The 55,036-nt window shown below is 68.1% G+C and carries 60 protein-coding genes (2 of these 60 running past the window's edge); 40 read left to right on the forward strand and 20 right to left on the reverse strand.

The window, feature by feature from the left end; all coding sequences use genetic code 11:
* The 3 genes in view from atpD to GGR47_RS01065 are tightly spaced (at most 1 nt apart) and all read left to right on the forward strand, a layout consistent with a single transcriptional unit that may run on beyond the window.
* On the forward strand, positions 1-366 hold the 3' portion of the coding sequence (atpD, locus tag GGR47_RS01055; protein WP_063687416.1) for a F0F1 ATP synthase subunit beta. 1,116 nt of this gene lie to the left of the window's left edge; the window shows 366 of its 1,482 coding nt (coding positions 1,117-1,482); its start codon lies off the left edge, out of view; it ends in the stop codon at positions 364-366.
* A complete protein-coding gene (locus GGR47_RS01060) occupies positions 366-548 on the forward strand; it encodes an eL24 family ribosomal protein (RefSeq protein ID WP_147037146.1) in 183 nt (60 codons plus the stop codon). The genes atpD and GGR47_RS01060 overlap by 1 nt, the downstream gene beginning before the upstream one ends.
* Before the next feature lies 1 nt (position 549).
* Positions 550-801 carry an ATP synthase F1 subunit epsilon gene (locus tag GGR47_RS01065; RefSeq protein WP_017977459.1) on the forward strand — a complete coding sequence of 84 codons (252 nt, stop codon included), beginning with the start codon at positions 550-552 and terminating at the stop codon, positions 799-801.
* Positions 802-1,170: 369 nt separating this feature from the next.
* Here GGR47_RS01065 and GGR47_RS01070 read toward each other — a convergent pair whose 3' ends face one another.
* Genes GGR47_RS01070 through GGR47_RS01080 form a run of 3 tightly spaced genes read right to left on the reverse strand, consistent with a single transcriptional unit; the run spans position 1,171 to position 5,336 of the window.
* Positions 1,171-2,160, reverse strand: coding sequence for a glycosylasparaginase (locus GGR47_RS01070; RefSeq protein ID WP_147037395.1), 990 nt, complete (start codon positions 2,158-2,160; stop codon positions 1,171-1,173).
* 29 nt (positions 2,161-2,189) lie between these two features.
* Positions 2,190-4,361: a primosomal protein N' gene (locus GGR47_RS01075; RefSeq protein WP_147037394.1), complete on the reverse strand. Its 2,172-nt coding sequence runs from the start codon at positions 4,359-4,361 to the stop codon at positions 2,190-2,192.
* Between the two features lie 60 nt (positions 4,362-4,421).
* Positions 4,422-5,336, reverse strand: coding sequence for a DMT family transporter (locus GGR47_RS01080; RefSeq protein ID WP_147037393.1), 915 nt, complete (start codon positions 5,334-5,336; stop codon positions 4,422-4,424).
* A 215-nt stretch (positions 5,337-5,551) separates the two neighbouring features.
* On the opposite strand from GGR47_RS01080, the gene proS reads away from it, so the two are divergent.
* The gene (proS, locus tag GGR47_RS01085) at positions 5,552-7,081 is read left to right on the forward strand and encodes a proline--tRNA ligase (RefSeq protein ID WP_147035851.1); all 1,530 of its coding nucleotides are present in this window, start codon (positions 5,552-5,554) and stop codon (positions 7,079-7,081) included.
* Between the two features lie 133 nt (positions 7,082-7,214).
* Here proS and GGR47_RS01090 read toward each other — a convergent pair whose 3' ends face one another.
* On the reverse strand, positions 7,215-8,810 hold the full coding sequence (locus GGR47_RS01090; RefSeq protein ID WP_147035850.1) for a cisplatin damage response ATP-dependent DNA ligase: 1,596 nt from the start codon (positions 8,808-8,810) through the stop codon (positions 7,215-7,217).
* A 51-nt stretch (positions 8,811-8,861) separates the two neighbouring features.
* On the opposite strand from GGR47_RS01090, the gene GGR47_RS01095 reads away from it, so the two are divergent.
* The gene (locus GGR47_RS01095; RefSeq protein ID WP_147035849.1) at positions 8,862-9,695 is read left to right on the forward strand and encodes a metallophosphoesterase; all 834 of its coding nucleotides are present in this window, start codon (positions 8,862-8,864) and stop codon (positions 9,693-9,695) included.
* Between the two features lie 62 nt (positions 9,696-9,757).
* Here GGR47_RS01095 and GGR47_RS01100 read toward each other — a convergent pair whose 3' ends face one another.
* The 3 genes from GGR47_RS01100 to GGR47_RS01110 all read right to left on the reverse strand — a co-directional run bounded on the left by GGR47_RS01100 (position 9,758) and on the right by GGR47_RS01110 (position 11,287).
* Complete coding sequence (locus GGR47_RS01100; RefSeq protein ID WP_147035848.1) at positions 9,758-10,249, reverse strand: Dps family protein; 492 nt, start codon at positions 10,247-10,249, stop codon at positions 9,758-9,760.
* A gap of 111 nt (positions 10,250-10,360) precedes the next feature.
* The gene (locus tag GGR47_RS01105) at positions 10,361-10,927 is read right to left on the reverse strand and encodes a TMEM165/GDT1 family protein (protein ID WP_147035847.1); all 567 of its coding nucleotides are present in this window, start codon (positions 10,925-10,927) and stop codon (positions 10,361-10,363) included.
* Positions 10,928-10,951: 24 nt separating this feature from the next.
* The gene (locus tag GGR47_RS01110) at positions 10,952-11,287 is read right to left on the reverse strand and encodes a hypothetical protein (protein WP_043060516.1); all 336 of its coding nucleotides are present in this window, start codon (positions 11,285-11,287) and stop codon (positions 10,952-10,954) included.
* Positions 11,288-11,462: 175 nt separating this feature from the next.
* Here GGR47_RS01110 and rpmG point away from each other — a divergent pair, with 175 nt between their 5' ends.
* Together rpmG and GGR47_RS01120 are read left to right on the forward strand one after the other, a co-directional pair.
* Complete coding sequence (gene rpmG, locus GGR47_RS01115) at positions 11,463-11,630, forward strand: 50S ribosomal protein L33 (RefSeq protein WP_017977469.1); 168 nt, start codon at positions 11,463-11,465, stop codon at positions 11,628-11,630.
* A gap of 328 nt (positions 11,631-11,958) precedes the next feature.
* Positions 11,959-12,702, forward strand: a complete 744-nt coding sequence (locus GGR47_RS01120; protein WP_147035846.1) for a MauE/DoxX family redox-associated membrane protein — start codon at positions 11,959-11,961, stop codon at positions 12,700-12,702.
* 151 nt (positions 12,703-12,853) lie between these two features.
* On the opposite strand, the gene GGR47_RS01125 is transcribed toward GGR47_RS01120, so the two are convergent.
* Positions 12,854-13,216, reverse strand: coding sequence for a response regulator (locus GGR47_RS01125; protein ID WP_018250532.1), 363 nt, complete (start codon positions 13,214-13,216; stop codon positions 12,854-12,856).
* Between the two features lie 39 nt (positions 13,217-13,255).
* Between GGR47_RS01125 and GGR47_RS01130 the strand changes: the two genes are divergently transcribed.
* The 3 genes from GGR47_RS01130 (at position 13,256) to GGR47_RS01140 (ending at position 14,695) form a co-directional block, all read left to right on the forward strand.
* Positions 13,256-13,531 (forward strand): DUF3572 domain-containing protein, encoded by a 276-nt coding sequence (locus GGR47_RS01130; protein WP_017977472.1) that lies wholly within the window; start codon positions 13,256-13,258, stop codon positions 13,529-13,531.
* Positions 13,531-14,166, forward strand: a complete 636-nt coding sequence (locus tag GGR47_RS01135) for a hypothetical protein (protein ID WP_017977473.1) — start codon at positions 13,531-13,533, stop codon at positions 14,164-14,166. Before GGR47_RS01130 ends, GGR47_RS01135 begins: the two co-directional genes overlap by 1 nt.
* Positions 14,167-14,230: 64 nt before the next feature.
* Entirely contained in the window at positions 14,231-14,695 is a 465-nt protein-coding gene (locus GGR47_RS01140) for a RidA family protein (RefSeq protein WP_147035845.1), read from the forward strand.
* A gap of 12 nt (positions 14,696-14,707) precedes the next feature.
* Here the strand turns inward: GGR47_RS01140 and GGR47_RS01145 are convergent, their stop codons facing one another.
* Positions 14,708-16,360 carry a thiamine pyrophosphate-binding protein gene (locus GGR47_RS01145; RefSeq protein WP_147035844.1) on the reverse strand — a complete coding sequence of 551 codons (1,653 nt, stop codon included), beginning with the start codon at positions 16,358-16,360 and terminating at the stop codon, positions 14,708-14,710.
* A 108-nt stretch (positions 16,361-16,468) separates the two neighbouring features.
* Here GGR47_RS01145 and GGR47_RS01150 point away from each other — a divergent pair, with 108 nt between their 5' ends.
* Positions 16,469-17,380, forward strand: coding sequence for an SMP-30/gluconolactonase/LRE family protein (locus GGR47_RS01150; RefSeq protein ID WP_147035843.1), 912 nt, complete (start codon positions 16,469-16,471; stop codon positions 17,378-17,380).
* Positions 17,381-17,433: 53 nt separating this feature from the next.
* Here GGR47_RS01150 and GGR47_RS01155 read toward each other — a convergent pair whose 3' ends face one another.
* Positions 17,434-17,814, reverse strand: a complete 381-nt coding sequence (locus GGR47_RS01155) for a hypothetical protein (RefSeq protein WP_147035842.1) — start codon at positions 17,812-17,814, stop codon at positions 17,434-17,436.
* Positions 17,815-17,993: 179 nt separating this feature from the next.
* Positions 17,994-18,914: an oxygen-dependent tRNA uridine(34) hydroxylase TrhO gene (trhO, locus tag GGR47_RS01160; RefSeq protein WP_147035841.1), complete on the reverse strand. Its 921-nt coding sequence runs from the start codon at positions 18,912-18,914 to the stop codon at positions 17,994-17,996.
* Positions 18,915-19,061: 147 nt separating this feature from the next.
* Here trhO and GGR47_RS01165 point away from each other — a divergent pair, with 147 nt between their 5' ends.
* The 10 genes from GGR47_RS01165 to GGR47_RS01210 all read left to right on the forward strand — a co-directional run bounded on the left by GGR47_RS01165 (position 19,062) and on the right by GGR47_RS01210 (position 29,308).
* Positions 19,062-21,284, forward strand: coding sequence for a ribonuclease R family protein (locus GGR47_RS01165; RefSeq protein ID WP_147035840.1), 2,223 nt, complete (start codon positions 19,062-19,064; stop codon positions 21,282-21,284).
* Positions 21,281-21,619 (forward strand): hypothetical protein, encoded by a 339-nt coding sequence (locus tag GGR47_RS01170; protein WP_147035839.1) that lies wholly within the window; start codon positions 21,281-21,283, stop codon positions 21,617-21,619. Before GGR47_RS01165 ends, GGR47_RS01170 begins: the two co-directional genes overlap by 4 nt.
* Positions 21,620-21,805: 186 nt before the next feature.
* A complete protein-coding gene (locus tag GGR47_RS01175) occupies positions 21,806-21,961 on the forward strand; it encodes a hypothetical protein (protein WP_017977481.1) in 156 nt (51 codons plus the stop codon).
* Entirely contained in the window at positions 21,954-23,315 is a 1,362-nt protein-coding gene (locus GGR47_RS01180) for a DUF5935 domain-containing protein (protein ID WP_017977482.1), read from the forward strand. The genes GGR47_RS01175 and GGR47_RS01180 overlap by 8 nt, the downstream gene beginning before the upstream one ends.
* Positions 23,312-24,349, forward strand: coding sequence for an acyltransferase family protein (locus GGR47_RS01185; RefSeq protein ID WP_147035838.1), 1,038 nt, complete (start codon positions 23,312-23,314; stop codon positions 24,347-24,349). The genes GGR47_RS01180 and GGR47_RS01185 overlap by 4 nt, the downstream gene beginning before the upstream one ends.
* 55 nt (positions 24,350-24,404) lie before the next feature.
* Positions 24,405-25,418: a DNA topoisomerase IB gene (locus tag GGR47_RS01190; RefSeq protein ID WP_147035837.1), complete on the forward strand. Its 1,014-nt coding sequence runs from the start codon at positions 24,405-24,407 to the stop codon at positions 25,416-25,418.
* Between the two features lie 7 nt (positions 25,419-25,425).
* Positions 25,426-26,598, forward strand: a complete 1,173-nt coding sequence (locus GGR47_RS01195; protein WP_147035836.1) for a mechanosensitive ion channel family protein — start codon at positions 25,426-25,428, stop codon at positions 26,596-26,598.
* A gap of 193 nt (positions 26,599-26,791) precedes the next feature.
* Positions 26,792-27,226 carry a MaoC family dehydratase gene (locus tag GGR47_RS01200; protein ID WP_172436207.1) on the forward strand — a complete coding sequence of 145 codons (435 nt, stop codon included), beginning with the start codon at positions 26,792-26,794 and terminating at the stop codon, positions 27,224-27,226.
* Between the two features lie 61 nt (positions 27,227-27,287).
* A complete protein-coding gene (locus GGR47_RS01205; RefSeq protein ID WP_147035835.1) occupies positions 27,288-28,466 on the forward strand; it encodes an acetyl-CoA C-acyltransferase in 1,179 nt (392 codons plus the stop codon).
* 359 nt (positions 28,467-28,825) lie between these two features.
* Positions 28,826-29,308 (forward strand): pyridoxamine 5'-phosphate oxidase family protein, encoded by a 483-nt coding sequence (locus GGR47_RS01210; protein ID WP_147035854.1) that lies wholly within the window; start codon positions 28,826-28,828, stop codon positions 29,306-29,308.
* Between the two features lie 69 nt (positions 29,309-29,377).
* Here GGR47_RS01210 and GGR47_RS01215 read toward each other — a convergent pair whose 3' ends face one another.
* Positions 29,378-30,610 (reverse strand): polyhydroxyalkanoate depolymerase, encoded by a 1,233-nt coding sequence (locus tag GGR47_RS01215; RefSeq protein ID WP_147035834.1) that lies wholly within the window; start codon positions 30,608-30,610, stop codon positions 29,378-29,380.
* 150 nt (positions 30,611-30,760) lie between these two features.
* On the opposite strand from GGR47_RS01215, the gene GGR47_RS01220 reads away from it, so the two are divergent.
* The 5 genes from GGR47_RS01220 (at position 30,761) to GGR47_RS01240 (ending at position 37,557) form a co-directional block, all read left to right on the forward strand.
* Positions 30,761-32,545: an ABC transporter transmembrane domain-containing protein gene (locus GGR47_RS01220; protein ID WP_147035833.1), complete on the forward strand. Its 1,785-nt coding sequence runs from the start codon at positions 30,761-30,763 to the stop codon at positions 32,543-32,545.
* Positions 32,546-32,794: 249 nt separating this feature from the next.
* Positions 32,795-33,943 (forward strand): saccharopine dehydrogenase family protein, encoded by a 1,149-nt coding sequence (locus GGR47_RS01225; protein WP_147035832.1) that lies wholly within the window; start codon positions 32,795-32,797, stop codon positions 33,941-33,943.
* A gap of 48 nt (positions 33,944-33,991) precedes the next feature.
* A complete protein-coding gene (locus GGR47_RS01230) occupies positions 33,992-35,227 on the forward strand; it encodes a TIGR04063 family PEP-CTERM/XrtA system glycosyltransferase (RefSeq protein WP_147035831.1) in 1,236 nt (411 codons plus the stop codon).
* On the forward strand, positions 35,200-35,883 hold the full coding sequence (locus tag GGR47_RS01235; RefSeq protein ID WP_244305011.1) for a hypothetical protein: 684 nt from the start codon (positions 35,200-35,202) through the stop codon (positions 35,881-35,883). The genes GGR47_RS01230 and GGR47_RS01235 overlap by 28 nt, the downstream gene beginning before the upstream one ends.
* A gap of 102 nt (positions 35,884-35,985) precedes the next feature.
* Positions 35,986-37,557, forward strand: coding sequence for a spinster family MFS transporter (locus GGR47_RS01240; protein WP_147035830.1), 1,572 nt, complete (start codon positions 35,986-35,988; stop codon positions 37,555-37,557).
* Positions 37,558-37,561: 4 nt separating this feature from the next.
* On the opposite strand, the gene bla is transcribed toward GGR47_RS01240, so the two are convergent.
* Entirely contained in the window at positions 37,562-38,413 is an 852-nt protein-coding gene (gene bla / locus GGR47_RS01245) for a subclass B3 metallo-beta-lactamase (protein WP_147035829.1), read from the reverse strand.
* Positions 38,414-38,512: 99 nt separating this feature from the next.
* On the opposite strand from bla, the gene GGR47_RS01250 reads away from it, so the two are divergent.
* Entirely contained in the window at positions 38,513-39,406 is an 894-nt protein-coding gene (locus GGR47_RS01250) for a LysR family transcriptional regulator (protein ID WP_147035852.1), read from the forward strand.
* Here GGR47_RS01250 and GGR47_RS01255 read toward each other — a convergent pair.
* From GGR47_RS01255 to GGR47_RS01265, 3 genes are read right to left on the reverse strand one after another with little or no spacing between them, the layout of a single operon-like run.
* Entirely contained in the window at positions 39,367-39,597 is a 231-nt protein-coding gene (locus tag GGR47_RS01255) for a helix-turn-helix domain-containing protein (RefSeq protein WP_043060294.1), read from the reverse strand. The two genes, GGR47_RS01250 and GGR47_RS01255, sit on opposite strands and share 40 nt — an antisense overlap.
* Entirely contained in the window at positions 39,597-40,229 is a 633-nt protein-coding gene (locus GGR47_RS01260; RefSeq protein ID WP_147035828.1) for a hypothetical protein, read from the reverse strand. Before GGR47_RS01260 ends, GGR47_RS01255 begins: the two co-directional genes overlap by 1 nt.
* Positions 40,229-40,858 carry a hypothetical protein gene (locus GGR47_RS01265; RefSeq protein WP_147035827.1) on the reverse strand — a complete coding sequence of 210 codons (630 nt, stop codon included), beginning with the start codon at positions 40,856-40,858 and terminating at the stop codon, positions 40,229-40,231. Before GGR47_RS01265 ends, GGR47_RS01260 begins: the two co-directional genes overlap by 1 nt.
* An 83-nt stretch (positions 40,859-40,941) precedes the next feature.
* Here GGR47_RS01265 and GGR47_RS01270 point away from each other — a divergent pair, with 83 nt between their 5' ends.
* The 8 genes from GGR47_RS01270 to GGR47_RS01305 all read left to right on the forward strand — a co-directional run bounded on the left by GGR47_RS01270 (position 40,942) and on the right by GGR47_RS01305 (position 47,489).
* Positions 40,942-41,601, forward strand: a complete 660-nt coding sequence (locus tag GGR47_RS01270) for an acyloxyacyl hydrolase (RefSeq protein WP_147035826.1) — start codon at positions 40,942-40,944, stop codon at positions 41,599-41,601.
* Positions 41,598-41,900: a hypothetical protein gene (locus tag GGR47_RS01275; RefSeq protein ID WP_147035825.1), complete on the forward strand. Its 303-nt coding sequence runs from the start codon at positions 41,598-41,600 to the stop codon at positions 41,898-41,900. Before GGR47_RS01270 ends, GGR47_RS01275 begins: the two co-directional genes overlap by 4 nt.
* Positions 41,901-42,279: 379 nt before the next feature.
* Complete coding sequence (gene crtY / locus GGR47_RS01280; protein WP_147035723.1) at positions 42,280-43,446, forward strand: lycopene beta-cyclase CrtY; 1,167 nt, start codon at positions 42,280-42,282, stop codon at positions 43,444-43,446.
* Positions 43,447-43,462: 16 nt separating this feature from the next.
* Positions 43,463-44,938 carry a phytoene desaturase gene (locus tag GGR47_RS01285; RefSeq protein WP_017977504.1) on the forward strand — a complete coding sequence of 492 codons (1,476 nt, stop codon included), beginning with the start codon at positions 43,463-43,465 and terminating at the stop codon, positions 44,936-44,938.
* A 77-nt stretch (positions 44,939-45,015) separates the two neighbouring features.
* The gene (locus GGR47_RS01290) at positions 45,016-45,399 is read left to right on the forward strand and encodes an endonuclease domain-containing protein (protein WP_147035722.1); all 384 of its coding nucleotides are present in this window, start codon (positions 45,016-45,018) and stop codon (positions 45,397-45,399) included.
* Positions 45,399-45,935, forward strand: coding sequence for a septal ring lytic transglycosylase RlpA family protein (locus GGR47_RS01295; protein ID WP_147035721.1), 537 nt, complete (start codon positions 45,399-45,401; stop codon positions 45,933-45,935). Before GGR47_RS01290 ends, GGR47_RS01295 begins: the two co-directional genes overlap by 1 nt.
* Positions 45,936-45,973: 38 nt before the next feature.
* Positions 45,974-46,555 carry an LOG family protein gene (locus tag GGR47_RS01300; protein WP_043060303.1) on the forward strand — a complete coding sequence of 194 codons (582 nt, stop codon included), beginning with the start codon at positions 45,974-45,976 and terminating at the stop codon, positions 46,553-46,555.
* Positions 46,545-47,489, forward strand: coding sequence for a phytoene/squalene synthase family protein (locus GGR47_RS01305; protein WP_147035720.1), 945 nt, complete (start codon positions 46,545-46,547; stop codon positions 47,487-47,489). The genes GGR47_RS01300 and GGR47_RS01305 overlap by 11 nt, the downstream gene beginning before the upstream one ends.
* Positions 47,490-47,541: 52 nt before the next feature.
* Here the strand turns inward: GGR47_RS01305 and GGR47_RS01310 are convergent, their stop codons facing one another.
* The 3 genes from GGR47_RS01310 to GGR47_RS01320 form a co-directional block, all read right to left on the reverse strand.
* The gene (locus GGR47_RS01310; protein WP_147035719.1) at positions 47,542-48,126 is read right to left on the reverse strand and encodes a GNAT family N-acetyltransferase; all 585 of its coding nucleotides are present in this window, start codon (positions 48,124-48,126) and stop codon (positions 47,542-47,544) included.
* Between the two features lie 4 nt (positions 48,127-48,130).
* Complete coding sequence (gene hemF / locus GGR47_RS01315) at positions 48,131-48,973, reverse strand: oxygen-dependent coproporphyrinogen oxidase (protein WP_147035718.1); 843 nt, start codon at positions 48,971-48,973, stop codon at positions 48,131-48,133.
* Positions 48,974-49,335: 362 nt separating this feature from the next.
* Positions 49,336-49,800, reverse strand: coding sequence for a tRNA (cytidine(34)-2'-O)-methyltransferase (locus tag GGR47_RS01320; protein WP_147035717.1), 465 nt, complete (start codon positions 49,798-49,800; stop codon positions 49,336-49,338).
* A gap of 160 nt (positions 49,801-49,960) precedes the next feature.
* Between GGR47_RS01320 and petA the strand changes: the two genes are divergently transcribed.
* From petA to GGR47_RS01345, 5 genes are all read left to right on the forward strand, one after another.
* Positions 49,961-50,542, forward strand: coding sequence for a ubiquinol-cytochrome c reductase iron-sulfur subunit (petA, locus tag GGR47_RS01325; protein WP_017977513.1), 582 nt, complete (start codon positions 49,961-49,963; stop codon positions 50,540-50,542).
* A 16-nt stretch (positions 50,543-50,558) separates the two neighbouring features.
* Positions 50,559-51,845: a cytochrome b gene (locus GGR47_RS01330; RefSeq protein ID WP_017977514.1), complete on the forward strand. Its 1,287-nt coding sequence runs from the start codon at positions 50,559-50,561 to the stop codon at positions 51,843-51,845.
* Positions 51,846-51,869: 24 nt separating this feature from the next.
* Positions 51,870-52,733, forward strand: coding sequence for a cytochrome c1 (locus tag GGR47_RS01335; RefSeq protein ID WP_017977515.1), 864 nt, complete (start codon positions 51,870-51,872; stop codon positions 52,731-52,733).
* A gap of 398 nt (positions 52,734-53,131) precedes the next feature.
* Positions 53,132-53,662: an adenine phosphoribosyltransferase gene (locus GGR47_RS01340; RefSeq protein ID WP_147035715.1), complete on the forward strand. Its 531-nt coding sequence runs from the start codon at positions 53,132-53,134 to the stop codon at positions 53,660-53,662.
* A 310-nt stretch (positions 53,663-53,972) separates the two neighbouring features.
* Positions 53,973-54,635, forward strand: coding sequence for a hypothetical protein (locus GGR47_RS01345; RefSeq protein WP_147035714.1), 663 nt, complete (start codon positions 53,973-53,975; stop codon positions 54,633-54,635).
* 29 nt (positions 54,636-54,664) lie between these two features.
* Here the strand turns inward: GGR47_RS01345 and GGR47_RS01350 are convergent, their stop codons facing one another.
* Positions 54,665-55,036: the 3' portion of a MaoC family dehydratase gene (locus tag GGR47_RS01350; RefSeq protein WP_147035713.1), read on the reverse strand. Its footprint extends 75 nt past the window's final position; only the last 372 of its 447 coding nucleotides appear in the window; the start codon falls outside the window, past its right edge; its stop codon occupies positions 54,665-54,667.

Here is a 55,036-nt window from a genome sequence, read left to right on the forward strand (position 1 = left end):
GTTCTCGAACCGCGTATCGTCGGCCAGGAGCATTACGACACGGCGCGCGCCGTCCAGTCGCTGCTCCAGCGCTACAAGTCGCTGCAGGACATCATCGCCATCCTCGGCATGGACGAACTGTCCGAAGAGGATAAGCTGACCGTCACGCGCGCGCGCAAGATCCAGCGCTTCCTGTCGCAGCCGTTCCACGTCGCCGAAGTCTTCACCGGCATCAGCGGCAAGTTCGTGCAGATCGAAGACACGATCCGTTCGTTCAAGGCGGTCGTCGACGGCGAATATGATCACCTGCCGGAAGCAGCCTTCTACATGGTCGGCGGCATCGACGAAGTCGTCGCCAAGGCCGAAAAGATGGCCGCAGAGGCATAATGCCCGCGCCGCGCCGCGAGGATGCCGTCAACGCCGTCTGTCCCTGGTCGGGTAAGCCGATCAGCGACGATGCCTTGACGGTCTATCGCGGCGCGGTGGTCGGTTTCTGCAATCCCGGCTGCCGGGACAAATTCGACGCGGCCATCACCGCGTTCGATCGCGTGATTGAAACGAGACTCTGACATGCTGCACTTCGAACTCGTCACGCCCGAAAAGCTCGTCCGCTCCGAGGACGTGTACATGGTCGTCGTGCCCGGCACCGAAGGCGACTTCGGCGTGCTGGAGGGCCATGCGCCCTTGATGTCCACCGTCCGCGACGGCGCGCTCTCGGTGTACCGCACCGAAGGCGGCCAGCCCGAAACCATCGCGATCCAGGGCGGCTTTGCGGAAGTGAACGCCCAGGGCCTCACCGTCCTCGCCGAACACGCGGCATAATCGACCGGGGCCGGGCGATCCAGACCGTTGGATCGCCCTCCCGCCAAGTTCCTGCGCAAGGGCGCATAATCCGCACCGGCTGTCCTACAGTTCGTCACCCCCATAGAGCCGGCGAATCCCGGCTCTTTCTCACCACCGCTCACCCTAACCCGTCGCCCCTGTGCAGGCTGGGATCCCTCGGAAACGAAGCGCTCCCGCACGCCCCACCCCCGTCACCCCGGCGCTGAGCCGGGGTCCCGCTTCTTCTTCTCCGACGACCAAAAAGCGGGACCCCGGATCAAGTCCGGGGTGACGGGGAAGGGGACCGGGATCACCCCCAAAACAGAACGACACCCCGTCGTCGTTTCGGTCTACCTGTCCATCTTCGCGTTACGCAGCGAACAGCGACCGGCCCTTGCGCACCACGGTCCGCCCCGCCGCATCGGTCACCGCATAGGTAAAGCCCGGCAACAGACAGAACGCTCCCACCTCACCCTGCGGCGACAGCGCCAGGAAGCCGACCTGCACGCCCTTGATCGCATCCCCGCGCAGCTTGGCGATATGCTTCACCACCTCCTCGCACGCCGCCTGCGGCGACAGCCCGGCGCGCATCGACGCGACGACGCGGGCGGTGCCGGCGATCCGCGTCACCTCCTCGCCCAGCCCCGTCGAGGTCGCGCCACCGACGCCCGCCTCGACATACAATCCGCTGCCGACCTGCGGCGAATCGCCCACCCGTCCGCGCATCTTGAACGCCATGCCCGACGTGGTGCACGCCCCCGCCATCCGCCCCGACGCGTCGCGCGCCAGCAGGCCGATCGTGTCGTGATCCAGCGCGCCACCCAGCGGCGCGCGGCGGTTCTCGATATTGGCGACCGGCGTGTACTGCGAGGTCTTCAGCCACTCGCGCCACGCCTTCTCCGCTGGCGGCGTCAGTAGATCGACCTTGGGAAAGCCCTGGTCGCGCGCGAACCGCGTCGCGCCCTCGCCGACGAGGAACGTGTGCGGCGTCTTCTCCATCACCCGCCGCGCGACGGAGATGGCATGCACCGTATCCTCCAGTGCCGCGACCGCGCCGACGCCGCCGGCATCGTCCATGATCACCGCATCAAGCGTCACATGCCCGTCGCGATCGGGATAGCCGCCATAGCCGACCGAATGGTTCTCCGGGTCGGCCTCCGGCACCATCGCCCCCGCCTCGACCGCGTCGAGCAACGTGCCCCCCGCCTTCATCCGCGCAAACGCCGCATCGTTCGCCGCCGCACCGAAATCCCAGGTGGACACGATCAGCGCGCGATCCGGGCTCGCCGCCATCGCGGGCAGCGCCGCCGCACCGCTTGCCGCCGCCATGCCACCCAGAAGCCCGCGCCGCGTCGTCATGCCGTCATCCTTTGGACCGGTATTGGTCCTTACAGGAAGTTATACGGATCGACGTCGACCGTCACGCGCGCTTTTGCCGGCCAGTCGAGCCCGCCGAGCCAGTCGCGGATCACGTCCTGCACGTCGAGCGCACGCCGGGCATGCACCAGTAATCGATAGCGATGCCGCCCGCGCAGCATGGCGAGCGGGGCAGGGGCGGGGCCATAGACCGCCATGCCGTCGACGCGCGGCGCGCTCTGCGCCACCGCCCGTGCCACCTCATGCGCACACGCCTGCTCCTCCGACGACACGACGATCGCCGCATAGCGGCCAAAGGGCGGGGCACCGGCATCGCGCCGCGCCTCGGTCTCCGCCTCGTAGAAGGCCTCGGCATCGCCGGTGATCAGCGCCTGCATCACCTGCGCCGAGGGACTGTGCGTCTGGATGAACACATGCCCCGGCTTGGCTCCTCGCCCCGCACGCCCCGACACCTGCCGGATCTGCTGGAACGTCCGCTCCGCCGCCCGCAGGTCGCCACCCTCCAGCCCCAGATCGGCATCGATCACGCCGACCAATGTCAGATTGGGAAAGTGATAGCCCTTGGTGACGAGCTGCGTGCCGACGACGATGTCGATGTCGCCCGCCTCCATCCGCCCGACGAACTCGGCGGCCTTGGCCGGCGACCAGATCGTATCTGAGGTGACGACCGCGGTCTTCGCCTCGGGGAACAAAGTCGCCACCTCGTCCGCGATCCGCTCGACGCCGGGACCGCAGGCGACCAGGCTGTCCTCCGCCTTGCATTCGGGGCAGGCGCGCGGCGTCGGCATCACATGGCCGCAATGGTGGCAGGCCAGCCGGCGGGTCAGCCGGTGCTCCACCATCCAGGCGGTGCAATTGGGGCATTGGAAGCGATGCCCGCAATTGCGGCACAGCGTCAGCGGCGCATAGCCCCGCCGGTTGAGGAACAGCAGCGACTGCTCGCCCTTTTCGAACGTCTCGCGCAGCGCCGTCACCAGCTTTGGCGCGATCCATGTGCCGCGTTCGGGTGGGTGCTGGATCAGATCGATCGCCTCGATCGTCGGCATCTCGGCGGGGCCGTAGCGGCCCGGCAACTTCAGTTCGGCATAGCGCCCCAGCGCCACCTGCTGGCGCGTCTCGATCGCCGGGGTCGCGCTGGCCAGGATCACCGGGCAGCCTTCGAACTTGCCGCGCATCACCGCGACGTCTCGGGCATGGTAATGGACGCCCTCTTCCTGCTTGAAGCTCGTCTCGTGCGCCTCGTCGACGACGATCAGGCCGAGGTTGCGATAGGGCAGGAACAGAGCGGACCGCGCGCCGACCGTCACCAGCGCCTCGCCGCTCGCGATCGCGCGCCACGCCCGCCGCCGCTGGGTGGAGCGCAGCCCCGAATGCCACGCCACCGGCTCGCAGCCGAAGCGATCGTGGAAGCGCTTCAGGAACGGTTCGGTCAGCGCGATCTCGGGTAGCAGCACGAGGGTCTGCCGCCCCTGCCGGATCGCCTCAGCCACCGCCTCGAAATACACCTCGGTCTTGCCCGATCCGGTGACGCCGTCGAGCAGGGTGGGGCGGAAGTCATGCGCCGCAACCCCGGCGACCAGTTCGTCCGCCGCGGCCTGCTGCGCCTCCGCGAGCGTCGGCGGTCCGAAAGCGGGGTCGGGGTGCGGATAGGGGCTGTCGATATCGACGCTCACCGCCTCCAGCGCGCCGGCCTTCACCAACCCACGGACCACCGCGTCGGACACGTCGGCGAGGGTGGCGAGTTCGCGGATCAGGCCTTGCCGGTCGCCGATCCGCTCCAGCGCCTGTTCACGCTGCGGGGTGAGGCGCGGCGGCACGGTGCCGGTGGCGCGATACTCGGTGACGGTCCGCGCGCCCTCCAAGGCCGAGGTGGACGCGAGCGCCATCCGCACCACGGCGGCCGGCGGCGCGAGATAATAGTCGGCGGTCCACTCGATCAGCCGGCGCAACGGCGCGGCGAGCGGCGGCACGTCGACCACGCCGAGCAGCGGCCGCAGGCGGTTGTCGCCGACCTCCGCATCCGACGGCATGCGCTCGGGTTCCCACACCACGCCGAGCAACTGGCGCGGCCCCAGCGGCGCGATGACCACCGACCCAGGCTCGACGTGCGAGCCCGCCGGCACGCGATAGTCGAGCGGGCCGAGCGCGGAATTGAGGACGAGAACGCGAGCGCGCGACGACATGCCGTCCATATGGGGGCTGATCAACTCGGCGTGAAGCGCCGGATTGCGTCGCTCCGACGGCTAGGCGACGTCGTCGGCGCTCGCCGCGATGGTTTCCTGTCGCTGGCGCACCCGCTCGCGCCAGACGATGATCAGGCCGCTCGCGATGATCACCGGCGCCCCGATCCAGGTCGCGCTGGCCGGCAAGGTGTCGAAGATCAGCCAGCCGAGCGCGGTCGCCCACAACAGGCTGGAATAATCCATTGGCACCACCACCGACACGGGGCCGAGCTTCAGCGAATTGGTCATCGCGATCTGCGCGCACCCGCCCAGCACGCCGACCGCGGCCAGGCACGCCCAGCCGAGCGCGCTATGGCTCTGCGCGACGGGAACGTAGAATAGCGTCAGCGGCACCAGCGATAGCGTCGAAAACCAGAAGACGGTGGTCAGCGCCGCCTCGGTCCGCCCGATCTGGCGCAGCAGGATCGTGACGCACGCCGTTCCGAACGCGCCGCCCAGCGCAAAGGCCGCGCCGCCCAGCGGGAGATGCCCGTCGTTGGCGGCAAGGCCCGGCGCCGCGACGATCAGCACGCCGGTGAACCCCGCCACCACCGCGCCCCAGCGCCACACCCCGGTCGGCTCGCGCAACACGAGTGCGCCCAGGATCGTCGTGATCAGCGGCACGGTGAAGCCGATCGTCGTCGCCTCGGCGAGCGGCAACAGCACGATGCCGTGGAAGGTCAGCGCCATCGCGCTCAGCCCCACCACCGCGCGGGCAACATGTGCCGGCAGCCGCTGCGTCGCGACGCTCGTCATGCCGGGGCCGCCGGCGATGACGGTCGACACCAGCAGCGCCGCGCCGAACTGGCGGAAGAACAGGATCTCGACCACGCTCGCACCGGCATGTTCGGCCAGCTTGATGCTCGCGTTCATCGCGGCAAAGAACACGACCGACAGCAGGCGCAGGCCGATCGCGGGCAGGATGCGGTCGTTCATGCCGCGGGCTGTAGCGGCAGACAGCCCTCAAGTCCTCCCTCGCTTTAGCGGGGGAGGGGGACCGTTCGCGAAGCGAAGGGTGGAGGGGGCGTCTCGGCATAGGGGACGTCGCCGTATCCTCCCCCTCCGTCAGCGCTGGCGCGCTGCCACCTCCCCCTGGCGGGGGAGGACTTGCGGGGTGACGGAAACGTCCGTCGGAGATAAGAGCCACCACCATGAAGCACGCTCTCCCCGTCACCCGCGACGCCGATTTCGCCGCCTGGTATCAATCCGTCATCACCGAGGCCGACCTCGCCGAGGAATCGGGCGTGCGCGGCTGCATGGTCATCCGGCCGTGGGGCTATGGCATCTGGGAGCGGATCCAGCGCCTGCTCGACGATCGGATCAAGGCGACGGGGCATGAGAATTGCTACTTCCCGCTCTTCATCCCGCTGTCCTATTTCGAAAAGGAGGCCGAGCATGTCGAGGGCTTCGCCAAGGAGATGGCGGTCGTCACGCACCATCGCCTGATCCCCGACGGCCACGGCGGCCTGAAGCCCGATCCCGCCGCCAAGCTGGAAGAGCCTTTGGTCGTGCGCCCGACGTCGGAGACGGTGATCGGCACCGCGTTTGCCCGCTGGGTGCAGTCGTGGCGCGACCTGCCCGTGCTCATCAACCAATGGGCCAATGTGGTTCGCTGGGAGATGCGGACGCGCATGTTCCTGCGCACCAGCGAATTCCTGTGGCAGGAGGGGCATACCGCCCACGCGACCGCCGACGAGGCGCGCGAAGAGACGCGCAAGATGCTCGAAGTCTATCGCGATTTCGCCGAGACCTGCCTCGCGCTGCCGGTCGTCGCCGGTGAGAAGCCCGAAAATGAGCGCTTCCCCGGCGCGGTCGCGACCTACAGCATCGAAGCGATGATGCAGGACGGCAAGGCGCTGCAGGCGGGCACCAGCCACTTCCTCGGCACCAATTTCGCGCACGCGCAGAACATCCGCTTCCAGAATGCCAGCGGCGAGCTGGAGCTGGCGAACACGACCAGCTGGGGCGTCAGCACCCGCATGATCGGCGGCGTCATCATGGTGCATGGCGACGACGACGGCCTGCGCGTGCCACCGCGCATCGCGCCGTGGCAGATCGTGATCGTGCCGATGTTGCGCGACCAGCCCGAGGACGAGGCGCTGATCGCCTACGCCAAGGACATCCAGTCGAACCTCGCCGGCCTGACCGCGCTGGGCGAGCCGGTGCGCGCGCTGCTCGACCTCAAGCCCGCCAAGGCCGCGACCAAGCGCTGGGGCTGGGTGAAGAAGGGCGCGCCGATCGTCATCGAGATCGGCGGCCGCGACATGGCGGGCGGCAACGTCTCGGTGATCCGCCGCGACCGGCTGTATCGCGAGGACGGCAAGCTCGACGCGGCAGTGATGCCGCGCGGCGACTTCGAGGCGGATGCGCCTTCGCTCCTCGCCGCGATCCAGCAGGCGCTGCACGAACAGGCGACCGCGCGGATGCAGGCGGCGATCGTGCCAGCGGCGGACTTTGCTGCGGTCGAGGCGCATTTCGCCGAAGGGCAGAAGAACCCCGGCTGGGTCGAGGTGCAATGGTCGCGCCCGACCGGTGCGGCGCTTGATCAGGTGGTCGAGCGGCTGAAGGCGCTGAAGCTGACGATCCGCAACGCGCCGGGCGATCAGGCCCCGGCGGACGGCGCCTGCGTCTTCACCGGCGCGCCGGCCGTCGAACGCGTGCTGCTCGCCCGGGCGTACTGATCGACAGGCGCCCCCGGAAACGTCGCCCCAGCGAAGGCTTGGGCCTCGAGCGGCTCTCGCCCGGCGCGACAACAGGGAGAAACCGGCGTTCGCTGGAATGACGTCGCGTAGGCGGCTGCAAGTTGCTCCCGCCTTACGTCACCAGCCGCCGCAGCGTTTCGACCTGATCCGCCTCTGCCGCGGGCTTGTCGGTGCGGATACGGGCGATGCGAGGGAAGCGCATCGCGACGCCCGACTTGTGCCGGGTGGAGGTGTGGATCGAATCGAACGCGATCTCCAGCACCAGCGTCTTTTCCACTTCGCGCACCGGGCCGAAGCGCTTCACCGTATGGCGGCGGACAAAGCTGTCTAGCATGCGCAATTCTTCGTCGGTGATCCCCGAATAGGCCTTGCCGACCGGCAGCAGCTCGCCCTCGTCGGTCCAGCAGCCGAAGGTATAGTCGCTGTAATAGGACGATCGCCGCCCGTTGCCGCGCTGCGCGTACATCATCACGCAATCGGCGGTCAGCGGATCGCGCTTCCATTTGTACCACAGGCCGGCGCGCCGCCCACCGACATAGGGGCTGTCGCGGCGTTTCAGCATCACGCCTTCGATTGCCGCATCGCGCGCACCGGCGCGGATCGCCTCCAATTCGGTGAAGCTGCCGGCCGCGATCACCTGGCTGAGATCGAAGCGATCGGGATCGAGTCGTGGCACGAACGCCTCCAGCCGGTCGCGCCGCTCCGTCCAAGGTAGCGCCCGCAAATCCTCGGGCCCGTCGAACAGGATGTCGTACAGGCGGACGAACGCGGGATAGTCGGCCAGCATCTTCGCCGACACCTGCTTGCGTCCCAGCCGCTGTTGCAGCGCGTTGAAGCTCGCTGCCCCACCACCGTCGTCCAGCGCACCGCCCTGGAATTCGCCCTTCACCAACAGTTCGCCATCGACCGTGCCGGGCGTGGTAAAGGCCGCGGCGACGTCGGGAAAGCTGCCGGTCACGTCGTCGCCGGTGCGGCTGTACAGGCGCGTCTGGCCCGCGACATGGACGATCTGGACGCGAATGCCGTCCCATTTCCACTCGGCGGCATAATCGGCGAGGTCGACCTGCGCATCCTCCAGCCCGTGCGCGAGCATGAAGGGGCGGAAGACCGGCACGTCCGCCGGGGTGGGTTGTGCGCCCTTTCCCTCCGCCCAGGCGAACAGGCTGGCATAGGGTGGCGACAGGCCATGCCACACCTCTTCCACGGCGTCGACGTCCAGCCCGAACGCCTGCGCCAGCGCGGTCTTGGCGAGCCGCGCCGACACGCCGATGCGCAGGCCCCCGGTCGCCATCTTGAGCAGCGCGAACCGCTCTTCCGCATCCAGCCGGTCGAGCATGCCGGCGAGCACCGCGGGGGCATCGGAACGCGACAAATGGCGCAGCGCATCGACCGCAGCGGTGATTGACAGCGGACCGGCATCCGGCGGCGGCACCACCGGCGCCGGCCACAGCAGCGCCACCGTCTCGGCCGTGTCGCCGACATAGTCGCGGCTCATCCGGAACAGCACGGGGTCAACCCGCGCCTCGATCAGCGCCCGTATCTGCGCGGGCTTCACGCCGGGCAGATCGAGATCGCCGGTCAGCGCCGCCATCGCCCAGCCGCGATCGGGATCGGGCGTCGCATGCAGATAATCGACGATCAGCTTAAGCTTCGCGTTGCGCCCCCGCGTGTAGATCAGCGAATCGAGAAGCGCGGCAAAGGCTTGCATGGACACACGAACGCATGGCGCCGCCGAAGCGCTCCCGCTAGGACCCGCATCGTGAAACGTCCGCTTCTCAGTGCCGCGCTGATCGTCGCCTTTATCGCCGGCGTCGTCTTCCTCATCGGCTATCGCAACGCCCGCGCCGATCCGGTCGTTCGCCGCGTGACGATGGCGCTGCCCGATTGGCCGGCCGGCAAACCGCCGATGACGATCGCGCTGATGAGCGATATCCACATGGAAAGCATGGCGATGGACGAGGGGCGGCTGGCCCGCATCGTTGGGCAGGTGAATGCGCTCCACCCCGATCTGGTCGTGTTGGCCGGCGACTTCATCGAGGGGCGCGGCGTCGGCGAGGCGGAGCGGGCGATCCCGTTGCTGGCGCGCCCGCTGTCGCAATTGAAGGCCCCGCTGGGGGTCGTCGCAGTGCTCGGCAACCACGATCACTGGACCGATCCTGCCCCGATCGCGGCGATGCTGCGGCGGATCGGCGTGGTCGTGCTGGTCAACCAGGGTGAGGGGCTCGGGCCGCTTGCGCTCGGCGGCCTCGACGATCCGGCGACGCATCACGATCGTATCGCCTCGACCCAGGCGGCACTCGCGACGCTGGCGGGTGCCGGCGTGATGGTCGCGCATTCGCCCGATGTCGCGGTGAAGCTGTCGCGGCGCACGACATTGCTGCTCGCCGGCCACACGCATTGTGGGCAGGTGGTGCTGCCGCTGATCGGCGCGCCGGTCGAGGTGACCAATCCGCGCTATCGCTGCGGCATCGTGCGCGATCCGCATCGGCTGACGGTGGTGACGGCAGGGCTGGGCACCAGCAATCTGCCGATCCGCTTCGGCGCGCCGCCCGACCTGTGGCTGGTGCGCGTCGGCCCGATCCCCTCCCGCTGACGGCCGGCCGCAGCCGTCGAACCGTCACCCCGGATCGGGTCCGGGGCGACGGACAAGCCGGGTCAGCCCTTGCGGCTGGCTTCGAACAGGAACCAGGCGCGCTCTTCGGCCTGGTCGGTCCAATCGTCGACGATGCCGCTGGTCGCATTGTCCTTGGCCGCTTCGGCCGCGTCCTTCACCGCGCGGAAGCTTTCGACCAGCTTCAGATTGTCCTCGCGCAGTTCGGCCAGCATCGCGCCGGCTTCGACGAACTCCTTGTCATTGTCGGCGATCGTCTGGCGGCGGCTGATGTCGCCGATCGAGCGCAGTGTCACGTTGCCGGTCTTGCGCACGCGTTCGGCGATCGCATCGGTCACGCCCAGGATCTGCGCGGCCTGATCGTCGAGCAGCAGGTGATAGTCGCGGAAATGCGGGCCGCTGACGTGCCAGTGGAAGTTCTTGGTCTTCAGATACAGCGCATAGCAATCGGCGAGCGAGGCATTGAGGGCGTCGGCGACCGAGCGCGTGTTCGACAGATCGGTGGGCGTGCTAAGCGCCGGATTGACGTCGGCCATGGGGAAGCTCCTGACAGAAATGGGTTCGTTGCGGAAACGATCCGATAGCGCAAACGCTCCCGGTCGGACCGGGATTTTGCATCAGGAATCATGGTCAGGCTGATCGGGCGGCTAGATCAGACGCAGGGCCCCCACGCCAAGCCAGAGCCCGACGATCAGGAACAGGATGCCGATCGCGATCCGCAGCGACCGCAGCGGCAGCGCGCGCCATCCCGCTTCACCGAGCAGCGCCGCCGGCGCAATCACGGCAAGCGATCCCAGCGTCGCACCCAGCGGCGCGAGCCACACCAGTTCGGCCCGAGCGCTCAGAGTCAGGACGATGAACTGCACGCCGTCGCCGAAGGCGAGGATGAACAGCCCGAGCAGGCTGGTCGCCGCAGCGCCGAGCCGCCAGCGTTCGAGCCGGTCGGGGGCCTTGGCGGGAAACAGCGCGCCGCCGCCCTGCAACACCAGCGCCAGCGCCAGGAACAGCTGCTTCGCCTCGGGCGTCAACTGCGGGGCGATCAGGCCCCCCGCCACGCCCGCCAATCCCGCGGCCACGGCAAGCGCGATGGCCGCCATCGCGATGACGAGGCCCGGCGCGCGGTAGCGATCGGCCAGGATCGCGGCGAGCCAGGCAGGGCGGTCGCCCACCTGTGCCAGCGCGGCGGCGACCAGCGCCGCCATCAGTACATCCATGCCGTTCCGTCCCGCCGTCGGTGTTCAGCTTGCGAGGCGCACCGAACAGGCCGCCGCAAATGTGTCGCACGCCCGCACGTCCTGCCGGTCGCAGGCGACCGCGTCACCCAGCATCGACAGCCAGCCATGCACCAGGGCGCCATGTTCGCCGCGCGACAGTGCCGAATCGACGAAATGTGCGACCGTCACCGCGGGGTTCAGGCCATGACGATGCGCGATCAGGCGGATCTGGTTGATATCGGGCTTCAGGTCGCGTGCGCACGTATAAGGCGCCTTCACGTCGATCGCGGCGATTCGCGCGGCCAGATCGGCGCGCACCGCGTCCAGCGCCATGTCGTTGATATGCCCCTGATGCCCCATGTTCCGCTCCCGTCATGTCATGTGGCATTCATGCGCCCGCACCGGTAACGTGGTGGTTAACGATGGGGGTGAGGGCATCCGCGGTTGACTTTCGTCGCCGTCTGGCCCATGCGCCGCGACTGATCGAGCGGCGGCGTTGGTGCTGCCGCTCTCCTTGTTTTCAGGATTAGGGCTCATGGCCAAGCCGACTACCGTCAAGATCAAGCTCGTCAGCACCGCCGACACCGGCTTCTTCTACGTCACGAAGAAGAACCCGCGCACCAAGACCGAGAAGCTGAGCTTCAGCAAGTACGACCCCGTCGTGCGCAAGCACGTCGAGTTCAAGGAAGCCAAGATCAAGTAAGCTGCCGCCGGGGCGCAGCCGCCCCGCGCTGCTTGCCGAATCGAATCGCGAAGAGCCGCCGGTGCCCCGCGCATCGGCGGCTCTTCGCGTGCGTGCCCGCGTACGGAAAGCGACGTGCGGGCAACCTATGCGTTTTTGTGACGAAGCCATGGTGGGGGCTAGGTTCGGCCACATTGCGTTCATGTTCGGTCGGCATAGCGGACCGTGGTGGCCGGACGATCCGGCCGCCCTGTATCGCGTCACTACGGGCTAAGGGCGGTCCTCTCGAATCGAGGGGGCCGCCCTTGGTTTATGCGGGGTGCTGGCAGCCTGACGGCCGCATCCCCACATGTCGGTCATGTCGAAGCGCGCCGTCCTCTACCGCATGGTCATGCCGACCCACATCTGTCCCTATGGCCTGAAGGCACGCGATCTGCTGCGTCGCAGAGGCTATGCGGTCGACGATCGGCACCTGACGACTCGTGCCGAAACCGATGCGTTCAAGGCCGAACATGACGTGAAGACCACGCCGCAGACGTTCATCGATGGCGTGCGGATCGGCGGCTACGACGACCTGCGCCGCTATTTCGGACTGTCGGTGCCGGACCCCAAGGCGGTCAGCTATCGCCCGGTCCTGGCCGTATTCGCGATGACCGCGCTGATGGCGATGGCCGCCAGTCTCGCCGCCTTCGGCTCGCCGGTCACGGTCCGCGCCGGCGAATGGTTCATCGCGTTCAGCATGGTCGTGCTCGCGATCTTGAAGCTCCAGAACGTCGATCGATTCGCGACGATGTTCCTGGGCTATGACCTGCTCGCGCAACGCTGGGTGCCCTATGCCACGCTCTACCCGTATCTGGAGGGGCTGGCGGGCGTGTTGATGATCGCGGGCGTCGCGACATGGCTGTCGGTGCCCGTCGCGCTCGTCATCGGCGGTGTGGGCGCGGTGTCGGTCTACAAGGCGGTGTATGTCGATCGGCGCGAACTCACATGCGCCTGCGTCGGCGGCGACAGCAACGTGCCGCTGGGTTTCGTGTCGCTGACCGAAAACCTGATGATGGTTGCGATGGCCGTGTGGATGATGCTGGCGGGATGACGCCGGGAACCGCGTTGAGGAATCGTCGTTTTTACCCATAGCTCGCAGCTCCCGCGCCCTTTTCGGGGGGTAAGGGCGCTGAGAGCGCGCGGCACCCTGTCGCGGCCCGATCGCCGCGGCAGGGTGCCTTTTTCGTGTCGCGTCGCTCCGGTCAGACCAGCGCGTTCACCGCATCCATGAATCGCGCAAGGCTGATCGGCTTCGAGACATAGGATCGCGCGCCTGCCGCCCGGATCCGCTCCTCGTCGTCACGTCCCGCATAGGCGGTGACCGCCATCACCGGGATATCGCGCAGCTGTTCGTCCGCCATCAGCTCCAGGATCAGTTCATATCCCGTCACATGCGGCATCTGGATATCCATGATGATCAGGTCCGGCATCACCTCGCGCGCGCGAGCCACGGCCTCGCGTCCGTCGCGCACCGGTTCGGCGACGAACTCGTGCGCCCGCAGCAGGTCGCAGAACAGCTTCAGATTGAGTTCGTTGTCCTCGACAACGAGCACCCGTTTCGCCACGTGGGTCACCGATCCTTTCCAGTCAGCGGACGATAGGCAATGCGCGGTCGCGATACAAACACCCCCGATGCGGAATTGCTGGGGCTTCAGGCACTGGCCTGGACGCTCGGCGAACAGGCGCGTGCCGATCGCCTGATCGCGACGACCGGCCTCTACCCCGACGATCTGCGCGCCCGTGCCGGCGAACCCGCCGTGCTCGCCGCGGTGCTGGCCTATCTCGAGGCGTATGAACCCGATCTCATCGCCTGCGCCGATGCGCTGGGCGTCACCCCGTCGGCGCTGGTCGCCGCACACCAGATGCTGGAGGCTCGCTGATGACCCAGACACCCCGATTCTTGCTGATCACCGATTGCGACGAAGTGCTGCTGCATATGGTCAAGCATTTCGGCACATGGGTGCGCGAAACGCACGATATCGACTTCACGCCCGATGGCGCCGATTTTGCCAATTCGATGCGCCGCCGCTCGACGGGCGAGACGCCGACGCAGGCGGAGATGTGGTCGATGCTCGGCGGCTTCTTCCCCTCCGAAATGCACCGCCAGACCCTGGTCCCCCACGCTGCCGAGGCGTTGGCGCGGCTCAGCGAGGTGGCGGACATCGTCGTCCTCACCAATCTGCTCGACAGCTGCCGCACCGCGCGGATCGACCAGCTCGCCGCCTTCGGCATTCATCACCGTGTCGAATGCAACCAGGGCGGCAAAGGCGATCCCGTGTCGCGCCTCGTCGAGGAGCATGGCAACCCGGTGACGGTGTTCGTCGACGATCTGGCCGTCCATCACGAATCGGTGTCGCGTCACGCGCCGCAGGTCCACCGGCTGCACATGGTCTCCGAACCCAGCCTGGCGCCCAGCGTCGCTCCCGCGCCGCACGCGCATGCGCGCATCGACGACTGGCGCGAGGCGGCGGACTGGATCGCCGCGCGCTTCGCCGCGGGGCAACCCGCCGCCTGACGGTTTACCGCCCGCTGCGCCATCGGCTAGACGCACGGGCAACGCATCATCGAAGGATACTGCCATGACCACGCACGTCGATCGCAAGCTCGAGGAACTCGGCCTCTCCCTGCCTGATGCGGCGGCGCCGGTCGCGGCCTATGTGCCGGTGGTCGAGGCGGGCGGCATGCTCCACCTGTCGGGCCAGCTGCCCTTCAAGGACGGCCAGCTCGTCACCGGCCGCCTGGGCGACGGCGTGTCGCTGGAACAGGGGCAAGAGGCCGCGCGCCTGTGCGGCCTGATGATCGTCGCGCAGGTCAAGAAGCACCTCGGCGGCGACCTGTCGCGCATCAAGCGCATCGTGAAGCTGGGCGTGTTCGTCAACAGCCACGGCGACTTCACCGATCAGCCCAAGGTCGCGAACGGCGCGTCCGAACTGATGGTCGCGCTGTTCGGCGACGCCGGCAAGCACGCCCGCAGCGCCGTCGGCGTCCCCGTCCTGCCGCTGGGCGCGGCGGTCGAGGTCGATGCGATCATCGAACTGGCGTAACGCGGCGCGGCGTCATCCCCGCCGCGCCACCGCGCTCAGCGTGGTGCCGGCGGTGATGACCTCGATATCGGTGCGGATATGCAACAGGCGCACCCCGCGTTGCGCCTGCGCGCGCGAGAGCGCCGGCGCGAAATCCTCGGTCCGCGTCACCGTCTCCGCCCAGCAGCCATAGGCCCGGCCGAGCGCCGCGAAATCGGGATTGGCCAGCGCCGTGCCCGACACGCGGCCCGGAAACTCGCGCTCCTGGTGCATGCGGATCGTGCCGTATCCGCCATTGTCGATCACCAGTACCAGCAGCTGCGCGTCATATTGCACCGCGGTCGCCAGTTCCTGCCCGTTCATCAGGAAACAGCCGTCGCCGGCGAGCGCCACCACCTGCCGCCCCGGATGGCGCAGCGCCGCGGCAACGGCGGCGGGCAGGCCATAGCCCATCGCCCCCGCCGTTGGCGCCAGTTGCGTGCCCGGCGCGGCATAGGGCCAATAGCGGTGCCACCAGCCGCTGTAATTGCCCGCGCCGTTGCAGATGATCGTATCCGCGGGCAGCGCCTCACGCATCGCCGCGACGCAGGGCCCCAGGTCCATCGCCACGCCGTCGCGCGCCGCGGGCGTCGACCACGCCTGCCAATCGGCATGCGCGGCGGCGCCACCGGCGTTCGGCGGTCCGTCGATCGCGTTCAAGCCTTCCGCAAATTCCGCCATGCCGGCGCAGATCGCCAGGTCGGTGCGGTACGTCATGCCCAGCTCGTCGGCGTCCGGGTGGACGTGGATCAGCCGCTGGCCCGGATGCTCCGGGGTGATCAGCGCATAGCCATCGGTCGTCGCCTCACCCAGTCGCGGGCCCACGACCAGCAACATGTCGGCGGCCTTGATCCGCGCGACGAGCTTCGGGTTCGGGCCATAGCCCAGATTCCCGGCATAGGCGGGGCAGGCGTTGGGGATGGCATCCTGCCGGCGAAAGGCGGCGGCGACGGGTACACCGGTGCGATCCGCCCAGGCGGCGAAATCCTGCGCCGCGATCCCATCCCATCCCGCACCGCCGACGATCGCGACGGGGCGTTCGGCGGTGGCGAGCAGATCCGCAAGCTGCGCCATCGCGCCCTCGTCGCACCCCTGCGCCGCGCGCTCAACACGCGGCCGGTCGGTGGCCTCGACCGCATCGAGCAGCATGTCCTCGGGCAGCGCCAGCACCACCGGCCCCGGCCGCCCGTTCATCGCCACCGCATAGGCGCGGGCGACATATTCCGGGATGCGGGCCGCATCGTCGATGCGCGCCGCCCATTTGGCGAGCGGCCCGAACATCGCAGCGAAATCGACCTCCTGAAACGCCTCGCGATCGCGGGTGCCGCGGTCGACGTCGCCGATGAACAGGATCATCGGCTGCGAATCCTGCCGCGCGACATGCACGCCGATCGAGGCGTTGGTCGCGCCCGGCCCGCGCGTCACGAAGGCGATGCCCGGCCGGTGCGTCAGCGTACCGTCGGCGCACGCCATGAAGGCCGCGCCGCCTTCCTGCCGGCACACCACGGTTTCGATCTGCGGCGTATCGTGTAGCGCATCGAGCACCGCGAGGAAGCTTTCGCCCGGCACGGTGAAGATGCGTTCGCACCCTTGCGCGAGCAATTGGTCGACGAGGATGCGGCCGCCGGTCCGGGTCTGTCTCTCCATGCGCGCGACTGTGCCCCGCGGCGGCGACGATGTCGAGGAAGGGACTTGCCAGCGCCACCGCCGCTGGCGATGCTGCGTCAGCATCGACGACGTGGGAGAGGCGCGCGGATGACGTGGCGGACGGTGGCGCAGGGCCTGCGCTTTCCCGAAGGACCGGTGGCGATGCCCGACGGCAGCGTCATCCTGGTCGAGATCGCGGCCGGGCGCATCACCCGCATCGATGCGGAGGGCCGGATCGACGTGGTCGCAGAGCCGGGCGGCGGACCGAATGGCCTGGCGATGGGGCCCGACGGCAAGCTCTATTGCTGCAACAACGGCGGGTTCAACTGGCATGAGGCGGGCGGTTTTCTGGCGCCGCACGGACAGGCCGACGAGTATAGCGGCGGGCGCATCGAACGGATCGACCCGCTGCGCGGCACGGTCGACGTGCTGTACGCCGACGGCGATTTCGGCTGTTCGCTGCGTGGCCCCAACGACATCGTGTTCGATGCGCATGGCGGCTTCTGGTTCACCGACCACGGCAAGACGCGCCCCCGGGAGCGCGACGTCACCGGCATCTTCTACGCCAAGGCGGACGGCAGCTTCCTGGAAGAGGTGGTGTTCCCGTCGGAAAACCCGAACGGCATCGGCCTGTCACCCGACGGCAGCCGCCTTTACGCGGCAGAGACCTACACATGCCGGCTGATGGCGTTCGACGTGACCGCCCCCGGCAAGGTCGCGCCCGGCGGCGGGCCGGGCGGGCCCGGCATCCCGGTCTATCGACCGGCGGGGTATAAGTTCTTCGATTCGCTGGGTGTCGAGGCCAGCGGGAACATCTGCGTCGCGACGATCGGAGAAAGCGGGATCAGCGTCGTGTCCCCGGCGGGCGATCTTGTTGAATTCGTCGCGACCGACGACGTGTTCACGACCAACATCTGCTGGGGCGGGGACGATCTGCACGATGCGTATGTCACGCTGTCGGGCAGCGGCCAGCTGGTGACGATGCGTTGGCCGCGAGCCGGCTTGCGCCTGGCTTATTGACGGAAAGGCGTGCGCGGCGATCGGTCCGCTAACACGCGCGCCTTATCGTCCGCTTACACCCGCGACCGCGGACCGAAGTCGAACCAGCCCGGACGCTGGCCTGCCGGATAGGCCGGGCGGGCGGCGGTCTGACGCCGGCCGGTCAGGCGCTCGCCGATCGTCGGCGCCGTCGTGGTGGCGACCTGCGCCGCGACGGGCCGGGCCTGCGCCGCTTCGGTCAGCCGCGCATTCTCGCGCTCCAGTTCGGCGACGCGGGCATTCGCGGCAGCCAGGCTCGTATCGCCCTGCTTGCGATAGGTGCCGTGCGCCTCGCGCTCCGCGGCATAGCGCGCCTTCCACTTCTTGCCGCCGCTGCTGCTCGCCAATCCGAAGAACCAGCCTGCGATGAGGCACAGCGCCAGCGCGGCGAATTGCGTGGTGGTGGTGAACAGCATCCGTCGAGCCTCCTGTTACGGCAGCATAACGACGATGCCGGGGGTTGGTTCATCCGACAGGCGACCGTCCCGCACGCTTCCTCACCCTATCGACGGCTTCGCCGTCTCTTCCCTCTGCCATCGGGAGAGGGAGGGAGGCGCGCCAGCGCCGGAAGGGTGAGGGCGGGTGCGCGACGCGCTCAATCCCCAAACCGTCGCCCGACATGCGCCTCGCCGCGCGCCTCCGCCAGCTGCGCCTGCCGGTGCCGCTCCGCATAGCGCGCCCGATCCGCCGCATCGCGAGTGTCGTGGCAGCGCGGGCAACTCACCCCCTCCTCGTACAAGGGCGACGCGCGATCCGCCTCCGACACCGGCATCCGGCACGCGCGGCACAGGCCATGGCTACCCGGCGCCAGGCCGTGCCCCACCGCCACCCGTTCGTCGAACACGAAACATTCGCCTCGCCATGCGCTCTGCTCGGCGGGCACCTCTTCCAGATATTTCAGGATGCCGCCCTTCAGGTGGAACACGTCGGGCACGCCCTCCGCCTTCAGGAACGCCGTCGCCTTTTCGCAGCGGATGCCGCCGGTGCAGAACATCGCGACGCGCTTGGTGCCGGCGAGCAATTCATCGCGATGCGCCCGAAACCAGCCCGGAAATTCGCGAAAAGACCGCGTCTCGGGATCGACCGCGCCATCGAACGTGCCGACCGCCACCTCGTAATCGTTGCGCGTGTCGATCAGCACCGTGCCCGGATCGGCGATCAGCGCATTCCAGTCGGCGGGATCGACATAGGTGCCGGGATCGGTCGGGTCGACCAGCGGCTCGCCCATCGTCACGATCTCGCGCTTCAGCCGCACCTTGGTACGGTGGAAGGGCATCGTGTCCGCCGCGGAGAACTTCACCTCCAGCGCCGCACAGCCGGGCAGGGCGCGGATATGCGCGAGCACCGCGTCGACGCCCTCGGCCGGTCCGGCGATCGTCCCGTTGATCCCTTCCTCCGCCAGCAACAGCGTGCCGCGCACGCCCTGCGCCTCGCAAAAGGCCAGCAGCGGGCCCTGTAGCGCGGCGGGATCGGCGAAACGGGTGAAGTGGTACAGCGCGGCAACGGTGACGGACATGGGTAGGCCCATAGTCGGTTCACGCGACAACGCGAAGCCGCGAAGAAGCAGGATGGCCTCGCTCATTCGCAACCTCGTCGCGTCTTCGCGCCTTGGCGTGAACAAACATGCGGTGACGAACCCGCCCGCGCGCCCTATCTCCACTAAGTGGCAAAGAAACCCAGACCCGGCCTGCCGACGCAGGCGCAGATCCTCGACTTCATCACGCAATCGGAGGTTCCCGCCGGCAAGCGCGAGATCGCCAAGGCCTTCGGCCTGACCGCGCAGGAAAAGATCGCGCTGAAGGCGATGCTGAAGGACATGGCCGACGAAGGCCTGATCGACAGCGCCCCCGGCCGCGCCTTTCACAAGATGGGCGGCCTGCCCAAGGTGACCGTGCTGCGCATCGCCGACGTGGACGATGGCGGCAACGTCTGGGCGGTGCCCGATCGCTGGGAGGCGGACGGCCCCGTACCGCGGCTGCGCGTCCGCGAACGCAAGCGTGGCGCGCTCGGCATCGGCGAACGCATCCTCGCCCGCACCGAAGAGGCGGGCAAGGGCTGGATCGCGCATCCGATGAAGGTGCTCGCCAAGGCTTCGGAGCAAATTCTCGGCGTGCTGCGGCAAGAGGGCGAGCGGTTCTGGCTGACCGGCGTCGAGAAGAAGGAGCGACGCGAATTTCCCGTCTCCGACACCGGCGGCGCGGCGGCGGGCGACCTCGTCATGGCGGAAATGGGCGGGCGACCGCCGCGCATCACCGTCCGCGTCGTCCAGCGCTTGGGCGATCCGTTCGCACCGCGCAGCTTCTCGCTGATCGCGATCCACAAGCTCGGCATCCCGGACGTCTTCTCGGGCGATACGCTCGACGAGGCAAAGCGCGTGTCGGAACTGCCGCTGGGCGAAGACCGCGAAGACCTCACGCACCTGCCGATCGTCGCGATCGACCCGGTCGATGCGCGCGATCATGACGATGCCGTCTGGGCCGCGCCACATGAGGACGGCGGCTGGCAGGCGGTCGTCGCGATCGCCGACGTCAGCTTTTACGTCCGCCCCGGCTCGGAGCTCGACCGCGAGGCGCGGCGGCGCGGCAATTCGGTTTATTTCCCCGATCGCGTCGTGCCGATGCTGCCCGAAATCCTGTCGGCGGAAGTGTGCTCGCTGAAGGAAGGCGAGGATCGCGCGGCGCTCGTCTGCCACCTTCACATCTCCAAATCGGGCAAGCTGGCAAGCTGGCGCTTCGCCCGCGCCCGCGTGCGGATCGCCGCCAACCTTGCCTATGAAGAGGCGCAGGCGACGATCGACGCCGATGCCGGCGCGATGATCGACGTGCTGCGCCCGCTCTGGGCCTGCTGGCGCGCGCTGGCGAAGGCGCGCGATGCGCGCGAACCGCTCGACCTCGACCTGCCCGAACGCCGCGTCGTGCTCGACGAGCAGGGCCGGATCATGTCGGTCGCGCCGCGCGAACGGCTCGATGCGCACCGGCTGATCGAGGATTATATGATCGCCGCCAACGTCGCCGCCGCCAAGGCGCTGGAGGCGAAGAAGGCGCCGGTGATGTACCGCGTCCACGAACCGCCCAGCCGTGAAAAGCTCGTCGCGCTGAAGGACTATCTCGAGACGTTCGACGTGCCCTTCGCGCTCGGCCAGCTCATTCGCCCGGCGACGTTCAACCACATCCTCGACCGGATCGGCCCAGAAGCCGACTTCCGCCCGCAGGTGATGGAGCAGGTGCTGCGTACGCAGACTCAGGCCTATTACGCGCCCGCCAACCAGGGGCATTTCGGCCTGTCGCTGGGTAGCTACGCGCACTTCACCTCGCCGATCCGCCGCTATGCCGACCTCGTCGTCCACCGTGCGCTCGTCGCGGCCTATGGCCTGGGCGAGGGCGGGCTCACCAAGGCGGATGCCGAGGCGATGGAGCAGATCGGCACGACGATCAGCGCGCTCGAACGCCGCGCGATGGAGGCGGAGCGCGACACGATCGACCGCTATGTCGCCGCCTTCCTCGCCGAACGCGTCGGCGAGACGGTGTCGGCGCGGATCACCGGCGTGCAGAATTACGGCTTCTTCGCCACCGTCGAGGGGATCGGCGGCGACGGCCTGATGTCGGTCCGCGACCTGGGCGGCGAATATTTCCGCTTCGACGAGGCGGCCCGCACGCTGACCGGCGAGGACAGCGGCGAGGCATATGCGCTGGGGCAACGGCTGGAACTCCGCCTTGCCGAGGCGAACCCGGTGTCGGGCGCGCTGCGCTTCGAACTGCCCGGCGGCAAGGGCGCCGCGCCCGGGCCGCGGCATCTCGGCAAGGGCATCAAGGGTGGCCGCAAGGATCGCGTCGTCACGCGCCGCGGTCGGCCCGGCAACATCCGCCACAACGGCAAGCGGCGGTGAGCGACCGGCTGACGCGCGTCGCGACATCCGGCCTGCGCGGCACGGTGCGCGACCGCTATCTGGTCCACGGCACGATCGCCCCGCGCTTCGTCGCGGCGCATGCGGTGATCGCCGACGACGCGATGCCCTTCACGCCCGCCGACGCGCGCGAGGCGAAGGCCTTCGCCGCGATGATCGCCGACGGATCGATCCGTGCGGTGGGGCAGGGCCGCTTCTGGTTCGACATGCAAGCCTACGAAACCGCCGCCGCGGCGCGCCGGGCGAAGCGCGTGCCGGTATTGCTGATGGTTGCGCTGCTGATCGCCGCAGTGGCGGTGGCTTTCTACCGCATCTAGTCCCACTCGTCATTCCGGCGAACGCCGGAATCCATGGACACGCGGCGTCCGGGGCGGTCACACCACAAGCGGCACCGCAACCATGGATTCGGGCGTCCGCCGGGATGACGAAGCGAGTAATCCCTTAACGCCGCATCAACCCGAACCCCCTACACCTGTCGCCTGGACAAGGAGCGCTCGCACGCGATGATCGACAATCTGTCGCTGGCGCTGACGCACGGCCTGATGCTGCTCGCCGCCTGGCGCCTGCTGCGCCGCCCCGACCTCGATTCCGAAGCGCCGCCGCCGCGCCACTGGCGCGCTCGCCGCAGCACGCCGCCGGAGCCGCCCGCCGGTGCGTGATCTCGTCTTCGTCGCCTTCCTCGCCGCGCTGTTCGGAATGGGCCTTCGCCGTCCGTTCCTGCTGGTGTGCGCCTACGTCTATATCGACATCGTCTCGCCGCAGCGGCTGACGTATATCCTGCTCAACGCCGTGCCGATTTCGCTGATCGCGGTGGTGCTGGCGGTCGGTGGCTGGCTGCTGATGGACGACAAGAGCGACAGCCGCTTCGCGCCGCGACAGGGCCTCATCATCCTGCTGCTGCTCTATTGCGGGATCACGACGATGGGCGCGGACTTCCCCGTCGACGCGCGCGACAAATGGGACTGGGTGTGGAAGTGCCTGGCCTTCGCCGCCTTCCTGCCGCTGACGTTGCGCACGCGCCTGCGCATCGAATCGCTGCTATTGTTCATGATCCTGTCGGCGGCGACGATCATCATCGTCGGCGGCATCAAGACCGCGGCCGGCGGCGGCGGCTATGGCCAGCTCGACCTGATGGTGACCAACAATTCGGGCCTGTACGAGGGGTCGACCATCTCCACCGTCGCGATCGCGATCGTGCCGCTGATCGCCTGGTTCATGCGCTGGGGCACGATCTTCCCGCCCGACTGGAAGGTGAAGGGCTTCTGCCTGTGCCTGATCTTCGCCTGCCTGCTGATCCCGATCGGCACCTCGACGCGCACCGGCACGCTGTGCACCGTGCTGGTCGCGCTGCTCTCGCTGCGCAACACCAAGCGCAAGTTCACCTATCTCGCCATGATCGGCGCGGCCGGGCTGCTCGCGGTGCCGTTCCTGCCCGCGAGCTTCACCGAGCGGATGAGCACGATCAAGAGCCATGACGCCGACGAATCCGCCTCCACCCGCATCGCCGTGTGGCAGTGGACGATCGACTATGCCAAGGCGCACCCCTTCGGCGGCGGGTTCGAGGCGTTCCGCGGGAACCACATCCGCTACGAGATCAAGAAGACGACCGCGGCGCAGGGCGATGCCGCCGCGACCGTCGCCGATCAGGCGGTGACCGACAAGGCGCGCGGCTATCACAGCGCCTATTTCGAGATGCTGGGCGAACAGGGTTATCCCGGCCTGGCCTTGTGGCTGGCGATCAGCCTGATCGGCCTCGTTCGCATGGAAGTGCTGCGCCGCCGCTATCGCGATCCCGCCGGCCCCTTCGGCTGGGCGGGTCCGCTCGCCGCTGCGCTCCAGACCGCGCATCTCGTCTACCTGCTCGGCGCGGCGTTCATCGCCATCGCCTTCCAGCCGTTCATCTACATGCTGCTCGGCGCGCAGATCGGCCTCGACACCTATCTCGCCCGCCGCCGCAGCGAAGAGGGCCAGGCGCCGCTGCGCAAGCCACGGGGCGACGCCATTCCAGCATGAGCGAACTGCGCGCCCTCACCTCCGCGCGCGGCATCGCCGCGTGGCTGGTCGTCCTCTACCACATTCGCGCCAGCATCGCGGGCCTGCCGCACGGCGTCGAGGCGGTGTTCGCCAAGGGCTATCTCGCCGTCGATTTCTTCTTCCTCTTGTCCGGTTTCGTCATCTGGCTGACCTGGCACGACCGGCTGCGCGGGCAGGGTGCCGCCGGCATCGCCCGCTTCCTGCAAAAGCGCGTCGCGCGCATCTGGCCGCTGCATGGCGTCATGCTGGCCTTCGGCGTCGCGCTGGCGCTCGCGCTGTGGGCGACCGGGCGCAGCGACCCCGCCTTTCCCTTCGCCGAACTGCCGCTGCATGGGCTGCTGGTGCAGAATTGGGGCGTCACCGATGCGCTGCACTGGAACGATCCGGCCTGGTCGATCAGCTGCGAACTCGCCGCCTATCTGCTGTTCCCGCTGCTGATCCTGACGATCGAATGGCGACGCCTGCCCGCGCTTGCGCTGGTGGCCATCGCAGCGGCGATCCTCGCTGGCCTGCACATCGCCATGCAGGGTGCGCCGACGCTGGGCTGGGACATTCCGCGCTTCGGCCTCATCCGCTGTCTCGCCGAATTCGCCACCGGCACGATCCTCGCCGCGCTGTTCCTGGGCCGCCCGTCGCTCGTCTGGTCACTCGGCATCGCCGCGGTCGGCGCGGCGGCATGGGTGCTGGGTTTGCCCGAAACCCTCGCCGCGCCCGTCACGTTCGCCGCGCTGCTGCTCGCGCTGGCGCTGACCGCCGGCACGCCGCACCATCCGCTCGAGGGGCGCTGGCTCCACGCGCTCGGCGACATCAGCTACGCAACCTATCTGTCGCATTTCCTGCTGTGGAAGGCATTCAAGCTCGTCGCCGTCCGCGATGCCGCGTCGGTGCCCTGGCCGGTCATCGCGCTCTATCTCGCGCTGGTCTTCGCCGCGTCCGTGCTCCTCTACCGCTGGGTTGAACGGCCCGCGCAACGCTGGGTCAACGCGCTCGGGCGGCCGCGCGCCGCGGGGTAGCGCTCGGAACCGCCTGCGTCGCCTGGGCATTTCCTACTAGGAAGGGAGTGCCCAATTGGCCGCACGCATAGTCTATTGCGATGATTCCAAGCCCGGCATCACGCGCCGCAAGGTTCGCAATGGCTGGGCCTATTATGCGCCCGATGGCGACCGGATCACTGATCGTGACGAGATCGACCGGCTGAACGCGGTCGGCCTGCCCCCCGCCTATCGCGACGCCTGGTTTTGCCCCAAGCCCAACGGCCATATCCAGGCGGTCGGCTGGGACGAGAAGGGGCGCAAGCAATATCGCTATCACACCGGCTTTCGCGAAGCGCAGGAAGCGGCGAAATACGAAAAATGCGCCGATTTCGGCCATTGCCTGCCTAAGCTGCGCGCCCGCGTCGAGGCGGATCTGTCCGCACGCGGCCTGCCGCGCGATCGCGCCATCGCCGCGGTCGTGCGCCTGCTCGACATCGGTCACCTGCGCGTCGGCAACGAAGCCTATGCCGAAACGAACAAGAGCTACGGCGCCACGACGCTGCGCAAGCGCCACGGCACCGTCCGCGGCAACACGCTGAAGCTGCGCTACAGGGGCAAATCCGGCAAGGAACGCGATGTCGCGATCACCGATAAGCGGCTCGCGGCGACGGTGCGCAAGATGCAGGACCTCGACGAACAGCATCTGTTCGCCTGGGTGGACGACGATGGCGACGCGCACCCCGTCACCTCGTCCGACGTCAACGACTATATCAAGCGCGCGACCGGCGGCGACTTCACCGCCAAGCATTTCCGCACCTGGGGCGCCAGCGTCGCCGCGTTCGAGGCACTGGCCCGCGCCGAGGCGGACCTCAGCCTGAAGGCGCTGCTCGAACCCGTTGTCGCCCGCTTGGGCAACACGCCCGCCATCGCACGCAAGAGCTACGTCCACCCGTCCCTCATCGCCTTGGTGAAGACGGGGCAGGGCGCCTTCCGCCGCGCGTTGCGCCTGCCGCGTTCCGCCCGTCATCTCAGCCGTGAAGAGCGGGGGCTCATCGCCTTCCTCGAAGCCGGCACACCCAGCACGGCGCCGCTGAAAGCCGCGGCCTGATCTCCTTATGTCCAAAAATACGACCGCTACCGCTTCGCCGATCTTCGACAGCAACGGCGTCCAGGACCAATTGACCGGCCTGTACACCGCCAGCGAAGTCTGGCTGCACACGCACTGGTTGCAAATCCTCATCGCGCTCGCCGTCGGCGTGGTGATCGTCGTCGCGCTGCACGGCCTGCGCCGGCTCGGCGAACGCCTGTGCCGACGCAGGGACGTCGGCGGCGTCGCCGAAACGCTCGTCCGCCGTGGCTGGGGCGCGATCGTCGGGCGGGCGATCGCGCGCACCAACAACTTCTTCATCGTCATGCTCGCCGCCAAATTGGTCGCGGGCTATGCCGGTGCGCCGAGCCAGGTGTCGACGACGATCAACTTCCTGTGGACCGTCGCCTCCGTATTCCAGGCGGCGATCTGGGCGCGCGAGCTGATCCTCGGCGCGATCGAGCACCGCACCAGCAGCGAACATTATTCGGGCGAAGCGCTGCTCAGCGCGATGGGCCTCATCCGCCTGCTCGTCACCGTCGCGTTGTTCGCGATCGCGCTGGTCGTCGTGCTCGACAATCTCGGCGTCAACGTCACCGGGTTGATCGCTGGCCTGGGCGTCGGCGGTATCGCCATCGGTCTCGCCGCACAGGGCATTTTCGGCGACCTCTTCGCCGCGCTCGCGATCATCTTCGACCGTCCGTTCCGCCGCGGCGACAAGATCAGCTACGGCACGACCAACGGCGTCATCGAATCGATCGGCCTGAAGAGCACGCGCATCCGCGCCTTCACCGGCGAATTGCGCGTGATCAGCAACAAGCAGCTGCTCGACAAGGAAATCCAGAACATCAGCGTGCGCGACCATATCCGGCTCGCGTTCACGATCGGGGTCACCTACGAAACCCCGCCCGATACGCTCGCCCGCGTGCCGCAGATCATGCGTGAGATCGTCGAGGGCGAGGGCGGCAAGGTCGCACGGTCCAGCTTCGAAACCTTCGGCGCCTCCAGCCTCGATTTCGTGCTGCAATTCGACATCCCCGGCGACGATTGGGCGACCGCGCACCCGATGCGCGACCGCATCATGGTGTCGTTGATCCGCCGCTTTGCCGCGGAAGGGATCGGCATCGCCTATCCGACGCAGACGACCTACACCGCCGGCCCGGACGGCAAGCTCGTGATGCCCTACGCCCCCGCGTCCTAGGCGTTTTCGAACATCGGGTCCGCCGCGTTTGGCGCGGTTCGTCGTGTATGGATGCCGGGGTTCAAGCTTTCGGTCGGGAGAGGGGCTTGCGGAACGCCCCCGGCTCCGCCTACAGGATGGCGCGACGCGGAACGTCATCCGCGCGCCGCAATCGGGAGGGCGATTCTTCGTGACGACGATCACCGCGCAGGCGATGAAGGACAGGGTCGGCACCGAAACCGTGTCCGACTGGGTCGAGGTGACGCAGGCGATGATCGATCGCTTCGCCGAAGCGACCGGCGACCATCAGTTCATCCATATCGATCCCGTCGCGGCGGCGCAGACGCCCTTTGGTGGCACGATCGCGCATGGCTTTCTCACGCTGTCGCTAATGCCGCTGCTCAGCAGCAAGGTGCCAGACGCGCCGCAGATCGAAGGCGCGCGGATGGGCGTCAACTACGGCGGCAACAAGGTCCGCTTCCTCACCCCCGTCCGTTCGGGATCGCGCGTGCGCGGCCGCTTCACCCTGCTCGCCTTCGACGAGAAGCGCCCGGGCCAGTTCCAGCAGACCACCAATTTCGTCGTCGAGATCGAAGGGCAGGACAAGCCGGCCCTGATCGCCGAATGGATCAGCCAGATTTTCGTCTGACGCCAACTCTGTATTCACCGAACCCGCGCGCCGCGTCGCGCCCCATCAAGGAAGCCAGCCCATGCGCTCCGCCGTCATCGTTTCCACCGCCCGCACGCCGATCGGCCGCGCCTATCGCGGCGCCTTCAACAACACGACGCCGCAGGCGCTGGCCGGCCATGCCATCGAACATGCCGTCAAGCGCGCCGGCATCGATGGCGGCGAAGTGGAAGACGTGGTGTTCGGCGCTGCGCTTCAGCAGGGGCATCAGGCGGGCAATATCGCGCGCCAGGCGGCGTTGCGCGCCGGCCTGCCGATCACCGTGTCGGGCATGTCGCTCGACCGCCAGTGCGCCAGCGGCCTGATGGCGATCGCCACCGCGGCCAAGCAGATCGTGATCGACGGCATGGACGTCGCGATCGGCGGCGGCGTCGAGAGCATCAGCATGGTCCAGACCCCGCAGATGCGCGTCGCCCCCGACAAGCAGCTGCTCGCGATGCACAACGACATCTATATGCCGATGCTGCAAACCGCCGAAACGGTCGCCAAGCGCTACGGCATCGGCCGCGAGGCGCAGGATGCCTACGGCCTCCAGTCGCAGCAGCGCACCGCCGCGGCGCAGGCGGCGGGCAAGTTCGATGACGAGATCGTGCCGATGGCGGCGACGATGAACGTCGTCGACAAGGTGACGAAGGAGGTCAGCACCAAAGACGTCACGCTGTCGAAGGACGAGGGCAATCGCGCCGATACGACGCTGGAAGGCTTGCAGTCGTTGCAGCCGGTCGTCGGGCCGGACGGCGTCATCACCGCGGGCAATGCCAGCCAGCTGTCGGACGGCGCGTCGGCATCGGTGCTGATGGAGGAAAAGGTCGCGGCCGCGAAGGGGCTGACTCCGCTCGGTCGCTACGTCGGCATGGCGGTGGCGGGCACCAAGCCCGACGAAATGGGCATCGGCCCGGTCTTCGCGATCCCCAAGCTGCTCGAAAAGAACGGCCTGACGATGAAGGACATCGGCCTGTGGGAACTGAACGAGGCGTTCGCCGTCCAGGTCCTCTACTGCCGCGACACGCTCGGCATTCCCGACGAATTGCTCAATGTGAACGGCGGCGCTATCTCGATTGGACATCCCTACGGCATGTCCGGCGCCCGCATGACCGGCCACGCGCTGATCGAGGGCAAGCGCCGCGGTGCGAAGTATGTCGTGGTCACGATGTGCGTCGGCGGCGGCATGGGCGCGGCGGGGCTGTTCGAGGTCCTGTAAGTTGAAAGTTAGGCCCGAAAAGGGTATGTAGCGACTCGGACATTGTCATTGGTGTCCTCCTTGTGTGGGCCTCGACCGCTGCTACGGTCGAGGCCCAAAACGTTTGGAGCTCGAGCTGCTACCCGAGCCCCGCCCGTGTGCTTTACCTGTTACGACTATCGACGATCTTCACGGCCAAGGCCGCAAAGGCGATGATGACGCCCAGGATCTGGCACAAGTCGGCCACCGTCATTGCAGTGTCTCCTTGTGGCGACGGCAGGATTGCCGCCGCCGGCGATCGTGGCCGATGCGGTCTTTCCGCGCAACCAACCCCCGATGCGGTCGTTCTGCTGGCAAACCCCCGGTACAGGAGACGATGCATGGCCGATCAAGACAGCCCGCAGGAAGTGGCCGCCAAGTTCCTCGACAAGCTGAAGTCCAGCCCGTTCGTGATGATTGGCCTGATGGACGGCGAGCATTCCGAGCCGATGACCGCGCAGATCGACGACGAACAGCCCAATACGCTGTTCTTCTTCGCTGGCCGCGACAACCGCATTGCCAAGGGCGGCGACGCCATGGCGCAGTTCGTCGGCAAGGGGCACGACTTCTTCGCGTGCCTCGCGGGCACCGTCAGCCGTGACGACGATCGCACGCAGATCGACAAGCTCTGGAATAATCAGGTCGAAGCCTGGTTCCCGGGTGGGAAGGAAGACCCCAACCTGACGCTGCTGCGTTTCGATATCGACAGCGCCGAGCTGTGGGAAACCGATATCTCGATCGGCGGCCGGCTGAAAATGCTGTTCGGCGGCACGATCCGCAGCGACGAATCGAGCAGCCACGCCGTGGTCGACTCGGTCGCCTGAGGCGTCCGGCCTTATAAATGACGATAGGGGCGGTTCCGATCGGAGCCGCCCCTTCGCATATCTGGCGTGTCAGGCGTGCGCCGCCATCCATTCCTCGACGATCGGCGCCACCTTGTTGCGCCAGCGCGATCCGTTGAAGATGCCGTAATGGCCCGCACCCTCGGCCATGTAATAGCGCTTCTGCTCGGCCGGCAGGTTGGTGGCGAGCGTCAGCGCCGCCTTGGTCTGTCCGAGCCCAGAAATGTCGTCGCGCTCGCCCTCGATCGCCAGCACCGCGACGTCGGTGATCGCGCCGGGATCGACTAGGCGGCCGCGATGCATCATCTCGCCACGCGGCAGGGCATGCGTCTGGAAGACGAGATCGACCGTCTGCAAATAGAATTCCGCGGTCATGTCGCACACCGCGCGATATTCCTCATAGAAGTCCTTGGTGGCCTGCGCGCTTTCGCCGTCGCCCTGGACCAGATGCTTGAACATCTCCCAATGGCTCATCATGTGATTGCCGAGGTTCATCGACATGAAGCCGGCGAGCTGCAGGAAGCCGGGATACACCTTCCGCCCCGCGCCCGGATACATCATCGGCACGGTCACGACGACATTCTGTTCGAACCAGGCGTGCGGGCGTTCGGTGGCCAGCGTGTTGACCGCGGTCGGCGCCTCGCGCGTGTCGATCGGCCCGCCCATCATCGTCAGCGTCTTGGGCCGGCAGGGATGCTTGTCCGCGCTCATCAGCGCGACCGCGGCATAGCAGGGCACCGACGGCTGGCAGACCGCCAGCATATGCGTGCCGCCCTGGCCCTCGTTCGGCCCGATCGCTTCCAGGAAGGCGATCAGATAGTCGATATAATCGTCGAGGTCGAAATGGCCGTCCTTCAACGGCACCAGCTTCGCATCGCGCCAGTCGGTGATGTAGACGTCCGCGCTCGGCAGCATGCGTTCCACCGTGCCGCGCAGCAGCGTCGCGTAATGGCCCGACATCGGTGCGACGATCAGCAGCTTCGGCCCGCCTTCCACGCCATCGCGGCGGAAGCGCTTGAGCTGCCCGAACGGCTTTTGCAGCACGATCTCCTCATGCACCGCCACCTCCTGGCCATCGATGACGGTGTGATCGAGGCCGAAGGCCGGCTTGCCGCGCGTCGCGGAGGCATGGGCGAACACCTCCAGCGCGGAACTGACCAGCTGGCCGCCGCCGACATAGGACCAAGGGTTGGCCGGATTGCGCATCCAGTCCGCGCCGAAGGTCGCCATGGCGCTGGCCCCGGCCAGCATCGAGCGCTGCATTTCATAGGCGTCGTAGAGCATGATCGTGTCTTAGCCTGTATTGGTTGCCGTATACGTAACGGCATTCGCGCTTGCCGCAATCGTCTGAACGCCCGAGACGCGCGATAAGCGCCAGACCGAGTACGCGCCGGCGGCGTTGAGCCGTGTGCCCCCTGCTGCTAGGCGCGAGCGATGGCGCGTTCCCCCGTTTCCCCCACTCCCGCCGCCGGCAAGGGCCGGCTCGGCGACCTTCGCCTCGTGTGGGAGATCGCGCTGCGCTATCCCCGCCACATCGCCATCGCGCTGGCCGCGCTCGCCACCACCTCGGCGGCGACGATCGGCATTCCCTATGGTTTCAAGCGGGTGATCGACCGCGGCTTCGTCGCGGGCGGGCAGGGGACGGTGGATGCCTCCTTCCACTATCTGCTCATGATTGTCGCGGTGCTGGCGATTGCGACGGCGATCCGCTTCTACCACGTGTCGTGGCTGGGCGAGCGCGTCGTCGCCGACCTGCGGCTGAAGGTGCAGGCGCACCTGCTGGCGCTGACGCCGCGCTTCTTCGAGGAAAACCGCCCGTCGGAAATCGCCTCGCGGCTCACGTCCGATACGACGCTGATCGAGACGGTCGTCGGCACTACCGTGTCGATCGCGCTGCGCAACACCGCCACGGGCATCGGCGGCATGGTCTACCTGTTCGTGTTGTCGCCCAAGCTCGCCGGGATGCTGCTGCTCGGCATCCCCCTGGTCGTGCTGCCCATCACCATCTTCGGTCGCCGCATCCGCGCGCATTCGCGCACCTCGCAGGATCGGATCGCCGATGTCGGCGCGTTGGTGACCGAGACGCTGGGCGCGATGAAGATCGTGCAGGCATTCGGTCAGGAATCGCGCGAGGCGGCGCGCTTCGGCGCGGCGGTGGACGCGACCTTCGCCGCCGCGAAGCGCCGCATCGCGCTGCGCGCCGTGATGACCGCGATCATGATCGGCCTGGTCTTCGGGTCGATCGTGCTGGTCGTGTGGGAAGGCGTCGCCGACGTCACCGCCGGGCGCCTGTCGGGCGGCGGCATGTTCGCCTTCGTCGTGACGGGCGGCATCGTCGCGGGCGCGTTCGGCGCGCTGACCGAAGTCTATGGCGACCTGCTGCGCGGTGCGGGCGCGGCGAGCCGCATCGCCGAACTGCTGCGCGAAACGCCGGAGATCGCCCGGCCCGCCGCACCGATCCCCTTGCCCGTGCCGGTGGCGGGCGCACTCGCGTTCGAAGGCGTGCGCTTCCATTATCCCACCCGTCCCGATGCGGCGGCGATCGACGACCTGACGCTCAGCATCCGCCCGGGCGAAACGGTCGCGGTGGTCGGCCCCTCGGGCGCCGGCAAGTCAACGCTGTTCCAGCTCGCCGAACGCTTCTACGATCCCGCCGCGGGTCGCGTGCTGCTCGACGGCGTCGACCTGCGCGAAGCCGATCCCGCCGCAGTGCGTGCGCAGATGGCGATGGTGCCGCAGGATGCGGTGATCTTCGGCGCGAGCGCGCGCGACAATCTGCGCTACGGCCGGTGGGAGGCGAGCGACGACGAACTGTGGGCGGCGGCGGAGGCGGCCAACGCCGCCGAATTCCTGCGGACGCTGCCGCAGGGCCTCGACACGCATCTGGGCGAGGGCGGTGCGCGCCTGTCGGGCGGGCAGCGTCAGCGCGTGACGATCGCCCGCGCGCTGCTACGCGATGCGCCCATCCTGCTGCTCGACGAGGCGACCAGCGCGCTGGACGCCGCCAGCGAACGGCTGGTGCAGCAGGCGCTTGAACGGCTGATGCAGAACCGCACGACGCTGGTGATCGCCCACCGGCTGGCGACCGTGCGCGCGGCGCAGCGCATCGTGGTGATGGACCAGGGTCGGATCGTCGAGGACGGCACCCACGCCAGCCTGATCGAACGTGGCGGCCTGTACGCGCGACTCGCCCGGCTGCAGTTCAACGAAGCGGCGTAAGGGACACCCGTTACCCCACTCCCACGCCGTCATTCCCGCGAAGGCGGGAATCCAGACGCGCAGGTCCCACTTGAGCCGTACCGGTAGCGGTTCTGGATTCCCGCCTTCGCGGGAATGACGGGGGGAGGGTTGGGGCGCGCTTCCCCCTTCGTCATCCCGGCGTGCGCCGGTATGACGGGGAGAAGGCAGGCCTTGCCCCCACCGCCCCCAAAGAGCATGACGTTTGCGTAAAGCAAACGGGAGAGGGCAATGCGCGACTTCGACATCATCGTCTACGGCGCTACCGGCTTCACCGGGCGTCTCGTCGCCGAATATCTCAGCCAGCAAGGCGTCACCCGCTGGGCGATGGCGGGGCGCAGCCGCGCCAAGCTGGAGGAGGTGCGCGACCTGATCGGCGCGCCGGCCGATACGCCGCTGGTCGTCGCCGATGCCGACGATCCCGCCTCGCTGAAGGCGATGGCTGAGTCGACTCAGGTCGTGCTGACCACCGTCGGCCCCTACCAGCTCTACGGCGCGCCGCTGGTCGCCGCCTGCGTCGCCGCGGGCACCGCCTATGTTGATCTGTGCGGCGAGCCGGCGTGGATGCGCCACATGATCGACGCGCATCATGCCGAGGCGCAGCGCACCGGTGCCCGCATCGTCTTTTCCTGCGGCTTCGATTCGATCCCGTTCGACCTCGGCGTGCTGACGTTGCAGGAATGCGCACGCGCGAAATACGGCATGCCCGCGCCACGGGTGAAGGGCCGGGTGCGCGCCATGAAGGGCGGCTTTTCGGGGGGCACCGCCGCCAGCCTGAAGGCGACGCTCGCTGCGGCGGCCCGCGACCCCTCGATCGTCGGGCTGCTCGCCAGCCCGTTCGCGCTGACCCCCGGCTTCAGCGGCCCGCATCAGCCGACCGGCATGCTCCCCGAATTCGACGCGACGCTCAACACCTGGGTCGCACCGTTCATCATGGCGGCGATCAACACCAAGAACGTCCATCGCACCAACTATCTGCTCGGCCACCGCTACGGCACCGACTTCGTCTATGACGAGATGATGGTCGCAGGGCTCGGGGAGATGGGCAAGGCCGCGGCGGAGGCGATCGCCAAGCTCAACCCGCTCGCCGGTGACAAGGGCCCCAAGCCCGGCGAAGGCCCCAGCAAGGAGGAGCGCGACAACGGCCATTACGACCTGCTGTTCGTCGGCCTGATGCCCGACGGCGCACGGTTCGACGCGGTAGTGACCGGCAACCGCGACCCCGGTTACGGTTCGACCAGCAAGATGATCGCCGAAACCGCGCGCTGCCTGATCGAAACGGAGGGGGCGGGCGGCATCTGGACGCCGGGCGCATTGCTCGGCACCGGATTGCGCGATCGCTTGCAGGACAAGGCGGGGCTGACCTTTACCGCCGGCTAGGCTGCGGTTGACGCGGCATTAAGCACTGCGGGTGCAAGGGCTTGGGCCATGCGGATTCTCCATGTCCTCGACCACGGACTGCCCCTGCAAAGCGGCTACACCTTCCGCACGCGCGCAATCCTGAAGGCGCAGGAGGCGCGCGGCTGGCACGTCGCCGCCGCCACCGGCCCGCGCCATGGCCCGGCGCCGGACGCGGTCGAATCGGTCGATGGCCTGACCTTTTATCGCACGCAGGCGACGCGAAAGGGCGGCGTACTGGGGGAAGTCGGCGGCCTCGCTGCCTTTGCCCGGCGGATCGATGCGGCCGTCGACGCCTTCCGCCCCGATATCCTTCACGCCCATTCGCCCGTGCTCGATGCGATCGCCGCACTGCGTGTCGCGCGCGCACGGCGCCTGCCGCTGGTCTACGAAATCCGCGCCTTCTGGGAGGATGCGGCGGTCGGCAACGGCACGGGCACCGAAGGGTCGGCCAAATATCGCGTCACCCGCGCGATGGAGAGCTGGGCGGTGCAGCGCGCCGATGCCGTTGCAGTGATTTGCGAGGGCTTGCGCGGTGACCTGATCGCGCGCGGCGTGGCGGCGGACAAGATCGTCGTCTCGCCCAACGGCGTCGACCTGACGCTGTTCGGCGAACCGGTCGCGCGCGATCCCGCGCTCGCCGCACCCTTGGGGCTGGAGGATGCCGAGACGATCGGCTTCATCGGCAGCTTCTACGATTATGAGGGGCTGGACGATCTGATCGCCGCCATGCCCGCGCTGGTCACGGCCCGGCCCAAAGCGCGGCTGCTGCTGGTCGGCGGCGGGCCGATGGAGGCGGCGTTGCGCGCGCAGGCGGCGGCATCCCCGGCGGCGGACGCGATCCGCTTCGTCGGCCGCGTGGCGCATACCGAGGTGGAACGCTATTACGCGCTCGTCGACGTGCTCGCTTACCCGCGCAAGCGCATGCGCCTCACCGACCTCGTCACACCGCTGAAGCCGTTAGAGGCGATGGCGCAGGGCAAACTCGTCGCCGCGTCCGACGTCGGCGGCCATCGCGAACTGATCCGCGACGGCGACACCGGCACGCTCTTCGCCCCGGACGATCCCGCCGCCATCGCGATGGCGCTCGCCGGCCTGCTCGCCGACCGCAGCGGCTGGGATGCGCGCCGCGCCCGTGGGCGCGCGTTCGTCGAGGCGGAGCGTAACTGGTCGTCAAACATTCGTCGTTACGATCCCGTTTACCAGCGGCTCACGTCGGCCGCGCTGATGGACACAGCATGCCAGCATTCCCCGGCCAGCCTATGACCCAGACCATGCCGTCGCGCGCGGCGATGATGCGCTGGATCGCCCCGGTGGGTGGCGCAGTGGCGGCGCTGGCCGTCGTCCTGCTGTTCGTTGCCTTACCCGCCACCGTGCTGGAGGATTGGGTATGGCGCAGCGGCCTGCCGTCGCTGATCGGCGCGGCGGAACCGCCCTTGGGCATGACTGCGCGCGCCGTGCTGGCGCTGGCTGGTGGGGCGCTGGCCGGTGCGGTCACCTGGTCGGCGCTGTTCCTGCTGTTCGGCCCGGGGGGGCTGCTCGCCCCGCGCGCCGCTTCCAGCGATGGCGTCCCCGTCCTGCGCCGCGCCGATGCGCACCCTGATGCGCCTGCGCGCCGTCCGCTGTCGGCCGCGGATCTGGAGGATGACGACGACATGGTGTTTGCGCGCCCCGTTACCAGCGCGCCACCCCCACCGCCGCCGGTCGAACAGCCGATTCCGGCGGACCTCGACCTGCCGCTCGCCGCCTTCCACCCCGGTGCGCTGCCCCCCGTGCCGTTGACGCCGGTGCGCCCGGTGCCACCGCTGCGCGTGCCCGCCAAGCCGGCCGCCGAGGAGCCCGCCGCCCCCGCCGCCCCGCCGACGATCGAATCGCTGATCGATCGGCTGGAGCGCGTCACGCGTCGCCGTCCGAAGCGGTGAAGCGCACACCGCCAGACACACTTTAGAATATCGGGTATCGCTTTTGGGGTTATCGGGCCCCGGAACCTCTGTTAGCCTTCGGAAAAATCGAAGGAGAGGTCGATGGCTGGTCCCACCGCGTCCGGGGACGTGGCGGCGCAGGCGCCCGCGCCGCGCTATGCCTGGTATGTGCTGGGCATCCTGTTCGTCGTCTACGTTCTCAACTTCGTCGACCGGCAGGTGATCTCGATCCTGGCCGAAGACATCAAGCGCGACTTGAACCTGAAGGACGAAGACCTCGGCTTCCTCTACGGCACCGCCTTCGGTGTGTTCTACGCGCTGTTCGGCATCCCGCTTGGCCGCCTCGCGGACAGCTGGCATCGCGTGCGATTGATGACCGTCGGCCTCGCGCTCTGGTCGACGATGACCGCATTGTCCGGCTTTTCGCGCACCGGTGGACAGCTCGCTGCGGCGCGCATCGGCGTCGGCATCGGCGAGGCGACCGCGAGTCCCGCCGCTTATTCGCTGATCTCCGATTATTTCCCCAAGCGGCTGCGCGCGACGGCCTTGTCGATCTATTCGGCGGGCCTGTACGTCGGCGGTGGCGTGTCGCTGTTCATCGGCGGGTTGATCGTCCAGGGCTGGAACCGCGCCTATCCTGACGGCGGGCCCTTCGGTCTCGTCGGGTGGCAGGCGGCGTTCCTCGCGGTCGGCATCCCTGGCCTCATCGTTGCGCTATGGGTTGCGACGATCCGGGAACCGATCCGCGGGCTGGTTGAGGGGCTACCCGAACCGGACAAGCATCCCGCGCCCTTCCGCGCCTTCTTCCAGGAACTGCTCACGATCATCCCGCCGCTCACGCTGATCGGCGCGGCGCGCGGCGGCACGCGGGCATTGCTCATCAACCTCTCCGGCCTTGCCGCGGTGGTGGCGGTCGTCGCCTTCCTGATCGGAATCGGCGAACCCAAGCCGCAATGGCTGGCGATCGGCATCGGCGTCTATGCGGTCTTCTCCTGGGCCTGCGCGCTCAAGCGCCGCGATCCTGCGACATTCGCGCTGATTGTCGGCACGCCGGCCTTCCTCTGCACCGTCGTCGCCTACGGACTGAACTCGTTCCTCAGCTACGCCGCCAGCTTCTGGGCCGCGCCGTACGTGTTGCGTACATTGGGTGAGACACCGGCGCGCGCCGGCCTGTTGCTCGGCAGCAGCGGCGCGCTCGCCGGGTTCCTGGGCCTGACGATCGGCGGCATCGTCGCCGACCGCCTGCGCCGCACCGATCCTGCCGGGCGGCTGATCGTCGTGATCTTCGGCGCGACGGTGCCGATCCCGTTCCTGATCGGCGCCTTCACGGCCTCCAGCGTCTGGGTCTTCTACCCCTGCCTGTTCCTGTCGGGCCTCACCGCCAGCGGCGCGCTGGGGTCGGCGGCGGCAACGACGCAGGATCTGGTGTTGCCCCGCATGCGCGGCACCGCGACTGCGACCTTCTTCATCGGCACGACGCTGATGGGCCTGGCGATGGGGCCATATCTGGCGGGCCGCATCTCGACGCTGTCGGGCAGTCTGTCGGTCGGCATGCTGTCGCTGCTCGCGATCATGCCGGTGACGCTGACCTGCGCGATCGCCGCCTATCGCCTCGTCCCCGCCGCCGAGGCGTCACGCGAAGCGCGCGCGCGGGCGGCGGGGGAGCCGATCTGATCGCCTAGCGCGACCGCTCTTCACGCAACCGCGTCGCGACCTTGACCGCCGACGCGCGCGCATAGGCGCGGCAGGCGCCGGGCGCGGTGCGGAAGCGATCGGTCGCATCGTCCTGATCGGCATGCGCAGTGATCAGCAGGTCGCACGGCAGCGCCGCCATTGCCGCCTGACCCCGGCGAAAGGCAGCGAGCACCGGCCGCGCGGCAGGCGCGCTAAACCGATAGCCGGGCGCGGATACGGGGTTGAGGCTGCTCGCGAAGACGATGGCCTTGCATGTCCGCCCCTCGCAGGCGCGCCAGCTCCAGCTCATGCTGCCCATCGTATGCCCCGGCGTCGCCCGCGCGGTAACGACCGTGTCGCCCAGCCGCAGCGTCTCGCCATCGCGGATCGTGCGCACCGCCGGCACTGCGGGAAAGCGACTGTCATAGCCGCGCTGCGGATCGTCGGCGGCCAGCCGCCCCGAGCGCAGCCCCTCCGCCCCGCGCACGCTGGCGACGACCGTCGCGCCGGTATCGCGCGCCAGTGCGGCGAGGCCACCGGCATGGTCGAAATGCGGTTCGGTGCTGAGGATGTAGCGGATGCGCCGCGGGTCGAACCCCAGTTTGCGGATGTTGGCGAGGATCGCCGGCTCGGCCTGCGGCAATGCCCCGTCGATCAGGATCAGGCCGTCGCCGGTGTCGATCAGTGCGACGCTGAGCCCGCCGAAGCCCACAAGATAGGTCTTGCCGAATACCTGCACCGGCGGGGCGGGGCGCAGCCAGTCCTGCGCCTGTTCGACCGCGATAGGACGGGTCAGCGGATCGTCCGCGGTCGGGGAAACGGCGGCAAGCATGGCTGCAGACAGGGTGACGAGCATTGGCGGATCTCCTTCGCCGCGCAGAATGCCTCGGTGCAGACACCGCCGACAAAGCATCTTCTCTCGACACAGGCATGAACTCCCCTCATGTCTAAGCGCATGGATCGCGCCCAATTGCCCCTCAACGCGCTGCGTGCCTTCGAAGCGGCGGCGCGGCACCTCAACTTCACCCGTGCGGCGATCGAATTGTGCGTCAGCCAGGGCGCGGTCAGCCATCAGGTCGCGCAGCTCGAACGCCGGCTGGGTACGCGGCTGTTCCATCGGTTGCCGCGCGGGCTCGCGTTGACCGACGACGGCCATGCCTTGGTGCCGGTACTCGCCGAAACGTTCGACCGGATCGGCGCGACGCTGGACGGCTATGCCGACGGTCGCTTCCGCCATCCGCTGCATATCGGCGTCGTCGGCACCTTCGCGACGGGCTGGCTGATCGAGCGGATCGACGATTTCGACGCGACGCATCCGCACATCGACCTGCGCCTCGCGATCAACAACAACCGCGTCGATCTGGCGGGCGAGGGGCTCGATTATGCGATTCGCTTCGGTGACGGCGCATGGCATGGCACAGCGGCGGAGGCCGTGCTCGACGCGCCGCTGACCCCGCTCTGCGCGCCCGCCGTCGCGGCGCGACTGACCACCCCGGCCGATCTGGCGCGCGAACGGTTGCTGCGGTCCTACCGCCCCAGCGAATGGAGCCTGTGGTTCGCCGCCGCCGGAGCTGACGGGCCACCCTTGCGCGGGCCGATGTTCGACAGTTCGGCGCTGATGGCGGGCGCGGCGGCGGCGGGCCAGGGCGTCGCGCTCGCCCCGCGCGCGATGTGCCTGCGCGATCTCGCCAGCGAACGACTGATCCAGCCCTTCGCCATCGAGGTCGACGCCGGCCGCTACTGGCTGACCCGCCTGCTGTCGCGCAAGGAAAGCCCGGCGATGCAGGCGTTCCGCCGCTGGCTGCTCGATCAGTCCGCCGCCTTCAGGTCGTCGTCCGACGATTCGTAGCCCAGGATGTCGCCCGGCTCGCACTCCAGATAGCGGCAGATCGCGGCGAGCGTGCCGAAGCGCACGCCCTTCACCCGGCCCGATTTCAGCAGCGACAGGTTGGATTCGGTGATGCCGATCGCCTCGGCAAGCTCCTTCGACCGCACCTTGCGGCGCGCGAGCATGACGTCGAGGTTGACGATGACCGGCATCAGACGAAATCGTCCAGATCGCGTTGTGCCTGCAACCCCGATTCGAGCGCCCAGACCGCGGCGTAGGCGGCAAGGCCGAGTAGTAGCGGCATCGCCATCGCGTTGAAATTGAGGGCGATCAGCCAATGCGGTCCCCAGGAGGTTCCGCGATAGAGCAGCATCTGGCGCAGGCTGTCCGACAGCGGCTGCGCGATCGCCCAGAGGATCGCGGCGATCGTCGCGCGCCGCAGCCACGGCAACGCCTGCGCGAAGGCATCGCGGGGCGGCCCTCCTAGTCGGCGCAGCGCGATTCCGACTGCGACGAGCAGGACGACCAGCGGCCCGACGTCGATCGCTTCGATCCCGGCAAGGCCGAGGCGGACCAGCGGCCGCTGCACATAGACCTTGAGGCGCTGGATATCGGCGGGCGCGGCGCGCAGCTTTTCGGCATCCTGCTCGTCGAACAGCGTGACGGGGTCGGAGGACCAGGTGCAGCCCTGGTCGCCGCAATGCGATCGGGGCGCTGGCCACAGGCCGGCGAGCGGGATCGTCGCCGCGACGAGCGCCGCGATCAGCAGGAACAGCAGGCCGGCGATACGGCAGCGGCGCGCTTTGCGGGCGATTCGGGTACGGGGGGCGAGCGGCGGGCGCATCAGACGAAATCGTCCAGATCGCGTTGTGCGCGCAACCCCGCTTCGATTGCCCAGATTGCGCAATAGGCGGCGATGGCGAGCAGCAGGCCGGTCGCGATGTCGGCGAGGTAAATGTTCGTGTACAGGGTCGGTCCGGCCGGCGTGCCCGGCGACAGCCACGATTCGAGCGCGGTCTGATACACCGCATGGGCGAGCGTCCAGACGATGGCGGCGATCGAGGCGCGGCGCAGCCACGGCAATGCCCGTTGCAACGGATCGGCACCGCGTCCACCGAGGCGGCGGAGGGCCACGCCAACGCTGAACAGCAACGCGGCAAAGGGCAAAGCGTTGATCGCCTCGATCCCCGCAAGGCCCCAGCGCACCCGGCCCTGCGCGGCAAAGGCGTTCAACGCCTTCAGCGCGGCGGGCGACGCCTCCACGCGCAGTCGCTCGTCGCTGTCGATCATCGTGACCGGCCGCGCCTCCCACACGCAGCCGTAGCCGCCGCCGCATCCCGGCGACGCGCCCGGGGTCAGCCCGGCAAAGACGATCACCGGCAGCATTACCGCGGCGCCGATCAGAAACACCAGCCCCGCAAGCCGACACAGCCACGCCTTGCGCGGCGGCAGCCAATATCCGTCCTTCATCATATTCTTTCTGTTTGACAGAAATTTCTTGGCTTCATACACGAATGAGGCCGGCTGGTCGACAGCCGTGGAAGGGGACACACGTCATGAAGACCGGGATGATGCGCCTGTTGGGCGCCACGATGCTGCTTGGCCCGACGCCGGCGATGGCGCAGGATTTGGTGACGCATGCGCCCGAAGTGGCGATCGGCGTGCTGCGGCACGGCGCGAACTTCCATCCGCTGGGCAGCCAGCTGACCTTCCCGATACTGCCGCCGGGGCAGGTGTATGAGGGCATGGAAGAGGATGGCACCACCGACATTCAGCTCGTCTATCGCAGTAAGATGATGCCGATCCGCTGGGCGCTGAAACCGCGGCTGACGGCAAAGGTGCAGGTCAGCACTGCGGGCAAGACGAGCTTTGCGAGTCTCGGCGCGGAATGGCGGCAGCATGCCTTCAAGGGCCGCGTCTACGCGCAGGTCGGCATCGGCGTGACGATCCACGACGGCTATCGCTATTTGCCGAACCCGTTCCTGCCCGGCCTGGACAGTGCGGAGGCCTGGCGTCGCTACGAAATCTATCAGACCCGCACCGGCTTCGGATCGCGCGTGCTGTTCAACCCCAATGCCGCGATCGGCGTGCGGATCGACCGGCGCTGGGCGGTCGAGGCGACCTGGGAGCATTTCAGCCACCGCCAGCTGTTCTCGGACGTCAATCCGGGCATCGACAATGTCGGGATCCGGCTGGTCCGGGCGCTGGGGCGGTGATCGCCCTCGCGCTGCTGCTGGCGGTGACGCCCGTCGCGGAGCCGCCGGGCGAGGACATCGTCGTGACCGGGCGACGACGCGCGGCGAGACGGCTGCGGATCGTGACCAAGACCGACCGCCGCACCGGCGACATACGCTGCGTCTTCAAACGGCGCAGCGGCGATGCCGCACTCGATGCGGGGATGTGCGCAGGCCTGCTCGCCTGCGCGCCGATGTCGTGGACCAGCGCCGAGGTGACGGCGTGCATGACGCCGGTCTGGAAGCGGCTGATTGGTGGCGAGGCGGCGCCTGCGGGGTGATGCGCAGGCCTGTCGTTTTGCCCCCCGTCACCCCGGACTCGGTCCGGGGTCCACCGGGCCACGGGGGGACGGCAAGAGCCTCTGACCATCCCCCTCGCCGCAGAGTGGACCCCGGACCAAGTCCGGGGTGACGGCGTGAATGGGGCCATGGTCGCCTTCCGCCCCCCATCGTCATGCCCGCGAAGGCGGGAATCCAGACGCGCTACCGTCACGCCCCCGGCCGGAACGTCAGAGGGTACGGATTCCCGCCTTCGCGGGCATGACGGACCGGAGGTGGCAAGCCTCCCTGCGCGCCGTCCGATCGCGCCCCTCATCGGACCGACGGTTAGGCCTCGAACCCGGGTTCTCTCCCCCCCGTCTTTCGGCTACGCGCTCCTCCATGGGCACGACGATCCGTTGCGACCTGGCGATCGTCGGGGGTGGGCTGGCCGGCGGCCTGATCGCGCTGGCGGTGAAGGCGCGCGCGCCCTCTTGCGACGTGCGCATCGTCGAGGGCGGCGCGACGCTGGGCGGCGATCACGTCTGGTCGTTCTTCGGCAGCGATGTCGCCCAGGCCCATCGCGGACTGGTGCAGGACATGGTGGTGCATGGCTGGCGCGGCTATGACGTCGTCTTCCCTCACCTGACGCGCGATGTCGACGCGACCTATTATTCGATCACCAGCGAACGGTTCGACGCCGTGCTGCGCGCCAAGCTGCCGGCGCAGGCGATCATGACCGGCCGGCGCGTGCTGGCACTGTCGGCGACCGCCGTGGTGCTGGGCGACGGCGACCGGATCGAGGCCGGCGGTGTCATCGATTGCCGCGGCCCCGGCGACCTCGATACGCTGGAGCTCGGCTGGCAGAAGTTCGTCGGCCACGAACTGGCGTTGCCGACGCCCCACGGCATCGAGCGGCCGCGGGTGATGGACGCGACCGTCGACCAGATCGACGGCTATCGCTTCGTCTATTGCCTGCCCTTCGCGCCCGACCGGATGTTCGTCGAGGACACCTATTACAGCGACACGCCCGGCCTCGACTTGCCGGCGATCCGCGCGCGCATTGCCGATTATGCGCAGGCACGGGGCTGGGCGGGCGCACAGGTCGTGCGGCGCGAGGCGGGGTCGCTGCCGATCACGCTCGGCGGCGATTTCGAGGCCTATTGGCGCTCGACCGGCAAGGGCATCGCCAAGGCGGGGATGCGCGCCGGCCTGTTCCAGCCCGCGACCGGCTATTCGCTGCCCGACGCGGTGCGCTTCGCCATCGCGCTGGCGGACAGCGGCGACTGGTCCGGCGCAAGCCTCGCCACCTTCGCCTATGATCACGCGCGCGAGCACTGGCGACGCGGCGCATTCTACCGCATGCTCAACACGATGATGTTCCGCGCGGGCGATCCGGCGGAACGCTGGCGCATCATCGAACGCTTCTACCGTCTGGACCCGGCGCTCATCACCCGTTTCTATGCGGGACGGTCGAGCATCGGGGACAAGGCTCGCATCGTAACAGGGAAACCGCCGGTGCCGGTCGGTCGCGCGCTGCATGCGCTGCGGACGACGGCATGGCGGTAGGACAGGGATAGAACACATGAAGTCGGCGATCGTCATCGGATCGGGATTCGGCGGGCTGGCGCTGGCGATCCGGCTGCAATCTGCGGGCGTCGCGACGACGATCGTCGAAGCGCGCGACCGGCCGGGCGGCCGGGCCTATTATTGGGAAAAGGACGGCTTCACCTTCGACGCCGGGCCGACCGTCATTACCGACCCTGCTTGTCTGCAGGAATTGTGGGCGCTGACCGGGGCCGACATGGCGCGCGACGTCACGCTGGAGCCGGTGACGCCCTTCTACCGCCTGAATTGGCCCGACGGCACGAACTTCGATTACACCAACGACGAAGCGGCGTTGCAGCGCGAGATCGGCAAGCTCGATCCCGCCGACATCGCCGGCTACCACCGCTTCCTCGAATATGCCGAGGGCGTATACCGCGAAGGCTATGAAAAGCTCGGCCATGTCGCCTTCCTCGATTTCGCGTCGATGGTGAAGGCGGCGCCGGCGCTCGCGAAATACCAAGCGTGGCGGTCGGTCTATTCGATCGTGTCGAAGTTCGTGAAAAACGAGAAACTGCGCGAGGCGCTGTCGTTCCACACCCTGCTGGTCGGCGGCAATCCGATGACGACCAGCGCCATCTACGCGCTGATCCACAAATTGGAGCGCGACGGCGGCGTGTGGTTCGCGCGCGGCGGCACCAACCGGCTGGTCGCCGGCATGGTCGCGCATTTCGAGCGGATCGGCGGCACGCTGCGCCTCGGCGATCCCGTCACCGCGATCGAGACGCTGGGTGACCGGGTGACCGGCGTCACCACGCAAAGCGGCTGGACGATGCAGGCCGATGCCGTCGCCGCCAACAGCGACATCATGCATACCTATCGCGACCTGCTGAAGACGTCGCGCAGCGGCCAGCGCACCAAGGCGGCGCTCGAAAAGAAGCGCTATTCACCGTCGCTCTTCGTCGTCCACTTCGGCATCAAGGGCGCGTGGCCCGGCATCCCGCACCACATGATCCTGTTCGGCCCGCGCTATAAGGGGCTGCTCGAGGACATTTACGACCACGGCGTGCTCGCCCAGGATTTCTCGCTCTACCTCCACCATCCGACCGTCACGGACCCGAGCCTCGCGCCGGAGGGTCATTCGACCTTCTACGCGCTTGCCCCCGTGCCGCACATGGGCAAGTTCCCGGTCGACTGGAACGAGATCGGCCCGATCCTCGAAAAGCGCATCCTCGACGAGGTCGGCCGCCGCCTGATCCCCGATATCCACGATCGGATCGTGACCAAGTTCAGCTACGCCCCCAGCGACTTCGCCGCCGATCTCAACGCGCATCTGGGCAGCGCCTTCAGCCTCGAACCGATCCTGACGCAGAGCGCCTATTTCCGCGTTCACAACCGCGACGACCATATCCCGAACCTGTATTTCGTCGGCGCCGGCACGCACCCGGGCGCGGGCATCCCCGGTGTGGTCGGCAGTGCCAAGGCCACCGCGGCGCTGATGCTGTCGGGGCGGTGACCTCTTCCTCCCCTCCCTGACAAGGGAGGGGCCGGGGGTGGGTTGCCCTCCGCATCACGATCGGCCAGCCTCGCACGATGCCCCGGATCGCGCCTTACATGACCGCCAACGCGCGGGCGCTCCGCACCGACGCGACCGAGGCGGAGCGACTGATCTGGCTGCGCGTGCGCGGCCATCGCCCGCGGTTCACGCGGCAATTGCCGGTCGGGCGTTACATCATCGATCTCGCGTGTCGCAGCGTAAAGCTGGGCGTCGAGTTTGACGGTAGCCAGCATGTCGACAGCCTTGGCGATGAGGCGCGGACGCAGTGGCTTGAGGGATTGGGATGGCGGGTGATCCGGTTCTGGAACAGCGATGTCGTCGCCAATCCAGACGGCGTGGCGGAGGTCATCTTGGCCGCCGTTGCGCAATGCGGCGGGCCGACCCACCCCCGGCCCCTCCCTTCCAGGGAGGGGAGGTGATGCGGCGCTTCGCCGTTCTCTTCCTCGCCCTCTCCCTCGCCGCCTGCGGCGGTCGCGCCGTCACCGACGTGCCCGTGAAGATCGGCCGCCCTTATACCGTCCGCGGCGTCACCTACGTCCCAGCCCCCGCGCCCGGCTATGACGCGCTGGGCTACGCCGGCTGGTACGGCAGCGAATCGGGCAACGTCACCGCGCGCGGCGAGCGGTTCCGCGCCAAGGCGATCAGCGGCGCACACACCACACTGCCGCTGCCGAGCTATGTCGAGGTGACCGCGCTCGACACCGGCCGCACCATCCTGTTGCGCATCAACGATCGCGGCCCCTTCGTGCGCGGGCGGATCATCGACCTGTCGCGCGGAGCGGCCGATCTGCTCGGCATCCGGGCGAACGGCACCGCGGCGGTGCGCGTCCGGCTGGTCGACCCACCCGAACGCGACCGCGCCCGGCTGCGCGCGGGCAAGCCCGCCAGCCCACGCCCGAATGCGTCGCCCGACACGCTCGCCACGCTCCGACAGCGCTGGATGGAGACGCGCTGAGCTTGCCGCTGGGCCCGCATCGGCGTAGCGGCAGCGCCATGAAACGTCTTGCCATCTATTGCGGGTCGGCGACGCCCGCTGATCCCGTCTATATCGAATCGGCCCGCGCGATCGGGCGGACGCTGGCCGAGCGCGGCATCGGCGTCGTCTATGGCGGCGGCCGGCTGGGGCTGATGGGCGCGATCGCCGACAGCGCGCTCAGCGCGGGCGGCGAGGTGATCGGCGTGATCCCGCAGGCGCTGGTCGATGCCGAGGTCGCGCATCGCGGCCTCACCGAACTGCACGTCGTCAGCGGCATGCACGCGCGCAAAGCCGCCTTCACCGACCTTGCCGACGGCTTCGTCACCATCCCCGGCGGCACCGGTACGATGGACGAATTGTGGGAGGCGCTGAGCTGGGCGCAGCTGGGCTATCACGCCGATCCGGTCGGCCTGCTCAACGTCGCGGGCTATTACGATCACCTGATCGCCTTCTGGGAAAAGTCGGCCGAAGTCGGCTTCCTGCGCCCGCAGCACCGCGACCTGCTGATCGTCGACACGACGCTGGACGGCCTGCTCGACAAGATGGCGGCGCATGTGCCGACGCAGCCGATCGTACGGATGAAGACGTCTGACCTCTGAGGCGCAGCCCTCCCGCGACGCGATCGTCGCGACCGCGCACGAATCGATCGCCAAGGGATCGAAGAGCTTCGCGGCGGCGAGCCTACTGTTCGATCCGGCGACGCGCGAACGGGCGTGGCTGCTCTACGCCTGGTGCCGCGCGTGCGACGATATCGCCGACGGCCAGGACCACGGCCACGACCTGCGCCCGGTCGAGGATGCACCCCGCCGCATCGTGGAGATGGCGGCGCTCACCGACGCGGCGCTCGAGGGCGAGGTGGTGGGGGTGCCCGCCTTCGACGCCTTGCGCATCGTCGCCGCCGAAACGCGCCTGCCGCGCCGCTTCGCGCACGATCTGATCCAGGGCTTCCGCCTCGATGGCGACGGCTGGCGGCCGCGCACGGAGGGCGACCTGCTCACCTATTGCTACCATGTCGCCGGCGTCGTCGGATGCATGATGGCGGTCATCATGGGCGTCGACCCGGGCGACGACGCGGTGCTCGACCGTGCCTGCGACCTGGGCCTCGCCTTCCAGCTCGCCAATATCGCCCGCGACATCGACGAGGATGCGCGCGGGGGACGCTGCTATCTGCCGTCCGACTGGCTGGCGGAGAAGGGGATCGCCCCCGACGCCATCCTCGCCCCCGAACACCGCCCGGCGCTGGCCGAGCTGGCGCGTCGCCTGACCGACCGCGCCGCGGCGTTCGAAGCGAGCGCCCGCGTCGGCACGCGCGCGCTGTCGTTCCGATCGGCCTGGGCGGTGCTGGCAGCGGCGCGCATCTACGGCACGATCGGTCGCAAGGTCGCCGCACTCGGCCCAGCGGCGTGGGACGCGCGCGTCACCACGTCGAAGGGCGAAAAGATCGCCTTCATCGTCCAGTCGGCAATCGAGGCGCGCGGCCGGCACGAGATCCCCGACACGCCCCGCACCGGCCTTTGGACGCGCCCGCGCTAGACGCGGCAATGGTCGTCATCCCAGTCTGCGCTGGGGAGACGGTTGCGTCAGGTCACCCCAGATACGGAATGTGTGCGCCCATCTCCACCGGCAGCAGCCCCAGCCGTCGCGGGTCGGGAAAGGTCTCGATTGTCCGCTTGACCGCCACGAAGCCCTGCTTCCGGTAGAAGACCAGCGCCGCCGGGTGATCGAGCGTGCACGTATGCACCCACACCCGCGTCACCCCCGGCCGCCAGCAGCGCGCCATCGCCTCCGCCATCAGCCAGCTGCCATGGCCGCGGCCGGCGAGTTCCGGCACCAGACCGAAATAGGACAGCTCGCACGCCCCCGCATGGTGCAGGTCGAGTTCGAGCAGCCCCACCTCGATCCCAGCGCGATCGGTGACGGCATAGACCTCCACACCCGGATCGTGGACGATCGCCCTCAGCGCCGCATCGTCCATCGCTAGCCGCGAATACCATAGCCACGGTCCCCCGACGCGGCGGAACAGCGTGCGGTATTTCTCCGGCTCGGGCGTCGCCCAGCGCACCAGCCGCAGCGGCGATGCGGGCAGGGGGCGCAGCGGCGGGCGGCGCGTCATCTCCAGCGTGGTGACGATCGTCGCGAGGTCGCCATCGTCGACCGGGATCAGCGCCATCGCGTCAGGCCCAGTTCGCGCGCGGCGGCAGGCTCATCAGGATCGCGTCGATGTTGCCGCCGGTCTTCAGCCCGAACAACGTGCCGCGGTCATAGACCAGGTTGAACTCGGCATAGCGCCCGCGCCATTCCAGCATCTGCGCCTCGTCCGCCGCGTCGAAGGCATCGTGCATCCGTCGCCGCACGATGCGCGGATAGACGTCGAGGAACGCCTCGCCCACGGCGCGCGTGAAGGCGAAGTCGGCGTCGAAATCGCCCTCCAGATGATCGTAGAAGATACCGCCGACGCCGCGATGCACTTTCCGGTGCGGGATATAGAAATAGTCGTCCGCCCACGCCTTGAAGCGCTCGTAATAGTCGGCCCCGTGCGCATCGCACGCGGCTTGCAACACGGCATGGAACTCCGCCGTGTCGCCCTCGACCGGCAGCGGCGGGTTGAGATCGGCACCGCCGCCGAACCATTGCTTGGTCGTGCGCAGGAAGCGCGTGTTCATATGCACCGCGGGAACGTGCGGGTTGGCCATGTGCGCGACCAGGCTGATCCCGGTCGCGAAGAAGCGCGGGTCCTCGCCCGCGCCATGGATCGTCTTGCCGAATTCGCCCTCGAACGTGCCGCCGACGGTCGAGACGTTGACGCCGACCTTCTCGAACACCTTCCCCTTCATCACGCCGCGCACGCCGCCGCCACCCGGCTCGCCCGACGGATCGACGCGGTCCCACGGCGTATAGTCGAACGCCGCATCCGACCCCGCCTCGCGCTCGATCGCCTCGAACGCGGCGCAGATGCGGTCCCGCAGCGATTCGAACCAGTGGCGGGCGGCGGTCTGTTGGTCGTCGAGCGTCAGCATGGGCAACGGCTTAGCGGCGCGGGGGAGGGGGTGTCGATGGGGCGGATTGTCTCAGTCGGATGACGTTGCAGGTGTCATCGGATCATATATCCTGCCCGGATGGACGAGAGCCGCTACAAAGGTGGAGGTACTCGCGGGGGTAGATGGGGCTGCGCCCTAGCTGCCTTGTGCGGTACTCCAGTGGCTCTGTTCGCCACCCTTGTCGCGACCTTGGGCGACTGTATGCCGGATGAGCAATGTCATCCGGGATTTCTGCCCGCGGTAGTCGCTCCTACGCTTCTCATTGAAGTACCTATTGGATTGGGCGTGCGATGGTTGGTGAATCGGTACTTTCCGGGCCGAGATTGATCACCAAGTTGACCCTACGCGCTCGGCCACCCGCCCGTCTGCCGCAGCGCTTCCGCCGCGACGATCGCCGCCGACACCGACAGGTTCATCGACCTGAGGCCCGGCGCCATCGGGATCACCACCCGCGCGTCCGCCCGTGCATGCACCTCTTCCGGCACGCCCGCGCTTTCGCGACCGAACAGCAGCAAGTCGTCCGCCCGGAACGCAAAGTCATGCAGCGGCGTCGCGCCGCGCGTGGTCAGCAGCACCAGCCGGCCGGTCGCCTGCCGCTGGAACGCGTCCCAGTCCGCATGCCGCGTCACCGACACATGTTCGATATAGTCCATTGCCGCGCGCGCGACGCGCTTGTCGTCCCACTGGAATCCCATCGGCTCGATCAGGTCCAGCGCCACGCCCAGGCACGCGGCTGTGCGCATCACCGCGCCGACATTGCCGGCGATATCGGGCTGGTAGAGAGCGATGCGCAGGGGGCTGGTCATAGCTCGCGTCCTTAGCGGCGGGCTGGCGAAGCGCAAAATGCTGTTGGCAAAGCGCGCGGCCGCCGTCTATCAGGCCATAAGCCCGCCGTGGGGACGGCAGGGTTCGGTGGGGCTGCACTCCGGCACTTCCGCAAGAACATAGACGCAAGGGCAGAGACGAATGGCGATTGACGACAACGTACCTCCCGGTGAATCGCCGGCGCCGTTCCACGAGGAAGTCCACGATCCCCGCCGTCGCGATTTCATCAATATCGCCGCCGTGTCCTTTGCCGGCGTCGGCGCGCTCGCGATCGTGCTGCCGCTCATCAACCAGATGAACCCGTCGGCGGACGTGCTGGCGCTGTCGACCACCGAGGTCGATCTGTCCAAGATCCAGCCGGGCCAGGCGATCAAGGCGCAGTTCCGCAAGCAGCCGCTCTTCGTGCGCAACCTGACGCCGAAGGAAATCGCCGAGGCGAATGCGGTCGACATCAAGACGCTGCGCGATCCCCAGACGCTCGCCGAACGCACCAAGCCGGGCAAGGAAAACTGGCTGATCACGCTTGGCGTCTGTACGCACCTCGGCTGTGTGCCGCTCGGCGCGGGCGAGGGCGAGAACAAGGGGCCGTTCGGCGGCTATTTCTGCCCGTGCCACGGCTCGGCCTACGATACCGCGGCGCGCATCCGCCAGGGACCGGCGCCGAAGAATCTGCACGTGCCCGATTATGCGTTCAACTCCGACACCGTCGTGACGGTCGGTTAAGGGAAAGGTAGACCACATGAGCTTTCCCTGGGCCAAGCATTACGAACCCAAGCAGCCGCTGATGCGCTGGCTGGACGAGAAGCTGCCGCTGCCGCGCCTCGTCTACAATGCCGTCGGTGCGGGCTATCCGGTGCCGCGCAACCTCAACTATTTCTGGAACTTCGGCGTCCTTGCCGGCGCCGCGCTCGCGATCCAGATCATCACCGGCGTCGTGCTGGCGATGCATTATGCCGCCAATGCCGGCGTCGCCTTCGGCTCGGTCGAAAGTATCATGCGCGACGTCAACGCCGGCTGGTTCCTGCGCTATGCGCACGCCAATGGCGCGTCGATGTTCCTCGCCGTCGTCTATATCCACATCGGCCGCGGCCTCTATTACGGGTCGTACAAGGCGCCGCGCGAGATGGTGTGGCTGCTCGGCGTCGTCATCTTCCTGCTGATGATGGCGACCGCCTTCATGGGCTATGTGCTCCCCTGGGGGCAGATGAGCTTCTGGGGCGCGCAGGTCATTACCGGCTTCTTCTCGGCGATTCCTCTGGTGGGTGAGACGATCCGCGTCTGGCTGCTGGGCGGCTATGCGCCGGATAACGCCACGCTCAACCGCTTCTTCTCGCTCCACTATCTGCTGCCGTTCGTGATCGCGGGCGTCATCATCCTGCACATCTGGGCGCTGCACATTCCGGGGTCGAACAACCCGACCGGCGTCGAGGTCAAGGGCGAACAGGACACGGTGCCGTTCCATCCGTATTACACGGCGAAGGACGGCGTCGGCGTCGGCGTGTTCATGCTCATCTTCGCGCTGCTGATCTTCTTCAGCCCGAACCTGCTCGGCCACCCGGACAATTATATCGAGGCGAACCCGCTCTCGACGCCGGCGCACATCGTGCCCGAATGGTACTTCCTGCCCTTCTACGCGATCCTGAAGAGCTTCACCGCGAACTTCATCCTCGACGCGAAGCTGTGGGGCGTGCTGGCGATGTTCGGCTCGATCCTGCTGCTGTTCTTCCTGCCGTGGCTGGATACGTCGCCGGTGCGCTCGGCAAATTATCGTCCGAAGTACCGCATTTTCTTGGGGGTCCTGCTGCTCGACGTGCTGGTGCTCGGCTATGTCGGCGGGGCGGAAGCGAATGCGCGCAACGTGATTCTGGGGCAGATCGCCTCGGCCTATTATTTCGCGCACTTCCTCATCATCCTGCCCTGGGTCGCCCGGTCGGAGCGTCCGCGCCCGCTGCCCAATTCGATCACCGAAGCGGTGCTGGCAAAGCACGGTGGCACCAGCCTCGCGCACAGCGCGGCGCAAGCCTGAACCGACTGGGGGACAATCAGAACCATGCCTCGCATCATCGCCTCCCTGGTCGGCGCCGCCTTCATCTTCGTCCTCGGACTCGCGCTCTTCGGCACCGCCAAGACCGCGATCGAGGATCCGGCGAAGGAAACCGTCGAACAGCTCTTCCACATGCACCCCGAGAATATCGGGCTGTCGTCGAACGGCTTCTTCGGCAAATATGACAATCAGCAGCTGCAGCGCGGCTTCCAGGTCTACAAGGAAGTCTGCTCGGCCTGCCACAGCCTGAAGTACGTCGCCTTCCGCGACCTGCAGAAGATCGGCTATACCGAGGCCGAGGTGAAGGCGATCGCCAACCAGTGGGTGATCGAACAACCGACCGTGAACCCGGAAACGGGCGAAGCCTCGACGCGCAAGAACGTCGCCAGCGATCGCTTCCCGTCGCCCTTCGCCAACGAAGTCGCCGCGCGCGCCGCGAACAACAACGCGCTGCCGCCCGACTTGTCGCTGATGACCAAGGCGCGCCACGACGGCTCGAACTACGTTCATGCGCTGTTGATGGGCTATCGCAACCAGGCCGGGTATAAGAACGAGAAGGGCGAAGAGCTCCTCAAGATGTTCCCGGATGCGAAGACGCCGCAGGGCCTGCACTTCAATCCGTGGTTCGCGAACCTGAACATCGCGATGCCGCCGCCCCTGACGCAGGACGGCCAGGTCACCTATTCGGACGGCACCAAGGCGACCAAGGACCAGATGGCGCGCGACATCGCCGCCTTCCTGACCTGGACCGCCGAACCCAACCTCGACACCCGCCATGGTGCGGGCCTCGCGGCGGCGCTGTTCCTGCTGGTGTTCTGCTTCCTCGCCTGGGGCGCCTACCAGAACGTCTGGCGCGACATTAAGCACTGATCCCGATCGCCTGACCGGCGGTTCGGAGAGACGGGGCGGGCGGTGCGGCCAGGCACCGCCCGCCCTTGTCGTTTGCAGACTGGCAGAGATACGGCCGCGCCCCACTCTCCTTGTCATTTCCGCGAAGGCGGGAATCCAGACGCGCTACCGTCGCGCTTCCTGCCGCAAGGTCAGAGGTTCTGGATTCCCGCCTTCGCGGAAATGACGGTTGTCGGGAGGCACGGGGGGCATATCTTCGTTCGTCATCCCGGCGCACGCCGGGATCCATGGACGCGATGAGGAAGCGTTGGCGCGGCGCGTTGGCCGCCCGCCACCATGGATTCCGGCGCCCGCTGCGATGACGAAGGAGGGGGCATCTCCCATTGACCCCGCCCCCGCCACACGCGACACACGCCCCCATGAACGACGACCTGAAAGCGCTGATCCGCACGATCCCGGACTTCCCCAAGCCCGGCATCCAGTTCCGCGACATCACCACGCTGCTGCTCGATCCCGCCGGCCTCGCCGCGACGATCGACCGCATGGTCGCCGTCACCACGGGCCCCGTCGATCTGATCGCCGGGATCGAAGCCCGCGGCTTTTTGTTCGCGGCCGCGCTCGCCGTGCCCCTGAAGGCGGGCGTGCTGCTGATCCGCAAGGACGGCAAACTCCCCGGCGCGACGATCGCCGAGGATTATGCGCTCGAATATGGGCAGGACCGGATCGCGATGCACGAAGATGCGCTGGTGCCCGGCCAGCGCGTGCTGCTGGTCGACGATCTGATCGCCACCGGCGGCACCGCGCGCGCCGCGGTCCGGCTGCTGCGCAAGGCGGGCGCCATCGTCGAGCAGGCGCAGTTCGTGATCGACCTGCCCGACCTCGGCGGCGCGGACGCGTTGCGCGCCGACGGCGTGCAGGCCGATGCCCTCTTCGCGTTCGAGGGGCACTGAGGGGCCGGAACGTCGCCAACCCGGCCGTCGCGGCCGCTCCAATCCCCCCAACCGTCACCAATACCGTCCGCCCTGAGCCTGTCGAAGGGCGGGGCGCCTCAAGCGGTCGGTGTGCGTGCGGAACGCGGTGCTTCGACAGGCTCAGCGCGAGCGGAGGACGCGTAGCACCACGCGGGTCTTGCCCCCATCGCCCGCTCATCACCCATTCAGCCGGAACCCGCGACGATCCGCCCTCGTTGAACGACAATAGGTTGCGTCCCCGATTCGCCAATCCGACTCGCCGGCGCCCCTCGATGATGGGAGAGCATCCATGATCTTCAAGCGTTTGGCATTGGTCGGCCTGTTGTTCGGCACCGGTGTCGCAACCAGCGCCTGCACCGACGGCTATGGCTATAGCGGCGTGTCCGTCGGCTACGGCACCGGCGGCTATGGCTATTACGACGACGGCTTTGCCGATCCCTATTACGGCGGCTACGGCTATGGCGGCTATCCCAGCTATTTTGGCTGGTACGGCGACTATTATTATCCGGGCACCGGCATTTACGTCTACGATCAGTACCGCCGACCCTATCGGTGGAACGACGGCCAGCGCCGCTATTGGGAGCAGCGCCGCAACCAGTGGCGTGGCGACCGCAACTTCCGCAACGACTGGAACGGCTTCGATCGTCGCAATGGCTGGCGCGGCGATCGGCCGGGTGGCCCCGGTGGCCCGGGGGTGGGCAATCCCGGCCGACCGGACTGGGGCAATCGCGGCAATTGGCGCGGTAACCGCCAGAATTTCTCGGGCCAACCCGCGCCCGCACCGCAGCCGCCGGCCGGCGCGGCGTCCGCGCCCAATCCGCAGCCCAATTGGCAGGGCCAGCGCAACTGGAATGGCAACCGCAATTGGGGCGGCAACCGCAACTGGAACGGCAATCGGAGCTGGGGCGGCAATCGCGGCGGCGGCCCACGCGGCGACCGCGGTCGCCGCTGATCGACGGGGGTGCCGCGCTGCCGGCGCCCCTATCGCTCGCGGGTGGCGATCAGCCCGTTCGACACGAAGGTCATCACCGGCACGTCAAGCTGGTTAAACACGGTCATGCGGCTCTTGAAGATGCCCATCTCCGGTCGGCTGGCCGATCGGCGCTTGTCCAGCACCTCGCTTTCGCAGCGTAGCCGATCGCCCGGATAGACCGGTGTCAGCCAGCGCAATTCGTCGATGCCGGGCGATCCCAACCCTGCCTGGTCGTTCGCCTTCAGATGTTCGACCAGCATCGCCATCGTCATCGCACACGTATGCCAGCCGCTGGCGGACAGCCGCCCGAAATGCGTCCGCGCCGCCGCCGCGTCGGACAGGTGAAAGGGCTGGGGGTCGTATTTCTCGGCAAAGGCGAT

Source organism: Sphingomonas aquatilis (genome assembly GCF_014196115.1).
Classification (GTDB): Bacteria; Pseudomonadota; Alphaproteobacteria; order Sphingomonadales; family Sphingomonadaceae; genus Sphingomonas; species Sphingomonas aquatilis.

Coding starts and splice junctions, on each gene's coding strand:
- GGR47_RS01070 (WP_147037395.1), bottom strand. CDS start 2,160: ATGACGACGCGGCGCGGGCTTCTGGGTGGCATGGCGGCGGCAAGCGGT.
- GGR47_RS01110 (WP_043060516.1), bottom strand. CDS start 11,287: ATGGGGCATCAGGGGCATATCAACGACATGGCGCTGGACGCGGTGCGC.
- GGR47_RS01285 (WP_017977504.1), top strand. CDS start 43,463: ATGAAGTCGGCGATCGTCATCGGATCGGGATTCGGCGGGCTGGCGCTG.
- GGR47_RS01225 (WP_147035832.1), top strand. CDS start 32,795: ATGCGCGACTTCGACATCATCGTCTACGGCGCTACCGGCTTCACCGGG.
- GGR47_RS01265 (WP_147035827.1), bottom strand. CDS start 40,858: ATGATGAAGGACGGATATTGGCTGCCGCCGCGCAAGGCGTGGCTGTGT.
- GGR47_RS01230 (WP_147035831.1), top strand. CDS start 33,992: ATGCGGATTCTCCATGTCCTCGACCACGGACTGCCCCTGCAAAGCGGC.
- rpmG (WP_017977469.1), top strand. CDS start 11,463: ATGGCCAAGCCGACTACCGTCAAGATCAAGCTCGTCAGCACCGCCGAC.
- GGR47_RS01345 (WP_147035714.1), top strand. CDS start 53,973: ATGATCTTCAAGCGTTTGGCATTGGTCGGCCTGTTGTTCGGCACCGGT.
- GGR47_RS01240 (WP_147035830.1), top strand. CDS start 35,986: ATGGCTGGTCCCACCGCGTCCGGGGACGTGGCGGCGCAGGCGCCCGCG.
- GGR47_RS01175 (WP_017977481.1), top strand. CDS start 21,806: ATGATCGACAATCTGTCGCTGGCGCTGACGCACGGCCTGATGCTGCTC.
- GGR47_RS01135 (WP_017977473.1), top strand. CDS start 13,531: ATGACCCAGACACCCCGATTCTTGCTGATCACCGATTGCGACGAAGTG.
- GGR47_RS01080 (WP_147037393.1), bottom strand. CDS start 5,336: ATGAACGACCGCATCCTGCCCGCGATCGGCCTGCGCCTGCTGTCGGTC.
- GGR47_RS01090 (WP_147035850.1), bottom strand. CDS start 8,810: ATGCAAGCCTTTGCCGCGCTTCTCGATTCGCTGATCTACACGCGGGGG.
- GGR47_RS01140 (WP_147035845.1), top strand. CDS start 14,231: ATGACCACGCACGTCGATCGCAAGCTCGAGGAACTCGGCCTCTCCCTG.
- GGR47_RS01270 (WP_147035826.1), top strand. CDS start 40,942: ATGAAGACCGGGATGATGCGCCTGTTGGGCGCCACGATGCTGCTTGGC.
- GGR47_RS01260 (WP_147035828.1), bottom strand. CDS start 40,229: ATGCGCCCGCCGCTCGCCCCCCGTACCCGAATCGCCCGCAAAGCGCGC.
- GGR47_RS01145 (WP_147035844.1), bottom strand. CDS start 16,360: ATGGAGAGACAGACCCGGACCGGCGGCCGCATCCTCGTCGACCAATTG.
- GGR47_RS01120 (WP_147035846.1), top strand. CDS start 11,959: ATGTCGGTCATGTCGAAGCGCGCCGTCCTCTACCGCATGGTCATGCCG.
- GGR47_RS01335 (WP_017977515.1), top strand. CDS start 51,870: ATGCCTCGCATCATCGCCTCCCTGGTCGGCGCCGCCTTCATCTTCGTC.
- trhO (WP_147035841.1), bottom strand. CDS start 18,914: ATGTCCGTCACCGTTGCCGCGCTGTACCACTTCACCCGTTTCGCCGAT.
- proS (WP_147035851.1), top strand. CDS start 5,552: ATGAAGCACGCTCTCCCCGTCACCCGCGACGCCGATTTCGCCGCCTGG.
- GGR47_RS01330 (WP_017977514.1), top strand. CDS start 50,559: ATGAGCTTTCCCTGGGCCAAGCATTACGAACCCAAGCAGCCGCTGATG.
- GGR47_RS01310 (WP_147035719.1), bottom strand. CDS start 48,126: ATGGCGCTGATCCCGGTCGACGATGGCGACCTCGCGACGATCGTCACC.
- hemF (WP_147035718.1), bottom strand. CDS start 48,973: ATGCTGACGCTCGACGACCAACAGACCGCCGCCCGCCACTGGTTCGAA.
- GGR47_RS01235 (WP_244305011.1), top strand. CDS start 35,200: ATGCCAGCATTCCCCGGCCAGCCTATGACCCAGACCATGCCGTCGCGC.
- GGR47_RS01200 (WP_172436207.1), top strand. CDS start 26,792: ATGAAGGACAGGGTCGGCACCGAAACCGTGTCCGACTGGGTCGAGGTG.
- GGR47_RS01340 (WP_147035715.1), top strand. CDS start 53,132: ATGAACGACGACCTGAAAGCGCTGATCCGCACGATCCCGGACTTCCCC.
- GGR47_RS01205 (WP_147035835.1), top strand. CDS start 27,288: ATGCGCTCCGCCGTCATCGTTTCCACCGCCCGCACGCCGATCGGCCGC.
- GGR47_RS01195 (WP_147035836.1), top strand. CDS start 25,426: ATGTCCAAAAATACGACCGCTACCGCTTCGCCGATCTTCGACAGCAAC.
- GGR47_RS01220 (WP_147035833.1), top strand. CDS start 30,761: ATGGCGCGTTCCCCCGTTTCCCCCACTCCCGCCGCCGGCAAGGGCCGG.
- GGR47_RS01185 (WP_147035838.1), top strand. CDS start 23,312: ATGAGCGAACTGCGCGCCCTCACCTCCGCGCGCGGCATCGCCGCGTGG.
- GGR47_RS01300 (WP_043060303.1), top strand. CDS start 45,974: ATGAAACGTCTTGCCATCTATTGCGGGTCGGCGACGCCCGCTGATCCC.
- GGR47_RS01130 (WP_017977472.1), top strand. CDS start 13,256: ATGCGCGGTCGCGATACAAACACCCCCGATGCGGAATTGCTGGGGCTT.
- GGR47_RS01250 (WP_147035852.1), top strand. CDS start 38,513: ATGGATCGCGCCCAATTGCCCCTCAACGCGCTGCGTGCCTTCGAAGCG.
- GGR47_RS01155 (WP_147035842.1), bottom strand. CDS start 17,814: ATGCTGTTCACCACCACCACGCAATTCGCCGCGCTGGCGCTGTGCCTC.
- GGR47_RS01105 (WP_147035847.1), bottom strand. CDS start 10,927: ATGGATGTACTGATGGCGGCGCTGGTCGCCGCCGCGCTGGCACAGGTG.
- GGR47_RS01215 (WP_147035834.1), bottom strand. CDS start 30,610: ATGCTCTACGACGCCTATGAAATGCAGCGCTCGATGCTGGCCGGGGCC.
- GGR47_RS01255 (WP_043060294.1), bottom strand. CDS start 39,597: ATGCCGGTCATCGTCAACCTCGACGTCATGCTCGCGCGCCGCAAGGTG.
- GGR47_RS01100 (WP_147035848.1), bottom strand. CDS start 10,249: ATGGCCGACGTCAATCCGGCGCTTAGCACGCCCACCGATCTGTCGAAC.
- GGR47_RS01060 (WP_147037146.1), top strand. CDS start 366: ATGCCCGCGCCGCGCCGCGAGGATGCCGTCAACGCCGTCTGTCCCTGG.
- GGR47_RS01075 (WP_147037394.1), bottom strand. CDS start 4,361: ATGTCGTCGCGCGCTCGCGTTCTCGTCCTCAATTCCGCGCTCGGCCCG.
- GGR47_RS01290 (WP_147035722.1), top strand. CDS start 45,016: ATGCCCCGGATCGCGCCTTACATGACCGCCAACGCGCGGGCGCTCCGC.
- GGR47_RS01065 (WP_017977459.1), top strand. CDS start 550: ATGCTGCACTTCGAACTCGTCACGCCCGAAAAGCTCGTCCGCTCCGAG.
- GGR47_RS01320 (WP_147035717.1), bottom strand. CDS start 49,800: ATGACCAGCCCCCTGCGCATCGCTCTCTACCAGCCCGATATCGCCGGC.
- petA (WP_017977513.1), top strand. CDS start 49,961: ATGGCGATTGACGACAACGTACCTCCCGGTGAATCGCCGGCGCCGTTC.
- GGR47_RS01210 (WP_147035854.1), top strand. CDS start 28,826: ATGGCCGATCAAGACAGCCCGCAGGAAGTGGCCGCCAAGTTCCTCGAC.
- GGR47_RS01295 (WP_147035721.1), top strand. CDS start 45,399: ATGCGGCGCTTCGCCGTTCTCTTCCTCGCCCTCTCCCTCGCCGCCTGC.
- bla (WP_147035829.1), bottom strand. CDS start 38,413: ATGCTCGTCACCCTGTCTGCAGCCATGCTTGCCGCCGTTTCCCCGACC.
- crtY (WP_147035723.1), top strand. CDS start 42,280: ATGGGCACGACGATCCGTTGCGACCTGGCGATCGTCGGGGGTGGGCTG.
- GGR47_RS01150 (WP_147035843.1), top strand. CDS start 16,469: ATGACGTGGCGGACGGTGGCGCAGGGCCTGCGCTTTCCCGAAGGACCG.